Here is a 51,057-nt window from a genome sequence, read left to right on the forward strand (position 1 = left end):
CGTGCGAGATGTCTTGTCCGGACGCTGCAGCCGCAGCACCAGCTCGATCAGTTCCTCGCGGCTCAACCGCTCAAGATCGCTGCGCCCCATCCTACGAAAGAATCAGCGAAACCCGACCCGCGCAAGGGCGTGGGTAATTACAATCCGCACTTCCTCGACATGCATACATCAAACAGATGCATCAAGCTACGCAGTAGATAGACTGGTTTGACCGGCTATAAGAATTTCATCGCAAGCAAGAGCAGATCGTCGGAATTCGGCTCTTCCTCGAAAAGGATGGAATGAATTTTCTCGTTTGAGTAGCACCGCAAACGACGCGGTGTCGTAAGATCATCTATAAGGTCGGTAAGATCGGTGTTCGGCGCATAGTATGGCCTGATACACCAATGACGTCGAACATCACTCACTACAATAGCATCTCCATAAAGATTAGAACTTTTGTGATCAAAGTATGTATCTTTTTCGACGCCCCCTTTCTCCAGTAGGTTTTCCGCAAAGTGGTTTCTTGGAAGTGTGGAAGCCGGATCGATCATGCATGATAAGTGATGCGCATGCTTACACACCGAACTCATCGTCGCTTTTGTATCGTTATGGGTGAACTTGATACCATGAGTTCCGTGGAGAAGCTTGATACAGAGTGGGGTGAAGATAAATCCCTTGCAGTCGACCGTATCTAGTCCAATCGGACGTATGAGTTCCTGCTCCGCCTCTACGATCGCGCGTATGCCGATCATTTCCGCAATGAGTACATTCTTCTTGCTAAGATTAGAAATAGCTTCTCGATTTGATTTGTTCGGCTTTGTTCTATTCGGTGACATTTTGCGGTTATTTTCTAAAATAATTGTGTTCATCTGCGTTACTAAATGTATTTTCTCAAAAGCGATTGGATCGATCGCTCTAGGAGATGGGTATAATGGTGACACCCATCTCAGCCAGGATTACGTCTCGGTGCCTGTCAAGCCAGCTATGGTGTAACAATGCATGCGTGATAGCGAAGCTTTCTGTCGGCGTCCTCACCACGAGTCCAAATCTCGTAGAGCTGCTCGTCAGTTAGGCTAGCAAGGTGGCTGTATGCATCATCGATGGATGGAAAATCATCGTTGCACAGAGACCAGATCAATGTGTCCATCAGCGTCTTGCGATAATGAGATCGAGCACCATCATGTGTCGCAAACAGAGAAATCTCGTCTATGTTTGATCCGTCAATATCGTAGGCATGACAGATATAGATTTTCTCGGCATGGGATATGGATAGATCATCAAATAAGCCGTCGGTATCGGCGTAGCTATAGTTCATAACGACTTCGTTTCTCAACAAATTGGTAGAGCTGAATTGCTCCGACCTGATGACCATGTCGCATGCAACCGACATGATCAACGAACTCCAATCGATGTTAATCTGCTAAAGGTCGGTTTTAAACGAGGGTATCTCCTCGGCGCAGATATCCATCCGCTGCATGTCTGAAAGCGCCTGCGGCGTGGAAGAAGGAGGCGGAGATGTTCGAGGCCACATCGACCATCATGATGGTGAAGTGAACCAAGGTGGCGTGGTCACGGTCGTCGGCGGAGCCGATGACCGTGAAGCGCCATGGCTTGGTCTCAAAATCTGGTCGTAGATCGAACTCGAATGGGATCGGTTCCGCTCAGCGAGTTGCCTGTCGTATTCGTAATGAACGATTGGTGACGAGGTGCGAGGTCAGGACCCGGAGCGCGGCGTAGGGGCCTGCAGCACCGAGACGGGACATCCGGGCGCAGCACCGCGATGCTGCGATCGGAGGGGCCTCTACCGATCTGGCATAACGAAATTCGTATTGCTGATGCCGTCGTCCCGACAGAGACACTCGTCATGACAGGGCAGTCCGCCGGTCCCGGCTGCGCCGATCCACAGCGGATACCACTGTGCGTCCGGCCTCTCCCGGCCCAACTCGCGTCGCTCGCTGCCCCGGACAAGCTTGACGCCGCCTCTTGGAATAATAACGACGAGTTCATATGGCTTAGCGCTCGAATTTGTACGATTCTAATACCATCCAGCATTGCTTCTTATAGACATGCGGTGGACGGAATTTAATTTGAATCATGACCGAACATCTGCGAACGCTACGTTGCACTGTGCTGACCGGGCGAGCAGGTAGCGGTAAAACCTCATTCATGCTCGATGAGATCATACGGCAGCCCGGCCGCTACATCCTTGCCGCTCCACGCCGCAATCTCCTGGAGGAACACGCGACCCACCTGAGGGAACTGGGCATGCAGCGATCGACGCCCCTGGTGGTCGCTACCATCCATTCGGACCAGCAAGCCCGCGAGTCCATTGGACGTCGGATCACCGATACAATCAAAGCGACCGCATTCGATGACCACGTCGTCATCGGGGTCACCCATCAAGCCTTAATCGCGCTCGATCCGGAGATCCTGTACGCTTGGCATGTTCGCATCGATGAACTGCCCGAGAGCGGGATCGTCTCTGGCAGCGTGTCGCTCGGCGCAACGTGGCCGGCTCTGGAGCGACAGTACACACTCTCTTCTTCGGATCGCCCAGGCTGGTCCGTGGCGCAGCCTCGCAAGGATTTGGCGCCCCTCCCACTCTCGACGGTTACAGCCGACGCGGCGCAGGATCTGATCGGTCTGCATCGTGCCATCGCAACTCCATCGCGTACCGTCTACGTCGATGCTACGGACTGGGCAGATGCGAGCTTGCCGCGACGTCCCCTGCGATGGTGGTCGATCTGGTCGCCAGCCGATCTCATCGGCTGCGCCAGTCTGACGATGGCCGGAGCCAGCTACACGGGCAGCCTCGTCGCGCATGCTGTTTGCCAGGCTGGAACTTTAGAAGTCGATGTACGCGAGGTCGATGCCACCAATCCTCGTATTGGAAATCCACAGGTTCGATTGCACTACTACTGCGAGCACTCAGGCTCGACAATATACTGGAAGACTGACGAAGGTCGGCGCTGCCTTGTAAAAATCTCGAAACATCTCGAAGCCATCGCATTTGATGGGTTCTGGACTTGCAACGAGAGCATCATGCCGTACTTCGTCGAAAGGTTTCCCGGCGAATGGTATCCGCCGAAGCAGGCCGGTAGCAACGCACTTCGCCACCATACTGCCTGCGCGATCATTTACTCCTCCAAGGCTCAGGCTGCCGATGAGCCATTGCTCTCAAGCTTTGGTATCGATCGCAGTGATGTGCAGGCTGCGCGGGAGGATGAGGATAACTACCAATTCATCATGCGCGGTGCTATTCGAAACGGCGACTACGATGGTCGGTACGACGTCTATATCTACGATCGCGCTCAGGCTGAGCGCTTGCAAGCTCGTCTAATCGAGCAAAGGTTCGCCGACGTCGCGCTCGTGGCGGTACAGGAAGCCGGGATCATGGACGTTGTTCGCCCTACGCAGGTCAATGGCGCGATCACTCCCAAGACCGATCCCGCTTCGATCGACGCACATCGCCAGCGAAGGCGCCTAGCCGAATGCGAGCGTGGCCGACGTCGGCGAGAAGCTGAGCGTGCCAAGCGAAGAGCTGCCGGGACCCTGCGCCCTCCAGGACGCCCAAAACGCGATCGGCAAAGCTGAGGGGAAGCGATGCACCCCCAATCAAAAATAAAATTGTCGAATTATTTGACGCTCGTGGAAATTGTGGGACATTCCAAGTCATCCTGATGGGAGATGCTCTTGGATCCTCACCTACCAAGCCAGAACAAGATTTCGCATGCTCTTCAGCCCTACTCCGGATGGGCCCTCGACACTGCCATCCAGATCGATGCTCAGGTGCCATCGTTTCTAGCGACCTCGTTCCGGTGGAGTGCACTGCGCCGGCAGGTCATGTTCCTGATCATCGATCAGATCTCCCGGACCGACACCGACTTTGATCTTGTCGAATTTGCGGGTCAATGCGGCAACGATCGGCCCGGCATTTCTACCAACCCCCTCGGACGGATCGGCGCGGCGCTCACTACCCAGCGGCCCCAGCACGTCCTGCGCGCTATCCTTGGAGCGGTGCCGAAGGGCTTGATCGGCGCTCTGCGCCGCCTTGGGCTCGAACCGGCAACACACCCGGAGTGCTACGGCACCCTGCTGCGGATCTTCGCCTCGGACGACGCCGTCGATCGCCTTAGGGTCCGTCTCATTGCCCAATCGACCGGTCCTTTGAAATTTGGGCAGATCCAGGCACTCGCCGTGCTTGACCTAGTTCTGCTGCATCCCAGCGTTTTTGCCAGGACTCGAAGCATCGCGGACGCGAAAACCCTCAACGCCGCCGTCGCGTATCTGCGTGCTCGTTGTCGGACAGCGACCGATCAAGCCTTGCGTCAGTCCCTCGATGGCATCGCGGTCAAACTCACGGTCAGCCATTGGCTCAAGCGTTGGGCAGAGCGGTTCGACCGCCTGCCGGACCGCACATCGATCTTCGAAACCGACCCGTCGTTGCATGTCCTGGACAGCGGTCCTGCCCTGATCGATGCTGGGCGGCGGTTCGGCAACTGCCTTCGAAGCAAGGTGGCCGAAGTGATGACTGGACGCTACGTCTTTGTTGAGCATCGGCCTGATCTAGATGAGCCAGGCGCGATTGCCGAGTTACGCTACACAAGCAAAGGCTACGTGCTCGACGGATTGTATCTTAAGAACAATCGCACTCTGCCTCAGGACCGTGCGATGGCTCTTCGCGCGCGCTTGGCATGCTGCGGCGTGGCAATCCGTGGACATGCGCCTGGAAACGAAGAGCAACTGACCGCCACCGCCAAGCTGTTGAGCATCTACGATTGGCGCGGGCGGGGCGGCGACATGCAGTGGGGCAACCTCGAGGACGAGCTCGGCGAGTGACGATGTTCGCGCTCAACATGCGACAAGGTGCTTGGCTGCGCCGCGCATTTGGGTTTCCTGGTCGTACCGTCGCTCTGGGATTGGCTATCGCGCTGCTGATCCACGCGCCCGCGCTGTATGCCGTCTTGACCCTCGCAATGATCGCCTGGGCACTGCCGGCCTACGTCGCCCTGCGCGAGGAGATTGAAGATCGGGAGAAGGCTCATGGCCTTGCCGAACGACAGGCGCGTGCGATCGGCGCGGAGCTGCGCACAGCCCAACTCCAGATCGGCCATCTTCAGAGCGAGCTGGCTGACGCCCGTACTATGCCACGCGCAAGCCAAGGCGAGGATCCGACCTACCGCAGGGTCGGATTGCACCCGCAATGTCCGGCGTTCGTACTCACGGCCGCGCGCCGCGCCTACCGAGTCGCACTGCATCCAGATTGCCATCCCCAGCATCGCAAAGCTCAGGCCCACGAACGCTTCGTTTCGGTCGAAGCCACGTTCGCGGAGATCGACCGCCAGCGAGGAGCGTTCCATCCTTAAAGCGGTATCAGCGTTTGTCGGAGAACGGCGATCCGTTGGTGTAGCTCGCGGCGCTGATCGACTTCGAGGCGTTCCGGCCGATGTTAGCGACCGCGCTGAAGCGGTCCGACGGATCGAAGGGTGGTCGCCCACCCTACGACCCGGTGCTGATGTTCAAGATCCTAATCCTTCAGACGCTCTACACGCTGTCGGATGACGCGACCGAGTTCCAAATCCGGGACAGGCTGTCTTTCATGCGCTTCCTCGGCCTCGGCTTCGAGAATGGCTTGCCCGACGCCAAGACGGTGGGGCTGTTCCGGAAGCACCTGACCCGGGCCGGCGCGATCGAGGAGCTGTTTGCCGCCTTCGACGCCTGGATAAAGGGCAAGGGTTATCTCGCAATGTCGGGCCAGATCATCGACGCTTCGATCATCGCGGCCCCGCGCCAACGCAACACGGATGCGGAGAAGGCGGATCTGAAGGAGGGCCGGATCCCGGAGGCATGGGCGTCCAAGCCGAAGGAGCTCTCTCGAGATGAGATCGCGACGCCCGCTGAACGCTGAAGCGGGCCAAGGCGCGCCCAGCGAAGGTGGACGGCTCGAAGGCCAGGGCAGAGATCGCCATCCCGAGGTTCGGGTACAAGACGCATGGCTCGATCGACCGGAAGCACGGGTTCGTCCGCCGCTTCACCGTCACCAGCGCGGCTGCCCACGACGGAGCGCAACTGGCCAACGTCCTCGATCCAGCCAACACGGCGCGACGTCTGGGCCGACACCGCCTATCGTTCGAAAACCAACGAAGCCCATGTGGCCAAGCAGGGCCAGCGCTCAAAGATCTACTTCCGGCGGCGGGAGGCGTCCCATGAAGGCGATCCTCACTGCGCTCGCTATCTTCCAGATTCGCTGGGCCGTCGCCGACTTCGCTCGCACCGAGAGGCTGAGCGACGAGGCGGATGCCGCGCTTGATCGGGCTGTCGCCCGACGCCGTGTCACCGAGGGCCTAGCTCGACGCGCCGACCTCGGGGCGATGCTCGACACACGCCGCTGATCTTCCCAGCCCGGCCGCTCGCGCGGTAGCCGAGCCCGGCCGGGCCTCACGAACGCCGCTCCCGCACTCTTGCACATCGATCTGACGTTCGCCTTTGTCCGCGGCCATCCGCATCACCAGCATGGGTCTAGATGTGGGTAGGGATTATGTATGTAAAGCTAAGTATACTCAGAAACTGCGAAATTTCAGGCGCTTCGGCGGACATCCGCTTCCGCCAACCGCCCTCCCCCGTATCGATCCACGCGCCCCTCCGGACGGGGCTCGCGCCTTGGTGCGGACGGCCGTCGCGGCTAGGACGCGACGGACCTGTCCCGGACGCGGTTTTCCTGATGTTCTCGACCTTGATGGTCGTGCTGCCGATCTTCGCGCTGATCTTCGCGGGGTGGCTGGTGCGGCGGCTCGACGTGCTCGGCGACGGCGCCACGGCGGAGCTCAACCGCTACGTCGTCTATCTGGCGCTGCCGGCGCTGCTCTTCGACGTGATCGCCCACACCCATGCCGCCGAGATCTGGCAGCCCGGCTTCATCGCGGTGTTCGGCCTGAGCAGCGTGATCGTCTTCGCCGCCACCGTGACGTTCCGCCTGCGCCGGCCGCTGCCGCTCGCGGACGCGGCGATCGACGGCCTCAACGCGGCCTACGCCAACACCGGGTTCATGGGCTTTCCCCTGGCGCTGGTGGCGCTCGGCCCGGCGGCGCTGGCGCCGACCACCATCGCCGCGATCATGACCGTCTGCGTGGTGTTCGCGCTCGCCATCGTCCTGGTCGAGATCGGGCTTCAGGCCGAGGGGCGGCGCTCCGACCTGGCCCTGAAGGTCGCCCGCTCGCTCGTGCGCAACCCGCTGCTGATCGCGCCCGCCCTCGGCGCGCTGGTCCCGCTCTCGGGCGCGGCCGTGCCGCTTCCCGCCGAGACCTTCCTGAAGCTGCTCGGCGGCTCGGCCGCCCCGTGCGCGCTCGTCGCGCTCGGCTTGTTCCTCGCCCGCCCGAGGGTGTCGGACGAACGCCCGGTCGCCGCGACCGCCCTGCTCGTCGGGCTCAAGCTCGTGGCGCATCCGCTGCTGGCCTACGGCCTCGCGCGTGCCTTCGGCCTGCCGCCGCTGCTGCTGCACACCGCCGTGCTGATGGCGGCTTTGCCGACCGGGACCGGGCCGTTCATGCTCGCCGAGTTCTACCGGCGCGAGGCCGCCGTGACCTCGAACGTCGTGCTGGTCTCGACGATCGTCTCGATCCTCACCGTCTCGGGCTACCTCGCCGCCATCCGCTGACCGGGGGATACGGCTGTGGCCGCACCGCAACGCCCGGGGCGCGAGCGGCGCCAAGGTTCGATTCCTGTCTTGTTATTGTGTTACATCCGCATAATGAAACATTATAACATGATGTGACGAGGCGTGATGCGAAGCGGGCAAGCGAGATTCCGGGCGACGCTGTTGGGACTGAGCCTGGGCCTGCTGCCGGGTGCGGCGCGGGCGCAGGACGCGGTCGCCCTGTCCGAGCTCAGCGTCACCACGGCGAGCCCGATCCAGCCCGGGCCGAAGGCGGCGCCCGAGGCGAGCCTGCCGGCGGGCATCCTGCCGGTGGCCGTCGACACCTTCTCGCCGGTGACGGTGGTGACGCGCGACCAGATCGCCCGCGAGCAGCCGCGCACGCTCGGTGACGCGCTGATGGACCGGCCCGGCATCTCGGCCTCGACCTACGCGCCGGGCGCGGCCAGCCGGCCGATCATCCGCGGCCTCGACAACAGCCGGGTGCGGATCCAGGAGAACGGCGTCGGCATCCAGGACGTCTCGGAGCTCGGCGAGGACCACGGCGTGCCGATCAACCCGCTGGTCTCCGACCGGATCGAGGTGATCCGCGGGCCCGCGACCCTGCGCTACGGCAGCCAGGCGATCGGCGGCGTGGTCTCCTCCGAGAACAACCGCGTGCCGACCTTCATCCCGCCGCGCGGCTATGCCGGCCAGGTCACCACCGGGTATTCCAGCGTCGACAACGGCCGGCTCGTGGCCGGCACCGTCGATGCGGGCTCGGAGAACGTCGCGGTCCATGCCGACGGCTTCCGGACCGGCGCCGACAGCTACGACACGCCCGCCGGCATCCAGGCCAACTCCGCCAACCGCTCGCAGGGCGGCGCGGTCGGCATGTCGGTGATCGGCGACCGCGGCTTCGTCGGGATCTCGTACAGCCACTACGACGCGCTCTACCAGATCCCCGGCGGCGAGGCGGCCGAGAGCCGCACGCGCCTGAACCCGAACCAGGACCGGGTGCTGGCGCGCGGCGAAGTTCGGCCGCTCGAGGGACCGTTCGAGGTGATCCGGTTCTGGGCCGGGGGCTCGGTCTACAAGCACCAGGAGATCGGCCTCGGCGAGGACGGCCTCGACGGGGTGCAGGCGACCTTCAAGAACCGCGAGGCCGAGGGCCGCGTCGAGCTGCAGCACGTGCCGGTCTTCACCGCCCTCGGCACGCTGACCGGGGCGCTCGGGCTCCAGGCCGGGCGGCGCGAGATCGGGACCTCGGGCGAGGCCGGCACCCTGCTGGCACCGACCGATTCCCGCTCGAACGCCGTCTACCTGTTCGAGGAGCTGAACGTCGGCCACGGCCTGCGCTTCCAGGCCGCCGGGCGGATCGAGGGCGACCGCTCCACCGGCACGGCGACGCAGTTCCCGGGGAGCTACCTGCCGGTCGAGGGCGAGGATCCGCTCGCCTTCGGGCGGCGGCGCAAGTTCGCCCCCAAGAGCCTCAGCTTCGGCGCCCTGCAGGACCTGCCCTACGGCTTCGTCGCGAGCCTGAACGGGTCCTACGTCGAGCGCGCGCCCACCGCCTTCGAGCTGTACTCGCGCGGGGCGCACGACGCGACCGCGACCTTCGAGATCGGCGATCCCGACCTCAAGAAGGAGCGGGCGCGCACCGTCGAGGCCAGCATCCGCCGGGCGGAAGGTCCGCTGCGCCTCGACGCGACGGGCTACTACACCCGCTACACCGGCTTCATCTACAAGCGCGAGACCGGCACCCGCTGCGGCGACGACTTCGCCTCCTGCGGCTCCGACGACGCGCTGCAGCAGATCGTCTACTCCCAGCGCAACGCCACCTTCTACGGTGCCGAGATCGGCGCGCAGCTCGACCTGATCCCGGTGGGCGACGGCTGGGCCGGCCTCGAGGCGCAGTACGACTTCGTCCGCGCGCAGTTCGACGACGACACCTACGTGCCGCGGATCCCGCCCCACCGGGTCGGCGGCGGCGCGTTCGTGCGGGCGGACGGCTGGTACGCCCGCGTCTTCCTGCTGCACGCCTTCGCCCACACCGAGGTCGCGCCGCTGGAGACGACGACGCCCGGCTTCGACGACCTGCGCGCCGAGGTGAGCTACACCAAGCCCCTCGACCCGGCGGTCTACGGCGCGAGCGCGGTGACGCTCGGCCTTGCCGGCCGCAACCTGCTCGACGACCGCATCCGCAACTCGGCCTCGTTCAAGAAGGACGAGATCCTGCTCGCCGGGCGCAACGTCCGGATCTTCCTGACCGCGCGGTTCTGACCGGCTCAGGAACCCGCGGCCTCAGCCGTGGCAGGCGCAGCCCGAATGGCCGCAGCCGGCATGGTCCGGGTGGCCGGCGGCGCAGTCCTCGCAGCAGAAGGTCTTGCCCGCGCGCGCGATGCCATGGCCCGGCGCGACCTCGCAGACGCAGTCGGGGCAGGCGCAAGGGACGGTCTCGGAGTCGGTCGGTGCAATCGGTCTCGCGTCCTGATCCGCGCCGCGGAATGCGGCCGGGACCGGAACGTTACAGCCGGCGCGTGCATCCGGTCCAGGACGCGAGCGCAGCCGGGCCCGGTCGCGAACGCGCTCCCGGCGCCGTCCCCGGCATCGCCGCCGCGCGCGCCGGACGGTGCCTCAGCGTCGGCCCCTGTCGGCGGCCGACGGCTTCGGCTGCGACTTGGCCGGCACCGGCAGGTCGACGGTGCCGGTCGCCGTCCACTGGCAGATCGCGGTGCCCTGCAGGGCCAGGCAATCGTACTGCGCGCCGCCGAGGGCGACGTGCTCGGCGAGCGCGGCGATCCGATCCCGCGGAAACGCCGTGCAGCCGAGGTGGTCGGCCTTGGCATCGCCCAGGCGCGCGAGCACGGCGGCCTCGTCGGGCGCTTCCCGCCGCAGGAGACGGTAGTTCGCCAGCGACGGGCACGCGATCACCGGTGCGGAGACCGGCCCCTGCACGGCCGGCGCCGGCTTGGCCGGCCTGCCCGGCGCCTGGGCTTGCACGGGCCGGGATACGGCCAGGGCGGACAGGGACGTGGCGAGCAGGATCGCGAGACGCATGCCTCCTCCTAAGCGCAGGCCGGCATCGGGCCAAGCCTCTGTCCCGGCGTCAAGCCTCCGTGATCGAGCCGGCGTGGCCGGCACGGCGCGGCCCAAGGCCGGATGGCCTCGAGACGGGATCGCGCTCACGGTTGCGCCCGCAGCTTGGCGAAGCGCTTCACCGCCCGCTCCCGGCGCAGGCGCGAGAGGCGGGCGATCCAGAAGATGCCGTCGAGCTGGTCGATCTCGTGCTGGAGGCAGGCGGCCCGAAACCCCTCGGCCGCCTCCTCCTGCGCGACGCCGTCGAGATCCTGGAACCGCACCCGGATCGTGGCCGCCCGCTCGACCGGCTCGGACACGCCCGGCATCGAGACGCTGCCCTCCCGCGCCGTGACGCGCTCGGGCGAGCGGTCGACGATCTCGGGGTTGACGTAGACCATGGCCGGCCCGCCCGGCTCCGGGCGCAGCACGACGAGGCGCCGCCGCACGCCGAGATGCGCCGCGGTCAACCCGGCGGCCGCGGCCGAATCGAGGGTCTCCGTCACGTCCCGGGCGAGGTCGCCGAGATCGGCATCGAAGGCCGTCACGGGTTCGGACGGCACGTCCAGCCGCGGGTCGGGATAGAAGATCAGTGGACGGGCTGCCATCGGATCGGGGTCTCGCGCTGGAGGGTGGGGCGGGCGGCACGCCGGCCCCCGCGTCGGCCGTTCGGGGCGCACCGTGCGTCGGGACGATGGCGATTCGGCGAGCCTTCGCAACGACGTGGACGATGGCGCGTTGGGCTCGCGCCCGCGCCCGCAGGGATGTCGCGCCGGGCTCGCCCCGCCTTCGGCGTGGGACGCGCCATGGGCAACCTCAGCGATCGATCAAGAGAAATCGCTTGTGCAGTGCAATCGTCACGCGTAGGAAGTTCGCGCAACACATTTCGGGATAATTCGGCAATGACCCTTCGTCTTTCCAGTACCTTCGCCGCTCTCGTCCTGGCCTCGGCCACCATGACCGCCCCCGTCGCCTTCGCCAAGCCGATGACCGGCGCCCAGGCCGTCAAGATGATCGACACCGACAACGACGGCACCGTCGACATGAAGGAGATCGAGGCGACCGCCTCGGCGACCTTCGATCGCCTCGAGAAGGATGCCGACGGCACCCTCGACAAGAAGGAGCTGAAGGGCCGCCTGAGCGCCGCCGGCCTGAAGAAGGCCGACCCGGACAACGACGGCACGATCGACAAGAAGGAATACCTCGCCGCCGTCGCCGACCGCTTCCAGGCCGCCGACCCGGACAACGACGGCACGCTCGACGCCAAGGAGCTGAAGTCCCCCGCCGGCAAGGCCCTGCTGATGCTGATCAAGTGACCCTCGGGCGCGACCCTGCGGGGTCGCGTCGGATGTGCCACCTGCGAGCCGCCCCGGAAACGGGCGCGGCTCGTTTTCGTTCGGACGCTTCCTGACGCACGTCCGGTTCCGCTTCCCGTCCTGCACCCGCCTCCACCGGACCCTTGCACCGGCCCCTTGGCACCGGCCCCTTGGCACCGGACCCTTGCGGCCGACCGTGCGACGTCGCGCGACATGCGAATCCTGTTGACGCATCTCAACCATAGGATGCAAGCTTGCTCCGTCGTGGGGGCAATATCAGCATGAGCATCGATCACCCGAAGGTCGCGGACCAGCCTTCCCTCGTCGCGGAGATGCGCGAGATCATCGAGGAGACCCGCAAGACGATCGAGGCGTCGCAGGGGATCCTCGACCGCTGCACGGCTCACGTCGCCGAGGCTCACAGTGCGGAGGCTCGGGCCGCCGAGGGGACGTCCGGCGATCCGTTCCGTCAACTGGCCGACGCGGCCAGCGAGACCGTCAGCCTGCTCGAAGGCATCGCCGACGGCCTGATCGTCGCCTACGAGTACGCCAAGCTCGACAACGATCCGCCGACGCTCGCCCTGATCGAGAGGGCGATGCTGCATGTCGGCAGGCGCCTCGCCCAGGCCGTCGGCCCGAAGCAGGCCGGCCTCGCCCGCCACTGAGCGCGTCGCGCGCTCAGTATTCCCATTCCGCGCCGACGCCGACGCTGGTGCGGCCGTCGCTGCCGGCCTCGCCCTGGATCTTCACCCGGCGCGTCACGTCGTAGTCGATGGTCGCGCCCGTGTCGGCCGGCTTGGCGCCGGCCTTGATGCCGACGCTGAGCCGATCGCTGAGGTAGCGCGAGGCGCCGAGCGCCGGGCCGCCGCTGGTCCCGGTCGAGACGTCGAGGCTGTCGAGCCCGAGGCCCTTGCGCGCCGCCTCGAACACGTCGACGCCCCCTGCCCCGCCCGAGAGCTGCGACACGGCCTGCGCCAGCTGCAGCGCCTGGAACGGCGACAGGCTGCCCGACGCCTTCTTGAACAGCAGCCGCGACAGCACCTCGTCCTGCGGCAGGCTCGGGTCCGAGGAGATCGCGAAGACCGGGCTGTCGGCCGGCCCCGAGACCGCGATGCGGGCAGTGATGTCGGTGGCCTTGGTCTCGGCGACGAAGTCGAGGTCGGGGGCCGCGATGGCGCCGCCGAAGGTCACGCGGCCGCGGGTGAAGTCGAGGCGCTGCCCGATCACCGCGAGACGCCCGCGCCGAAGCTCGAACGCGCCGTTCGCGTTCGGGTCGCGCGAGGTGCCGGTGACGCGCAAGCTCCCGCCGAGCTCGGCGTCGATGCCGCGCCCGCGCACGAAGATGCGGTTCGGAGCGCTCACCGCGACGTCGAGGGTGGCGTCGAACGGCACGGCGGGCTTGCCGCGCGCGCCGCGTCTTCCCACGGCCGCCACCTGCGCCCCGCGCAGGGCCTTGGCGTCGAGCCGGGCGCGGATGTCGGGCGGGGTGTTGACCCGGCGGATGCCCGGCAGCGGCTGCACCGTCGCGGGCAGCCGGTCGGGCACCGACACGTCGATCGAGACCACGTCGACGCGGCCGGCGATCCGCGGCGTGCGCGACAGCGGGCCGGAGAGCGCGAGGTTCAGGCTCGCCACCGCCGTCATCAGCGGGCTCGAGATCAGCTCGGCGCGCTCGCCCGCGATGCGGATCGTGCCCGGGAACCCGGCCTGGGGCTCGAGCGCCACGCGGCCGTCGGCGCGCAGCGTCCCGCCGTTGCGGGTCGCCAGGGTGAGGCGTTCCAGCACGACCGCGTCGCCGCGCCCCGTGGCGCGGCCCTCGATGTTGGTCAGCCGGATGCCGTTGAGCGGGTCGGTGAAGCTGCCGCCCGACAGCGTCGCGCTGCCCTCCGCCCGCGGTGCGGCGAGCGTGCCCGTCACCCCCGCATCGATCGCCACCCGCCCGGCGACCCGCTGGCCGCCGACGCTGAGCAGGCTGTTGGCGAGCGCCGCGTCGAGCGTTCCCCGCGCCTTCACCGCGAGGCTGCCGCCGGCCGCCGCCGGCAGCGAGCCGGACAGGGTCATCGCGACGCCGGGCCCCGCGGTGATGCGGCCGTCGAGCCCGATCCGGCCGTCGCCGAGGTCGCCCGACGCCCGGGCCTCGATCGGCGGCAGGCCGGCCTTGCGCGTCTCCGGCGTGACGAGGCGGGCGACGGTGAGGGCGTAGTGCCCCTGCGGCCGATCCGTCGGCCCCCGGATCGCGGCCTCGCCGTCCAGGGTGCCGCTCAGCGCCAGGCCGGGCGCGGCGATGCGCGCGAGCGCCAGCGGCAGGGCGCGGATGCCGATCGTCAGGTCGTTGTCGCGCCCGGCCTTGCCCGCGACGGTGACGCGGCCGCCGCCCGCGGCGATCGTCAGGTTATCGATCCGCGCGCCGCCGCCTTCGAGGGTCACCGTCGCAGGGCCCGCGAGCGCCAGCCGGTCGGCGCCCCGCGCGGCGGAGACGCGCAGCAGGTCGATCCGGGTGGCCGCGTCCGAGCCGTGGCCCGGGACGAGGCGGGCGGCGCCGTCGAGGTCGAAGCCGCGGGCGCGCGCCTTAAGCACGAGATCGGTCGCCGCCGGGGAGCCCGCCGCCGTCAGGCGCACCGTGTCGAGGATCTGGTCGGCGGCGACGATGCGGTCGGCCTCGGCCCGCCCGTCGATCCGCGGCGCCCCGAGAAGGTCCTGTCCCGTCAGGTCCGCGTCGAGCCGGGCGAGGCCGATCGCGCCGGCCTGCAGGCGCGCGCCGGTCGCGCGGATCGTCGCGTCCTGCCGGCCGCTCGCGCGGGACAGCGCGATGTCGGCGTCGAGGTGGCCGGCGAGCCGCGTCAGCGCCAGCGGCGTGAGGTCGTCGAGGTCGGCCGCCTTGAGCCGGACCGCGCCCTCCGTCAGCCGGGTCGCGGCGTCGAGCGCGGCGCTGCCGTCGAGGGTCACCGAGCCGAGTCCGAGCCCGAGCCGGTCGAGGCGCCAGTCGGCCCCCGAGCGCGCGAGGTGGGCCCCTCCCTGCAGCGGCTTGCCGCCGACGGTGCCGCCGAGGGCGACCGTGCCGTCGAGCGCGCCGGTCAGGTCCTTGAGGGTCGCCTCGACCTTCAGGCCCCGCACGGGGCGGCCCATGGCGCTGGCCTCGGACGCGCTGACGAGGGCGAACAGGTCGGGATGCTCGAGGGTCCCCGAGAGCCGCCCGGACAGCCCGGCCCGCCCGGCGAGCGCGTCGTCGAGGGCGGACAGGTCCTTCAGGTCGACGTCGAGCTTGGCGTCGGCGACCCGGGCGGTGGCGCGGCCGTCGAGGCGCGCGACGACGGCCGCGCCCTCGAGCTTCGCGGCGTCGAAGGCGTAGCCGTCGTAGACCTGGGACAGGCGCCCGGTGACGCGCGGGGCCGCCCCGAGCAGCCCGTCGAGCGCCGGTCGCCCGAGGGACAGCGCCTCGGTGCGGACATCCACCTCCGCGGTCACGGCCTTCCGCGCCGGATCGCCGCCGAGCTTGGCCGTGCCCGACAGCCTTCCGGCGAGCGGCCGGCCCGCGAGGTCGGAGAAGGCCGAAAGGTCTGACAGCGCGGCCTCGACCGTGCCGGTGAGCGTGTTGCGCCCGACGCGGCCGGCATAGTCCGCCCGCATCGTCGGCGCCTCGACGTGCAGGCGCGAGACCGAAACCGCGTTGTCGGGCTCCAGGGTCCCGCGGAAGTCGAAGCCGGCGCGTGCGCCGAGCGCCCGCCGCAGGGCGGGGTCGGGCAGCGTCAGCCCCTCGACCCGGGCGTCGGCGCTGAGGTCGAAGCGGTCGGCCGCGGCGGGCTCGGCCGCGAGCCGGGCTTCGACGAGGTCCAGGGCGCTATCCCGGGTGCGCAGGCCGGCGGCCTTCAGGCTGCCCGCCACGTGCGGCCGGGCGAGCGGGCCTTTCAGGCTGCCGTCGAACACCAGGGTCTTGAGCTCGCTGTCGGCGGCCCGGGTCACCCCGCCCTCGGTCGGCACGGCGCGGGCCTGGAGGGTGAAGTCGGCGTTCCGTGCCGCGTCCAGGGTGCCGCGCGCGTCGAGGCGGGCGGTCCGCGAGGTCAGCTCGAGCCGGTCGATCCTGAGCGCGCCGCCATCGGAAAACCCGAGGGCGCCGTCGAGCTTGGTCGTGCCGGAGAACACCGCCGCGGCCGGGCCTGGAAGCAGGCCCTCGATGCGCGCGGCGAGGTCGAGGGCGAGGCGCCGCTCGGCCCCGACCCGCGAGATCCGGGCGCCGCCCTGGGCGCCGATGGTCTCGCCGGCGGAGAAGTCGAGGCGGGCGTTCCAGGCGTCCAGCGTCCCGCGGCCGTCGAGGTCGAGGTCGACAGGCGGGGCGCCGGGCATGTTCAGGCCCTTGGAGAGCAGGCCGCCGGCCGGCTCGGTCAGGGTCGCCTTCAGCTCCAGGCGCTCGCCCTGCGGCACGAACAGCAGCTTGAGGCCGAACCGGCCGCCGGCATCCTGGCGCTGCACCGCCGCGTCGAGGTCGAGCCCTTCGGACGGCGCGCCGAGCTTCGCCCGGCCCTGGGCCGAGAGCCGCGCCGGCTGCCCGGCGAGCCCTTCGCCGAGGACGAGCTCGGCGAGCGAGAAGTCCTTGATCTCGACCTTGACCGGCAGGTCCGGCAGCAGGGTGCCGTCGGGCTCCGGCGTCGCGGCGACGGCGGAGGGCACCGGGCGCCGCAGCACGTCGAGCCGGCCGACCTCGAGGGTGTCGACCTCGAGCCGGCCGGAGAGCAGCGCGAGGCGGCGCCAGACGATGCGCGCCCGGTCGAGCTTCAGCCAGACCCCGTCGCGGTCGCTGATCGCCACGTCGCGGATCGTGGCGTCCGACGAGAGGGCGCCGTCGACCGCGCCGATGGCGACGCGCGACGACGGGGTGGAGAGCGCGCGCGACAGCAGCCCGCCGAGCACGGTCTTCTCGGCCTCGTCGGCGGCCTGGGTGACGGCCGCGGGCGCGGCGAGGCCGAGGACGAGCAGGATCGCGACGGCGACGCGGATCCCTCCCCCCCCTGCGGGGGGAGGGAGAACGCGCGCGAACCGATCCCGAATCCCCATCAGAACGACTGCCCGAGGCTGATGTAGAGGGCGACCGGGCGCTCGTGGTTGCCCTTGATCCGGTCGAGGGGGAATGCGACGTCGACGCGGATCGGGCCGATGCCGGTGTAGTAGCGAAGCCCGAGGCCCACCGCGGTGCGGATGCGCTCGTCGAAGTCGGGGAGCGAGCCGGCGAACGCCGTGCCCGCATCGAAGAACGGCACCACGCCGATCGTGTCGGTGACCTTGATCCGGGCCTCGAACGAGGCTTCCAGCAGGCTTCGGCCGCCGACCGGCAGGTTGAACGGCCCGCGCGGGCCGAGCGTGCGATAGGGGAAGCCGCGCACCGAGCCGCCGCCGCCGGCGAAGAAGCGGATGTTGGCCGGGATGTCCTCCAGGCTCGCGCCGGAGATCGAGCCGAAGCCGAGGCGGCCGGCGAGGATGTACCGCGCGTCCTCGTCCAGGGCGTAGTAGGTCGAGCCCTGCGCCTTGGCGACGAAGATCGACGGATCGGAGCCGAGGAAGCCGGCATAGGGCGTCGCCGAGGCCGTCAGCCGGACGCCCCTGGTCGGGTCCAGCAGGTTGTCGGTCGAATCGTAGGACACCGAGACCGGGATGCCGACCAGGCGGTAATCGACCTTGCCGAGCGCGTCCTGGGCGCGGCCCGCCTGCCCCTCGACGCCGACCTGCGCGTAGAACGTGTCCGAGAAGCGGTGGCGGACGCCGAGCGTCCCGCCGGCGGCGTCCGCGACGTAGCTCTGCTGCGCCTCGCGACCCGCGAACAGGTTGGCGATCAGGTCGTTGCGGGTGCCCCACAGGGCCGGCTTCACGAAGGTGGCCGACAACCGCCCGCCGAGCCCGTTCGACTCGATGCCGGCGAGCTTGCGCTGCGTGGCGTAGAGATCGTTGCCGAGGTAGAACAGGTCGGCGTCGAGCCGGATCGTCTCGCCGCCGCCGAACAGGTTGCGGTTGGCGTAGGTCGCGCGGATGCCGGGGCCGTCGACGGTGGAGTAGCGGGCCGAGACGCCGATCAGGTTGCGGTCGCGCTCGGTCACGTCGACGAAGATCGGCAGGTTGCCCTGCGCATCCAGCGCCTCGCCCTCGCGCACCCGCACCGAGCCGAGGCCCTCGACCTTCACCAGCGCCCGGCGCATGTCGGTGAGCGCCTTCGGCGAGTACGGGTCGCCCGGCTCCGCGTCGATGAAGGAGCGCACCACCGCCGGGTCGATGTCCTTCGTGCCGCGGACCGTGACCGCGCCGAGGCCGGCCTGCGGGCCGGGATCGACGGTGAAGGTCACGTCCATGACGTGGGCGGCGTCGTCCACGACGGGATCGCGCGACACCACCTTGGCGAAGGGGTGGCCGCGCTCGCGGAAGCGGTCGACGATCTTCGCCTCGCGGGCGAGCACGAGGCTGGAGCGCGCCGGCGTCTCGTCGTCGACGCGGGTGAAGCGCTTCGGCAGCACCTCCTCGGGGAAGGCGGCGCCTTGCGGGTCGCGCACGGTGACGGTGCGCAGGGTGTAGAGCGGCCCGGCATCGACCGCGATGCGGACCGGGACCAGGGCGCGGGCGCGCTCGGCATCCGCCGCCCGCGCGGCGGCGATCAGCGAGGCCTCGCCGCCGAGCACCACCTCCTCGATCCGGACGGTGACACGGCCCGCGTAGTAGCCGTAGCCGGAGAGCGCGTCGGGCAGGCGCCGCAGGTCGGCCTCGGCGCGGCGCACCAGCCCTTCCCCGTCCGGCGGCGGCTCGCGGCGCAGGCGGTGGAGGGTCGAGGTGTCCTCCAGCGTCTTCTCCAGGTCGGAATCGTCGGTGCCCTGGATCTTCAGCGCGTAGGGCAGCGCGGTGGCGCTCGGCGCCAGGGGCTCCTCCTCGGAGCCGAACAACCCGAACAGGTCGAAGGCCGCGGCCGGCGAGGCGGCCAGGGACAGGCCGGCGGCCATGACGGCGCCGGCGAAGGCGCCGTTGCGGCCGCGCGGGACGGTGGTGGCGCGATCCGGGTTCCGTCGCGTCACGCGCAGGGGCCGGCCGTCCGCTGCACGTCCGCGGCGTGCGGAAATTCCGTCGCGCTCATCTCGAAGTCCCCCCCTCATCGCGATGCCGATCATGCCGGAGCAGGCCTTAAGGAAGGTCGCTGCCGGTGGTCCCCCGCCCGAGCCGGATCCGAGGTGATCGGGCGCCGGACCCTCCGTCCGGACCCCATCGCGCACCGGGCCGAACCTAGACGGCCGGGCCGGCTGCGGCAACCTTCGGCGGCCTTCGCAGGGGGCGGCGCCGGGACTGTCGGCCGGACTCTTGTCAGACGGCAGGCCGCGACCTAACTCCAGCGTGCGTCGATGCTTGCCGGCCGCCGCCGGGTTGCTCCGCCCGCTGTCCCTTTAGCCACTTGCAAGGGCGTCGCTTCGACTGACATTCCATCTCGACATCCAACCTGCTTCGCCCACCCCCGCGCGTGGACAGCCGCTCGGGCCGGCAGGCTCAACACATCGATACGACGGAGGTAGGCGCCATGAGCACGGGCACCGTGAAATGGTTCAACGAGACCAAGGGTTACGGCTTCATCCAGCCGGATGACGGCGGCAAGGACGTGTTCGTCCACATCTCCGCCGTCGAGCGCGCCGGCATGCGCAACCTGATCGAGGGCCAGAAGCTCTCCTACGAGATCGAGAACGACCGGCGCACCGGCAAGCAGTCGGCCGGAAACCTCCAGGCGGCCTGATCCGCGACAGCGACGCCTCCGGACGGAGCGGTCCGGGGGCGTCGATCGTCCCGCTGCGGCATATCCGCATCTGTCCCTGGATTTGCGACGGCGCGACGACGATTGTCACCCATCGCGGCGATTTCCGAATGCAGCTCAGGTTGCACGCCGCCCATCCGTCGGTCATTGGCTTTTTCGATTCGCCGCGAGGCGGAATCAGGCTTGCCGAATCCGATTTGCTGAAGGGCCCGTTCCCCCGGCCCCGTCCCGCGGATTGATCCGTCGCGGACGCTCCCGAAACCCGAAGTGAGACACCGTACGAGAAAGGTCAGATGAGCGCATTCGACTATCGTAATTTCGACGACCGCCGCCAGAATTCCGCAGCCGCCAAGGCTGCCCTGCTCGCCAAGTTCAAGGCGCGCCCCCCGGCCGACGACCCCGAGATGATCGCCAAGGCCAAGGCCCGGGCCGAGCTCGTCCAGGCCCGCGAGACCCGTCTCCGCGAGCGCGAAGCCGCCCGCATCGCCGCCGAGAAGCAGGCCGCGGAAGAGAAGCGCGCCCGCGAGGAGGCCGAGCTCGCCGCCCAGATCGCCCGCGAGGCCGCCGAGGCCGCGGCGTTGCAGGAGCGCAAGGCCGCCGAGCTCGCCGCGAAGAAGGAACTCCGCGACGCCCGCTATGCCGCCCGCAAGGCCAAGGTGAAGACCAAGCGCTGACGCGGACGCTGCGTCGCATCGGCCGTCAGACAGCGCCGTCCGCCCGCCGCGGACGGCGTTGCCGTTTCTTCCGGACCTTCGCGCCTCGCGCGGCCGTCCCGCCTGTCCGCAGACCGCCGAGGGAAATATGAACGAGCGGCATTTCCGACGGCGTGCGTGCCGGGCCGGCATCGGGCTGGCCGCGATGCTCGTCACCCCCGCGCTCGCGCAGCCGGACGATCGGGTCGCGGCCTGCGATACCCTCGTGTCGCTCCGCCTCCTTACGACCGCCGCCCCCGACCGCGCCGCCGCCCTCGCCCAGGCCGGCACCCGGCCCGGCTGCAAGGCGATCCGGCGCGCCGACGTCGGCGCGGTCGAGCACCGCGCGATGATCGGCGGCGCGCCGTTCGAATGCCTTGCGGTTAAGGGCGAGCCGGCCTGCCTCTGGGTTCAGCCTTGAGGAGCTGAAGTCAGGACGACGGCCTGCGGGTCGGTCGATGCGTCGCGCCGAGATGCGGGGAGGCGCCGGCAGCCGTCCTGCTCCGACTCACCCCGGCGGCGGGCGCATCGCCGGGACCGTCGTCGACGCCGGGCCCCCATCGGGGCGGGTCGGCCTCAGGCGCTGAGCGGCGCGCCGATGCGGGCACGCAGCTGAAGCCGCAGGTTCTCGTTGGCGTTGCCCTCGGCGTCGAGGGCCGACATCAGGCGCAGGAGCTGGCTGATCGGCGTGGCGCGGCTCTGGACCGCCTCCGCGATCCGCTCGTGGAGAGGCCTGTCGCTGCAGGGATTCCAGGTCTGTACGCTGGTCTCGGCCGTCTGACGCATGATCCGCCCCGTCCTTAGAAGGATCCCAGGAAGTTCCGGCGGGGTGGCTACGCCTTTCGCGCCACCCGCGCCAGTCTTATCCTGCGTTGTCCGTAGCCGGCGCGAGACCGCGTCGCATCCGGGCCACACGCATGCCAGGATTGCGGGGACAATTGCGGGCGCGCACCGGATTCGATGTCAGATCGTCTTGCCCTTTGCCAGCGGCGAGGATTCGAAGTCTTCGAGCAGGTGCTGCGGGCTGCGATAGATCGCGATGCAGCCGGCCGCCTTCAGGTCGGTTTCGGGGAACCCGCCGCACAGCAGGCCGACGGTGGCGAGCCCGGCCTTGCCGGCGGCCTGCGCATCGTAGGGCGTGTCGCCCAGGACCACGATCTCGGCGGGGTCGATGCCTTCGAGCCGCTTCAGCGCCGCCTCGAAGATGTCGGGATGGGGCTTCGAGCGCTCGGCGTCGTCCGAGCTCGTCGCCGCGTCGACGAGGTCCGCGATGCCGAGCACGTCCTGGTAGTGCTCGACCTCGCTGCGCTTGCCCGAGGAGGCCAGCGCGATCGTCGTGCCGTCGGCGCGGATCCGCTCGAACAGGGCGCGCACGCCCGGGAACGGCTTCACCCGGTCGCGGTAGGCGCGCTTGAACAGGTCGGAGCGGTAGGCCTCGATCGCCTCGCCCTGGTCGCGCAGCTGCGCCTCCGACAGGAAGACCGGCATCAGCTCGTCGCCGCCCTTGCCGATCTGGCTGCGGACCTTGGCGACGTCGGTCTCGACGCCGAAGTGGCGGAAGGCCTCGACCCAGGCGTCCGCGTGAAGGTCGACGCTGTCGAGCAGCGTCCCGTCGATGTCGAAGATCGCGGCTTTCATCGGCTCAGCGCGGGATCGGAACGAGGCGCAGGCCGTCGTCGGGCAGCAGGTTGCGCGTGGGGCCGCCGGTCTGCTGGCCGCGGCCCTGCTGGTAATAGGGCAGCTCCGGACGCCGGTCGTTGTCGCCGCCGGAATCGTAGGCCCAGGCCGGCTGCCAGGGCGCGCGGCCGCCGACGGTGATCGGCACGGTCTCGCCGAGCGGCCCTGCAGGCGCGCGGTCGCGATAGACCTGCGCCTGCGCGGCGGCCGGGACGGCGAGCAGGGCGAGCAGAAGGCCGGCTGTGCGGAGCGTCATCGGGTCCTCGTGTCGGAAAGGGCGGCGCGCGGGGCGCGCGCGTATCCCGGCCGGTCGGTGCAGGGTTCTCGTCGGACAACGGCACAGCTTCGCCGCCGTTCCACGGCCCTCGTCGCGGACTCACGCCGCCGGCGCCTCCGTCCGCGGATGGACGTGCCAGACATAGGCGCACAGGAGCGCCACCGGCACGCCGATCAGCGCCGTGCCGACGAAGAACCAGGCGAAGCCGACATCGGCGATGATGAAGCCGGAGGCGCCGGCCAGCAGGCTGCCGGGGAGCGCGCACAGCGAGGTCAGCAGCGCGTACTGGCTGGCGGCGTGCTCGCTCGCGGCCAGCGACGACATGTAGGTGATCAGCACGATCGAGGCGAAGGCGTAGGCGAAGCTGTCGACGCTGACGGCGATCGCGAAGGTCCAGAACGCCGCTCCCCCGTCACCGCCGTGGATCGCGAGGTAGGCGAGCGCGAGGTGCGAGGCCGAGCCGAACACGGTGCCCGCGACGAGGCTCGCGAGGATCCCGATCCGCGGCACGACGAAGCTCGCCAGGAACGTGCCGGCCAGCGCGACGCCGAAGCCGAACAGCTTGGTCACCGTGGCGATGTCGGTGTTGGAGTAGTGCAGGCTCTTGAACAGCGGCATCGCCATCGCGCTCGACACGTAGCCGGGCATGCGGAAGCCCGCGACCATCACGAGGATCGGCACCGCCATCGGCCCGAGCCGCGTCACCAGCTCGCGGATCGGCGCGACCACGGTCTCGACGAAGCCGGCGCGCTCGTGCGTCGCGGGCCGGGCGGGTTCCGGCTCGGGGGCGATCAGGGCCGCGATCATCCCGGGCGCCATCAGCACGGCCATGCACAGGTAGGCGGCGCGCCAGCCGTAGGCGTCGGCGAGGTAGAGCGCCCCGGCGCCCGCCGCGAGGTTGCCGACCCGCCAGCCGACCTCGGCGAAGGACGACATCAGCGCCTGCCGCTCGGGCGGCGCCGCGGTGATGCGCCAGCCGTCGATCACCACGTCCTGCGTCGCACCGGCGAATCCCAGCGCCAGCGAGAACACCACCGTCCAGGCGAGGAAGTCGGCCGGGTCGCCGAAGGCGATGCCGGCGAGCGTCAGCGCCACGCCGAGCTGCGTCGCCACGATCCAGCCGCGCCGCCGCCCGAGCCAGCGCCCGAGGATCGGGGCGTCGTAGCGGTCGAGGAACGGCGCCCAGAGGAACTTGAACTTGTAGGCCAGCGTCAGCTCGCTCAGCAGCCCGAGGATGCCGATCGGCACCTTCGCCTCCGACAGCCACGCCGACTGCGTGACGTAGACCAGCAGGAACGGAAGCCCGGAGCTGAAGCCGAGCCCGAGCATCGCCACGATGCGGCGATCCGCGAGGTGGGTCAGGACCGACGGCTTGGCGGATGCGGGCGCGTCGGCCCCGCTCACGGCGTCTGGCATGCGAACCACAACCCCTGGCTTACGGAGATTCGGGGATCCGTCCCTCGCGCCTGCAGGATCGGCGTATCCCGCATCCGGGGCCATCCGGGAAGGGGCCGAGCGGGTCCTCGAAACGGCAAGAGCCCGCCCCTCGGTCGAGGGGCGGGCTCTTGCCGTTTCGAGGCCTCGGCGGCGGCTCAGTGCAGGCTGGCGCCGGTCGTGGCGCGGGCGGCTTTCGGCTTGGCGGCGAGGCTGGCGGCCGCGAGCGCCTTCGGAGCCTTGGGGGCCGCGATCTTGGACGCGGCGGCCTTCGGGGCCGGCTTGGCGGCAGCGGTCTTGGCGGCAGGCTTCGCGGCGGCCTCGGCGGGCTTCGCAATGGCCTTGGCGCGGCTGGCGCGGGGCTTCAGGGTCTTGGCCGGGCTCGGGGCGAGGCTGGTCTCGGCGACGGCCTCGATCGTCAGGATCGGCGCGGGCGCGGCGATCTCGGCTTCGGCGCGCAGCCAGTGGGCGTCCGCCCGGCCGTGGATGCGGCCTTCGTCCTCCCAGATGTAGTAGGCGCGCTCGCGCACCCGGTGCTCGATCAGGTCCATGTCTCGTCTCCCGTTGCTGTCCCGGGGAAACGATGAAAGCCGGTGGTTAAGGCAGGGTTAACGGGTGTTGCGGTGCGAAGCCGGCGCGAATCCGTGCGCCGGCGCGGGGTCGTCAGCGCTTCGACAGGCGGAGCGCGTTCGCCCGGACCTTGCGCCGGTAGCCGGCGATGACCTTGGCGGTCGAGGCGCCGGACGCCATCATCAGCGCGGCTTCGCCCGCCGCCACGACCTTCTCGGTCACCATGCGCTGCGCCTCGGCCTGGCCGACGGCCCCGCCCGCCGAGAGCATCATCAGCCGCATGCCGATCACCTGCTGCGATTCGAACGCCAGCATCGTGGCGTCCATCCCGAGCTTGAACCAAGAACCGTACATGCGTTGACACTCCAGGCGAGGCGCGCGCGACGAGCGGCACCGGCGCGCCGCGGGCTCCCTCCGCGCGGCACCGGTGCCGTATTCGGCCCGACGAGAAAGAGGGGCTTCAGTCGAAGCTGCGGCCCTTGGCGGCCGAGCCGCCGAGGCTGATCTTCTTGGCAGGCCCGCCGAGGCTGACCTTCTTCGGCTTGGGCGCGCCGGCCTCGACCACCGGGACGGGGGCGGGCGCGGGCTTGAGGTGCGCCTGCCCGTGGATCACCGATCCGACCTCGCCGGCGACCCGGATCAGGTCCTCGCGCTCGCAGGCGCGGGCCACCTTCAGGCCGAGCTGGTGCATGTGGCTCTTGCCGTAGAGGTAGGCGGCGAGCTGTGCCCGCTTCAGCGGCGCGATGCCGGCGACGATCTCGGGGAAGTCGTACTCGTCGGCCCGGTAGACCTCGCCGAGCAGTTCCAGGGAGACCGGGCAGGCGGCATCGGGCTCGGCGCCGCTGGTCGGATGGGCTTGGGTCATGGATCACCTCGGGTCGATGTCGGGTCCGCGGCGGGGCCGGCGGCCGCGTCGGGGGAAGGCTCGGCCGGAGCGAGCGCGGCGCGCGCGCTCTCCGGCGGGGTGGCGGGCCGCGGCCGGTCCGGCCGCAGGGGCGTCGGCGCCGGCGGCCGTCCGAGGCAGCCGGTGCAGACCGAGGCGATCGCGATGTTCGCGCGGACGGTGCTGCGCTCCCACACCGCCTCGCGCGCCGCCCGCGCCGCCGCAATCTCCGGATCGACCCCGCCGGAGCCGATCGCGGGCGGAGGCGCATCCGAGGGGCGGATGCGCAGGAAGAGCGGTTCCTGCGCCGAGGCGGGCCCGATCGCAAGGGGACCGATCGCAAGGGGCCCGATCATAAGGGGCAGGCTCACGAAGGCGAGCGCCGGGGCGAGCCACAGGACGGGCCGCGAATCGGACCAGCAGGTCATGCCTTCGAGACCTCCCCTAGGCCGGTCGCGTCCGACGCTCCATCGAAGCGCCAGGGTTAACGTCGGCTTAACGGTTGCGGTGCCGGACAGATCCCGTCCCGGGGCGGCGGCTGTGAGGCGGGGATGCGGCGTCGGCGCATTAACCTTTCGTTAACCGTCGGGCGCTCAGCCTGGAGCAGGATTCGGAGGGCTGTTGCATGGCGATCCTCGGGTTTGTCGAATGGCTCGGCCAGGGCGTCGCCGCGGCGCTCGCCGGATGCGCGGCGATCGGCGTCGCGGGCCTCGTCGGCCGGGCGCTCGGCGACCGCCACGCGGGCGCGCCCGTCCTGCGGCCGGTCCGGGTGCGCGCCCGCCGCCGCTGAGCCGCCGGCCGGTCCTCAGATCCCGTCGGCGTAGCCGAGGGCTTCGGCCGCCCGCGCGGCGCGGTGGCGCCGCTCCTGCGCCCGCCCGAGCCATAGGCTGTTGACGAGCCAGGCCGCCGAGAGCGGCACCGCCACCACCGAGGCCGCCGCCGCGCCGAACCCGAGCGCCCCGAGGCCGGCATAGGACCACGCGCCGGCCTGGTCGCCCAGGCGGTAGACCACCGTGTCGATGAAGCTCTTGGCCTTGTAGCGGTCCTCCCGCGGCACCACCGTGAACAGCACCTCGCGGATCGGCCGGCTGATCGCGAAGTTGCCTGCCCGCCGCAGCACCTGGAAGCCGACGATGGCAGCGATGGACGGCGCCAGCGCCAGCAGCCCGAAGCCGAGGATGCTCAGCGCGGGCAGGATCGCCAGGGTGAGCCCGACGCCGATCCGGCGCACGATCCGCCCGGTGAGGAAGAACTGCACCCCCAGCGTCAGCACGTTCACCGCCAGGTCGACGCCGGCGAAGAACGCCGTCTGCGCCGCCCGGTCGGGGAAGCTCGCCTTGGCGATCGCCGCCTGCTGGAAATACAGGTAGGTCGAGGTCACCGAGAACAGCAGCAGGAACAGCGAGATGTTCAGGAGGTAGGGCGAGGCGAACGTCCGGGTGACGCCGGCGAACACGCTGCCGCCGATCACCTGTCCCGTCCCCTGCTCCGGCCCGCCGGACGGCGCTCGCCGCAGCCGCTCCGACAGGCGGGCGAGCCCGCGCATGCTGAACACGGCGCATTCGAGCAGCGCGACCGCGCCGAGCATCAGGCCCCAGGTCGGCACGGTCTTGGCGAGCAGCGCGGTCGTCGCCGAGCCGGCGATCGCCCCGAGCGTCGCGCCGGCCGCGATGAAGCCGAACAGGCGCTTGCCCTGGCTCGTCGAGAATACGTCGACGATGGTCGCCCAGAAGATCGACACCACGAACAGGTTGAAGATCGAGAGCCAGACGAAGAACACCCGCCCGATCCACACGTCCCAGTCCGGCGGGGCGAGGTAGAGCGCCAGCGCGAACAAAAGGATGTTGGCGCCGAAGAACCGGTAGGTCAGCGGCACGAAGCGCGCGCGCGGCATGCGCTTGACCAGCCAGGCGAAGGGCAGGTTCAGCGCCAGCATCCCGACCAGCGTCGCCGTGAACAGCCAGGGCAGGTTCTCGATGCCGCCGGCCACGCCCATCTGGTCGCGGATCGGCCGCAGCACGTAGTAGGCGGCCAGGATCGAGAAGATGTAGGCCCAGGACCAGGCCAGGGCCGGCCCCTCTCCGGGCCGGACGCCGATCAGGCGCGCGAGGGCGTTCGAAGGCGCGGCCTCGCTCGGCGGCGTTGCGTGATTCATCGGGTCAACTTGTTGCAAGGACCGGCTCCGACGCGCCCTCCCCCGCAGAGGGGAGAGGGAGTTGCCCGGTGGCCATCGTCACGGCGTCAGCCCGAGGGTCTTGCGCAGCTCCGGCGCGGTCTTCTCGTGGCCGAAGCCCGGCGAGCCCATGGCGAACTTGCTCGCGTCCTTCAGGCCGCCGACCACCACCGGGTCGAAGCCGGCATCGTGCACGAGGCCCTCGGCGACCTTGAGGGCGCTGGCGTCGTCGCCGGCGATCGGGATCGCCATGCGGCCGCCGGCCCGGTCGGCCCCGCCGTTGGCGCCCTCCTTGGCGAAGACCTTGTAGTTGGCGGCGTTGAACGCCCGGACGAGCCTGGCGCCGGGGAAGTACTTCTCCGAGGTGGCGCCGATGCCGTTGGCCTGGACCTCGTCGTAGAGCTCGCCGTCGCGCGCCTTGGTGGCGTTGCCGGCATCGAGCACGACCTTGCCCTTGAGCGCGGCGGCGTAGGATGTCGAGAGCTCCGGATAGGCCTTGTACGGCACCGCCACGAGCACCGCGTCGCCGAAGGCGATCGCCTCCTCGGGCGTGCCGGCCTTGGCCTTGCTCCCGAGGGCCTCGATCAGGGCCTTCAGGGTCTCGGGATGGCGGGAGGAGAACATCACCTCGTGCCCGTCCTTGACCCAGAGGCTCCCGATCGTGCCGCCGATGTTGCCCGAGCCGATCACGCCGATCCGGATTTTCTTGGATGCTTCCTGCGCCATCGCCGGAAACGCGAGGCATGCGAGGCCGGCGATGAGCGCGGCACGACGGGAAAGTCCCAAAAGGTCAGAGCGCATCGATGAAGGCCTCCATCCGTTTCCGCTCGGCCGCATCGGGCAGGCGCCCGCGGGCTGCGGCGAGGTTGTCCTCGACGTAGGCGACCTTCGCCATGCCGGGGATCGGGCAGGTCACGGCCGGGTGGCCGAGGACGTATTTCAGGAAGAATTGCGGCCAGGTCTCGCAGCCGAAGCCCTTGGCGAAGTCCGGCACCGCCTTGCCCTGGACCGCCTTGAACAGGCGGTCGCGCCCGAACGGCACGTTGACCATCACCGCCTGCCCCCGGTCGGCGGCGAGCGGCAGGATGCGCTCGGCGGCCTCGCGGTTGTCGATCGCGTAGTTGACCTGGATCGCGTCGAGGGGCTCGCCGCGCATCACCCGCTCCAGCCCGTCGAACTGCCCGTCGCGCCAGACCGTGACGCCGAGGTAGCGGATCCGCTTCTCGGCCTTGAGGTCGCGCAGCACCGCGAGGTTCTCGGTCGCGTCGATCAGGTTGTGCACGGCCAGCAGATCGATCCGCGCGACCTTCATCCGCGCCAGCGAGCGCTCGAACTCGGCGCGCGTCGCCTCGCGGCCGGTGGTGTCCACCTTGCTCGCCAGGAACACCTTCTCGCGCAGGGCCCCGTCCGGGAGGATGAGGCCGAGCACGTCCTCCGCCGTGCCGTAGCTCGGGGCGGTGTCGATCACCGATCCGCCGAGCGCCACGAAGCGCTCCACCGCCGCCCGCAGCGGCGCGACGGCCTCGGGCGTCGGCGCGACCTCGTAGCGGCGCGAGGTGCCGATGCCGACCACCGGCAGCAGCTCGCCCGTCGACGGGATCGGCCGGCGGATCAGCGCCTCCTCCGCCGCGAGGGTTTGGGCCAAGGGTAGCAGCCCGGCGGCGGCGATCAGCGCGCGGCGGGACAGGCGGCTGGGTGCGGGAGAGGCTGCGAGAGGCATCGCGGAAGGCTCCGTGGCGCAAGGCGTGCCGGGACTCAACTAGGGCAACCGTGAGTAAGCGCCCGCCTTTTCTCGATTGTGACTCCGCGAGCCGTTCGGGCGGCTCTGCGATCAATCCTCTTCCGGCGGATCCTCGAACTCCGCGCCCTCCGTGTCGGGGGCGATGCGGAACCGGTACTCGTCGATGGCGAGGAACGCCCGGTGCACCGCCTGCGGGTCGAGGCCGTCGCGCACCACCAGGGTCTGGAAGTCGATGAACAGGCGGGCGATGCGCGCCTCCCCCGTCAGGGCTTGGAGGGCCGAGGAGCCGGCCCCGCCGCGCATTAGGAAGCGCTTGGCCGCGCCCTCCGTGTCGGGGAGGGGCAGCACCGCGACCTGGCCGGCGGTGTCCGGGCGCAGCTCCGCCCAGCGCGCCGGCGTCCAGGCGATGATGGCGTCCGATTGCTTCACCGACCGAGCCTCCGCATGCCGTCCCCCGGCGAGCGGCCTACAGAAAGCGCGCGGCCCGGAAAAGGCCTACGGCGCGCGCACCACCTGCCCGCGGATCTCGCCCTTCGGGTTCGCGGCGGTGTGGAGGTTGACGTAGATCTTGCCCGCGACGAGGTCGGCCGCCTTGGCGTCGTCGATCGTGGCCGAGCCCTCGAACGGGCTGGCGGCGGCGGTCACCGGGATCAGCACGCCGGCATTGGCGCCGGCCTCGGCCGGACCGTGGAAATGCGCGGCCGTCACGGGCCCGGTCAGCCCATTGTAGCTGCCCTTCCAGGTCAGCGTCTTGCTCGCCGGATCGTAGGTCGCCGAGATCTCGCCGGTGCCCTTGCTATCGTTGGCGGGCACTTCCGAGCCTGCCTTCAGCGCAGCCCGGTACGCCAGGCCTTCGGCTGCCGACGCCCCGGAGACGGTCGCGGACAGCGCGAAGGCGGACAGCGCCAATGCGGCGAAGCCGCCGCGGACGGTGCGGATTATCGGATCCTCCCTTTCGGCAAGCCGGCGTGGCTCGCATCCGGGAAGATAGGCGCATCGGAGCGCCCGGCGATCACGTTGTCGCGTGCGGCCGGCGCCGTGGCGTCGGCCCGCGTGTCAGGCGATGTCGGAAGCGGACGCGTCGGGCGTGCTGGCGCGGGCGATCCGGGCGGCGGACTTCACCATCGCCAGGACGTCGCGGCGCATCTGCAGGTCGGCGATCGCGGCGTAGGCCTTCAGCAGCTCCGCGGCGCCGGCGATGCCGAGGAAGGGCAGGCTCGTGCCGTCCTCGAAGCTGCGGGCCTCGCCGGGCTCGCTCTCGAAGAAGGTCGAGACCGGGACGCCGAGATGGTCGGCGATCGTCTGCAGGCGGCCGGCGCCGACGCGGTTGCGGCCCTTCTCGTACTTCTGGACCTGCTGGAAGCTCACCCCCAGCGCCTGGCCCAGGGCGGTCTGGCTGATCCCGCGGGCGGCCCGAAGCACCGCGATGCGGTTGCCGACGGTGTGGTCGGCATCGGTCGGCTTCTTCTGTTCCGCGGTCGTCATGGGGCTGGCCTCACAGGGTTCGTGCTGTCGGGCGGGATGCCCGGATGTGCGGTGTAACCGGCGCTCTCGGAATACAATCAAGAGGAGCACTGTAATCGTGGTATCAATCTATACCTTTCCAACGGTGCAGCCACGCTTTTTTCGAATGGCCGGTATCCCGCACGGCAGGGGTCAACGTTTCTTAAGGCAACCGCGCTGTCATGGCGTGACGGGAACGCGTTGCGGAAAACGTACCTAAAGTATGTCGATTGATTCGGGCAACACCCCCGTCCGCCCCATCGGCCGAATCTGATCCATCGACGCCCTGCGTGGTCTCGCCGCAACGATGGTGATGCTGCACCATTACCTCTTCAGCTACGAAGGCCGCATCGGGCCGCATGTCGACCGCGTTCCGAGCTTCGCCGCCGGGCATTTCGGCGTCGAGCTGTTCTTCATCCTGAGCGGTTTCGTGATTGCCGGTACGCTCGGGCGGACGCCGTCCCTCGGAGACTACGCCGTGCGGCGGGTCGCGCGGCTGTATCCCGCCTTCCTCGTCTGCTCGGGGGTCACGCTGGGGATCTTCGCCCTCGGCGGCCCGAATCCCGTGGGGATCACGCCGGGCGCGGCCCTCGCGGGTCTGACGATGCTCAGTTCGCTGATCCGGGTGCCGCCGATCGATCCGTCCCACTGGACGCTGACCTACGAGGTCGCCTTCTACGCCCTCGCCGCCCTCGCCGCCCTCGCCCTGATCCATAGGGGCCCGGCGACCGATCCCGGGCTGCGCCTGGAGCGGATCTGCGCCGGATGGCTCGCCGCGGCGTTCGTCGGCACGCTGGTCCTTCCGGTCCGGACGCTGCAGGTGGTCGTGCTCCTCAACCTTCCCTTCGCGCTGCTGTTCGTGATCGGGGCGATGCTCGCGCGCCTCGCGGCGGGCGCGCTGACCCCCCTCGGCCTCGGGGCGCTCGCCGCCGCGTTCGGCTTCACCGCCCTCGGGCCCGCCGTCGACTACGGCGGCGTCGGGACGGGCTTCTATGTCCTGCTCGTGCTCGGCTTTGCCGGCACGGTCCTCGCCGCCGCGACCGGGCGGCTGCCCTGGCTCGGCTGCGCGCTCCTGGTTTTCCTCGGGGCGATCTCCTACCCGCTCTACCTCGTCCACCAGATCCTCGGCTACGCGATCATCCGGGCGCTGGAGGCCGGCGGATGGTCGTCCGGATCGGCGATCCTCGCGGCCGTCCTCGCCTCGGTCGGGCTCGCGACCGTGATCCGCTACGCCGTCGAGACGCCGGGACAGCGCGCGATCCGCCGCGCCTTCGACCGGACGCGGTCGTCCGTGCCCGACACCGCCGAGCCGGCCCGATCCTGATGGGATCCTTATGGATTCGGCGCCGCCTCCCTCTCGCATTCCTACGGCGCGTCCGGCCACTCTGACGATCACGGCAAGCAGGTCGCCGGGGCGGATCGGTCGAAGCGGACCGGTCGGCCCACGACCGCGTTGCCGGCTCCTCGTCCGGACGCCCGCCATGCTCGACCTCGTCTTCCTCGCCGGAGGCCTCGCCTTCTTCGCCCTCGCGGTCGGCTATGCCGGCCTGTGCGCGCGCCTGTGAGGGCCCCGCCATGCCCTACGGCCTGTCTCTCGACCTGACCCTCGGCGCCCTCGTGACGGTCGGCCTCCTCGCCTACCTCGCCTACGCCCTCGTCCGCCCCGAGCGGTTCTGAAGGACACCAAGCCCATGACCGTGAACGGCTGGATCCAGATCGCGCTCTTCTGCGCGGTCGTGCTGGCGCTCGTGCGCCCCCTCGGCGGCTACATGACCCGCGTGTTCGCGGGCGAGCGGACGTTGCTCTCGCCCGTGCTCAAGCCGATCGAGCGCGGGCTCTATCGCCTGGCCGGCATCGACCGGACCCACGAGCAGCACTGGCTCGCCTACGCCACCGCGATGCTCGTCTTCCACGCGGCCGGCTTCGTGCTGCTCTACGGCCTGCTGCGGCTGCAGGCGGCCCTGCCGCTGAACCCGGACGGGCAGGGCGCCGTGGCGCCGGACCTCGCCTTCAACACCGCGGCGAGCTTCGTCACCAACACCAACTGGCAGTCCTACGGCGGTGAGACCACGCTCTCGTACCTGTCGCAGATGCTGGGGCTGACCCACCAGAACTTCCTGTCGGCCGCGACCGGCATCGCCCTGGCCGTCGCCCTCGTCCGGGGATTCTCGCGGGCCTCGGCGCGGACGGTGGGCTCGTTCTGGGTCGATCTCACCCGCTGCACCCTCTACCTGCTGCTGCCGCTCTGCGTCGTGTTCACGCTGTTCCTGGTCTGGCAGGGCATCCCGCAGACCTTCGGCGGCGCCGTCGCGGCGACGACGCTCGAGGGCGCGCCCCAGACCATCGCGGTCGGGCCGGTGGCGAGCCAGGTCGCGATCAAGATGCTCGGCACCAACGGCGGCGGCTTCTTCAACGCTAACGCCGCCCACCCGTTCGAGAACCCGACCGCGCTGTCGAACTTCGTGCAGATGGTCTCGATCTTCGCGATCGGCGCCGCGCTCACCAACCTGTTCGGCCGCAGCGTCGGCGACGAGCGTCAGGGCTGGGCGATCCTGGCCGCGATGGCCGTGCTGTTCGGGGCCGGGATCGCGGTCACCTACGGCGCCGAAGCCGCCGGCAGCCCGGTCCTGAACGCGCTCGGGCTTCCCGGCGGCAACATGGAGGGCAAGGAGATCCGGTTCGGGATCGTGGCCTCGGCGCTGTTTGCCGTCGTCACCACCGCCGCCTCCTGCGGCGCGGTCAACGCCATGCACGACTCGTTCACCGCGCTCGGCGGCATGATCCCGCTGATCAACATGGAGCTCGGCGAGATCATCGTCGGCGGCGTCGGCGCCGGGCTCTACGGCATGCTGGTCTTCGTCATCGTCACGATCTTCGTCGCCGGGCTGATGGTCGGGCGCACGCCGGAATACCTCGGCAAGAAGATCGAGGCGCGCGAGGTGAAGATGGCGATGCTCGCCATCCTCTGCCTGCCGCTGATGATGCTCGGCGGCACCGCGCTCGCCACCGTGGTCGCCGCGGGGCTCGCGGGGCCCGCCAATGCCGGCCCGCACGGCTTCTCCGAGATGCTCTACGCCTTCACCTCGGCGGCGGCCAACAACGGCTCGGCCTTCGGCGGCCTGACGGCGAACACGACCTTCTACAACACCACGCTGGCGGCCGGCATGCTGGTCGGGCGGTTCTTCGTGATCGTCCCGGCGCTCGCCATCGCCGGCGCGCTCGCCGCCAAGAAGACCGTGCCGGCCTCGTCCGGAACGTTCCCCACCGACGGCGGCCTGTTCGTCGGGCTCCTCGTCGGCGTGATCCTCATCGTCGGCGGTCTGACCTTCTTCCCGGCGCTGGCGCTGGGGCCGATCGTCGAGCACCTCGCCGGCGGCCTCGGCCAGACCTTCGCCGCGGGGGGCTGACCCGTGGGCCGCACCCTCCTCCACGCCGCCCCCCGCACAGCGCCCCGCCCCTTGCCGCGGCGCAAGCGGGGCGCGCAGCGCCCGCGCCCGGCCGTCGCCGGGCGCCGCCCGCCGGTCCGGGTCTCCGACCTGATCCTGGCGATGCTGAGCCTCACCCTCCTCGGCGCCCTCGGCCTGATGGCCGGCGCCGCCCTCCTCGGCCGCGCGCTCGGACACTGAGCCCGCCGGCCCTCCCCCGCATCCGGACGAAACCCCATGTCCCGCCCCTCCCAGACCCTGCTCAGCGCCGCCCTCGTCGGCCCGGCCCTCCTCGGCGCGCTGCGGAAGCTCGATCCGCGCCTCATGGTGCGCAACCCGGTGATGTTCGTCGTCGAGGTCGTCGCCGCGCTCACCACGGTGCTGTTCGTCCGCGACGCCGCGACGGGCGCCGAGAACCTCGCCTTCTCTGGGCAGATCATCCTGTGGCTCTGGTTCACGGTGCTGTTCGCCAACTTCGCCGAGGCGATCGCCGAGGGGCGCGGCAAGGCGCAGGCGGATTCCCTGCGGCGCACCCGCACCGAGACCATGGCCAAGCGGCTGACGGGTGCGGGCCGCGCCTTCGAGACCGTCCCCGGCAACGACCTCAAGGTCGGCGACGTGGTGCTGGTCGAGGCCGGCGACATCATCCCCTCGGACGGCGAGGTGATCCTCGGCATCGCCTCGGTCAACGAGGCGGCGATCACCGGCGAATCCGCCCCGGTGATCCGCGAATCGGGCGGCGACCGCTCGGCGGTGACCGGCGGCACGCAGGTGCTCTCCGACGAGATCCGGGTGCGGATCACGGCCGCGGCCGGCTCGACCTTCGTCGACCGGATGATCGCGCTCGTCGAGGGCGCCGCCCGCCAGAAGACCCCGAACGAGATCGCGCTCAACATCCTGCTCGCCGGCCTGACCCTGATCTTCGTCTTCGCCGTCGCCTCGATCCCGAGCTTCGCCTCCTATGCCGGCGGCGCGATCCCGCTGATCGTGCTGGTCGCCCTGTTCGTGACGCTGATCCCGACCACCATCGGCGCGCTGCTCTCGGCCATCGGCATCGCCGGCATGGACCGGCTGGTGCGCTTCAACGTGCTCGCCATGTCGGGCCGCGCCGTGGAGGCGGCCGGCGACGTCGACACGCTGCTCTTGGACAAGACCGGCACGATCACGCTGGGCAACCGTCAGGCCACCGCGTTCCGCCCCGTCCGCGGCGTCACCGAGCAGGAGCTCGCCGACGCGGCGCAGCTCGCCTCCCTCGCCGACGAGACGCCGGAGGGCCGCTCGATCGTGGTGCTGGCCAAGGAGAGCTACGGGATCCGCGCCCGCGACATGGCAAGCCTCGACGCCACCTTCGTGCCGTTCACCGCACAGACCCGGATGAGCGGCGTCGACCTCGCCGGCTCGCAGATCCGAAAGGGCGCCGTCGATTCGATCGTCGCGGCGGTGAGCGGCGGCCCGGTCGCGACCCGGGGCTCCAGCGCGGCCCTGGCCTACGCGCCGACCGCCTCGGCCGAGAGCGTCGAGGAGGTCCGCGCCATCGCCGACGACGTCGCCAAGGCCGGCGGCACGCCGCTCGCCGTCGCCCGCGACGGACGCCTCCTCGGCGTGGTGACGCTGAAGGACATCGTGAAGGGCGGCATCCGGGAGCGCTTCTCCGAGCTGCGCCGCATGGGCATCCGCACGGTGATGATCACCGGCGACAACCCAGTCACCGCCGCCGCGATCGCCGCCGAGGCCGGCGTCGACGACTTCCTCGCCCAGGCCACCCCCGAGGACAAGCTGGCGCTGATCCGCCGCGAGCAGGCGCAGGGCAAGCTCGTCGCGATGTGCGGCGACGGCACCAACGACGCCCCCGCCCTCGCCCAGGCCGACGTCGGCGTCGCGATGAACACCGGCACGGTGGCGGCGCGCGAGGCCGGCAACATGGTCGACCTCGATTCCGACCCGACCAAGCTCATCGAGATCGTCGGCATCGGCAAGCAGCTGCTGATGACGCGCGGCGCGCTGACCACCTTCTCGATCGCCAACGACGTGGCGAAGTACTTCGCCATCATCCCGGCAATGTTCCTCGGGCTCTATCCGCAGCTCCAGGCGCTGAACGTGATGGGGCTCGCCTCGCCCCAGAGCGCGATCCTGTCGGCGATCATCTTCAACGCGTTGATCATCGTCGCGCTGATCCCGCTGGCCCTGCGCGGCGTGGCCTACCGCGCGGTCGGCGCCGGCGCGCTGCTGCGCCGGAACCTGGCGGTCTACGGCCTGGGCGGAATCCTGGTGCCCTTCGTCGGCATCAAGGCGATCGACCTCGCCGTCACCGCGCTCCGCCTCGCTTGATCCTCCCCCTTCGCGTCACGAGACACCGCCATGCTGACCCAGCTTCGCCCCGCCCTCGTCCTGCTGATCGCGCTGACCGCGCTCACCGGGCTCGCCTATCCGCTCGCGATGACCGGGATCGCCGGCCTCGCCTTCCCGAGCCAGGCCGCCGGCTCGATCGTCCTGCGCGACGGCAAGCCCGTCGGGTCGAGCCTGATCGGCCAGGCCTTCGCCGGCGCGCGCTACTTCCAGGGCCGGCCGTCCGCGACCAGCGCCGCCGACCCGGCCGACCCCGCCAAGACCGTGCCGGCGCCCTACAACGCCGCGAACTCGTCGGGCTCCAACCTCGGCCCGACGAGCGCGGCGCTCGCCGAGCGGGTCGGCGCCGACCTCGCCCGCCTGAAGGCCGAGAACCCGGGCGTGCCGGTGCCGGTCGACCTCGTGACCACGAGCGGTTCGGGCCTCGACCCGGACCTCTCGCCCGCCGCCGCCCTGTTCCAGGTGAAGCGCGTGGCGGCCGCGCGCGGGCTCCCCGAGCCGGCCGTGCGCGACCTCGTCGAGGGGCAGGTCCGCGGTCGCTGGCTCGGCATCCTCGGCGAGCCGCGGGTGAACGTGCTGGCGCTCAACCTCGCGCTGGACGGGCTGGCGAAATAGGCGCTGGCCCATTCGGGCCCCGTTGCGGGTAGGATGCGCCCCCGATGCCCGAGCCGAGCCGAGACCCGTCCCGCCCCTCCCCCGACGCGCTGCTCGAAGCCGCGCGCCGCGAAAGCCGGTCGCGCGGCCGGCTGAAGATCTTCCTCGGCGCCGCGCCGGGGGTCGGCAAGACCTACGAGATGCTGACCACGGCCCAGGCCAAGGCCCGCGCCGGCCTCGACGTGGTGGTCGGCGTGGTCGAGACCCATGGCCGCGCGGAGACCGAAAGCCTCGTCGCCGGGCTGGAGGTCGTCCCGCGCCGCGCCGTCGCCTACAAGGGCACCCGCCTCGACGAGATGGATCTCGACGCGCTGCTGGCCCGGCGCCCGGCCCTGGCGCTGGTCGACGAGCTCGCCCACACCAACGCGCCGGGCTCGCGCCACCCGAAGCGCTACCAGGACGTCGAGGAATTGCTCGACGCCGGCATCGACGTCGACACCACCCTCAACATCCAGCACGTCGAGAGCCTGAACGACGTCGTCGCCCAGATCACCCGCATCCGGGTGCGCGAGACCGTGCCCGACGGCATCCTCGACCGGGCCGACGACATCGAGGTGATCGACCTCAACCCCGACGACCTGATCCGGCGTCTTGAGGACGGCAAGGTCTACTTGCCCCGCAACGCCGCCCGCGCGCTGCGGCACTACTTTTCCCGCGGCAACCTCACGGCCTTGCGCGAGCTGGCGCTCCGCCGCACCGCCGACCGGGTCGACGACGAACTCCTGAGCCACATGCGGGCCAACGCCATCCCCGGGCCCTGGGGCGCGGGCGAGCGGGTGCTGGTCTGCGTCAGCGAGGATCCGCGCGCGGCCGGGCTGGTGCGCTACGCCAAGCGCCTGGCCGACCGCCTGCACGCGCCCTGGACCGCGCTCTCGGTCGAGGGGCCGCGGGCGCAGGCGCTGTCGGAGGCCGCCCGCGACCGCATCGCCGACACCTTGCGGCTGGCCGACCGGCTCGGCGGCGAGGCGGCGACCGTGCCGGGCTCGCGGCGGATCGCCGACGACATCCTGGCCTATGCGCGGAGCGCCAACGCCAACCACGTCGTGGTGGGCAAGTCCGAGCGCTCGCGGCTGTTCGAGATCCTGAACGGCTCGGTGGTGCACGACCTCGTGCGCGGCTCAGGGCAGATCAGCGTCCACGTCATCGCGGGCGAGGCGCAGAGTGGGGAGGCGCAGGGCGGGGACGCGGCCGGGCCGAAGAGCGTGCGCACGGCCGCGGAGCCGTCCCGCTCGGCCTGGCCCTACGCGGTCGCGCTCGCGGCCGTCGGGGGCGCCCTCGGGATCGCGCTCGCCCTGCAGCCGATGCTCGGCGTCGAGAACGCCGACCTCGTCCTGCTCACCGCCGTGGTCGCCGTGGCGGTGCGCTTCGGCCTCGGGCCCTCGCTCGCCGCCGTGGTGGCGGCCTCGCTCGCCTACAACTTCTTCTTCCTGCCGCCGCTCTACACCTTCACCATCGCCGACCCGACCAACGTCGCCGCCTTCTGCCTGTTCACGCTGGTCGCCGTGCTGGTCTCGAACCTCGCCGCGCGCACCCGCCAGGAGGCGGTGGTCTCGCGGGCGCGGGCCGTGGCGAGCGAGCGGCTCTACGGCTTCAGCCGCAAGCTCGCCGGCTGCGGCACCCTCGACGACGTGCTGTGGGCGACCGCCTACCAGATCGCCGCGAGCCTCGACGTCCGCGTCGTGCTGCTCCTGCCCGAGGCCGGCGCGATCGCGGTGCGCGCCGGCTACCCGCCGGAGGACACCCTCGACGCGGCCGACCTCGCCGCCGCCAAGTGGGCCTTCGACAACGACCGGGCGGCGGGCCGCGGCGCCGACACCCTGCCCGGCGCCAAGCGCCTGTTCCTGCCGATGCGGACCGGCCGGGGGACGCTCGGCGTCATCGGCCTCGACGCCGACCGGGCCGGGCCGATCCTCTCGCCGGAGTGCCGGCGCCTCCTCGACGCGCTCTCCGACCAGGGCGCGCTGGCCATCGAGCGCGTCCGCCTCGTCGAGGACCTCGACCGGGCCGAGCGCGCGGCCGAGACCGACCGCCTGCGCCAGGCGCTGCTCACCTCGATCTCGCACGACCTGCGCACGCCGCTCGCCGCCGTGCTCGGCGCGGCCACGACGCTGCGCGACCTCGACGACGCCCTCGACGCCCCCGCGAAGGCGGATCTCCTCGCGACCGTCATCGCGGAATCCGAGCGCCTCAACCGCTTCATCGCCAACCTCCTCGACATGACCCGCCTGGAGGCCGGCGCGGTGGTGCCCAACGTCGCGCTGCACGACGTCGCCGAGATCGCCGACACGGCCTTGCGCCGCCTGGAGGCGATCCTGTCCGGCCACCGCGTCGTGGTGGAGATCGCGCCCGGCCTGCCGCCGCTGCGGCTCGATCCGGTGCTGTTCGAGCAGGTGCTGGTCAACCTCCTCGACAACGCCGGCAAGTACGCCCCCGAGGGGTCGACCATCCGCCTGCGCGGGCGGCGGGACGGGATGCGGGTGCGGATCGAGATCCTCGACGAGGGCGGCGGCCTGCCGGAGGCCGACCTGGAACGGGTGTTCGACACGTTCTACCGCGTCGCCAAGGCCGACAGCGTGCGGGCCGGAACCGGCCTCGGCCTGCCGATCTCCCGCGGCTTCATCGAGGCGATGGCCGGCACGGTCGTCGGCGCCAACCGCCGCGACCGCTCCGGCGCGGTGTTCACCATCACCCTGCCGGTCCCCGCCGAGCCCGCGCGGACCGCCTCGGATCGGGCGGCATGACCCTGCACATCCTCGTCGTCGACGACGAGCCGCCGATCCGGCGGCTGCTGCGCACCGGGCTCGGGACCCAGGGCTACGCCGTGCTGGAGGCGCCCGACGGCCGCACCGCCCTGGAGACCCTGGGCCGCAAGGCGTCCGGCCACGAGACGGTGGACCTCGTGATCCTCGATCTCGGGCTGCCCGACATGCGCGGGCACGACCTCCTCGCCCGGATCCGCGCGGCGCATCCCGCCCTGCCGGTGGTGGTGCTGTCGAGCCGCGACGACGAGACCGGCAAGGTCGAGGCGCTCGACCTCGGGGCCGACGACTACGTCACCAAGCCCTTCGGCATGGGCGAGCTGCTGGCCCGCATCCGCACGGCGCTCCGCCACCAGCTCGCGACGGAAGGGCAGCGCCCGCTGTTCCAGGTCGGGCCCTTGAGCGTCGACCTCGTGCGCCGCATCGTCCGGGTGGAGGGGCGCGAGGTGAAGCTGACGCCGCGCGAGTACGACTTCCTGCGGGTGCTGGTGCAGCATGCCGGCAAGGTGCTGACCCACGCCCAGCTGATGGGCGCGGTCTCGGCCTCGTCCGACCCGCAATACCTCCGGGTCTACATGCGCCAGCTCCGGCAGAAGCTGGAGGCCGATCCCGAGCGCCCGCGCCTGCTGCTCACCGAGACCGGCGTCGGCTACCGCCTGCGCGCGCCCGACGACGGGCTGTCGCGCTGACGGCGTCCCCGATGCGGATCTTTTCCTGAACGAACAGGTCCGGCGCGGGTTGTGCAGGCCGCGATCCCGTTCGGATCGCAAACCCGTCCGCATCGCAAGGCCGCCCCGCCCCATGAACACCACGACCCCGGATACGACCCTGAAAGCCGCCGACTTCGCGGCTCCGACCGTCCTGCTCGCCGGCACGGTGGATTACGACATGTACCGGCACTTCCGGGCCCAGATCGGAAAGGCCCCGTGCGAGGGGCTGGTCGTCGTCGAGCTGACCACGCTCGGCGGCGACCCGGAGGTCGCGCGGATGATGGGCGAGGACATCCGCTTCAAGAGCGCGATGAACCCGCAATGCCGCTACGCCTTCCTCGGCAAGGCGGCGATCTACTCCGCCGGCACCACCTTCATGAGCTTCTTCACCCGGCAGAACCGCTACCTCACCCCCGGCACGCGGCTGATGATCCACGAGCGCAAGCTCGCCAAGGAGCTCCGGATCAACGGTCCGCTGACCACCTGCATCGCCACGGTGAAGGCGACGCTCCACGAGATCGAGTGCTCGATCGCGATCCAGAACGAGGGCTTCGCCAACCTCGTCGAGGGCTCGAGCGTGACCCTCGATCAGGTGATCGAGCGGGCTCCCTACAATTGGTACATCGAGGCCGAGGAGGCCCGCACCCTCGGCCTGATCGAGGCGGTGATCTGAGGCTCATGCCGAGTCTTCAGGCCAAGCCTCGTAGGTGAGAACCCATGAGGTCCGGCGGTCGCGGGGGCCGAACCTCGATGAGCCGGGCTCACCGAGGGTCGGCATCAGAACGCCAGCTTCATCCCGGCGACGAGGTTGCGCGGGGCGCCGGCATAGATCGAGCCGGTGGTGCCGGCGAGCACGCCCGCGCCGTTCTGCAGCCCGGTCGTCGCGCTGATCGTGTCGGCGAGGTTCTGGGCCGAGGCGGCGTAGACCGTGTCGAACAGGTTGCGCACCTCGGCGTAGAGCGTGAGGCGCTTGGCGTAGCCGCCGGGGAGTTCCGTCGCGTAGTGGACGTTGGCGTTGACGATCGCGTAGCCCGGCGCCTTCAGCTGGTTGGCGTTGTCGAGGTAGAAATCGTCCTGGAACACGGTCTCGACGAAGGCGCCGAGCCCGGTGAGCGGCCCGGCCGGGACGTCGTAGCCGACGCGGGCGAGCAGCTGGTTGGCCGGCACGCCGGGGATGCGGTTGCCGGCGCGGTCGAGGCGGCGGGTCAGCGCTCCGGCGCTGAGCTGCTCGACGTAGCGGGTGTAGACCTGGTCGTCGAAGGTGTAGGCGGCGACGATGCGCCAGCCCGGCGCGAAGGCCCAGTCGGCGCCGACCTCGAGGCCGCGGTGCTCCGAGGCCGGGGCGTTGAAGGTGTAGCTCTGCAGGCCGGCCCCGGGCGATTGCGAGACGAGCTCGTTGCGGAAGATCTCGTAGAAGCCGGTGACGCTGAGGCGCAGCCCCTCGACCGGCGTCCAGTCGGTGCCGAGGTCGAAGCCGAGGTTCTCCTGGGTCTGCAGCCCGGTGTTGTTGCCGGGCAGGCCCGCCGAGGTCACGAACAGGTTGCTCGCCGCCGGCGTGGTGTAGCCGGTGGCGACGCGGCCGCGGAACGCCCATTCGGCGCTCGGGCGGTAGACCAGCGCCAGTTCCGGGGCGACGTTGAGGAAGCTGCGGTTCGCGTCCGCGATCGTCGTGGTCGCGCCCGCGGCCGCGTAGGCGTAGGCGAGGCTGCGCCCGGTGATCGACGTGGTCTCGGCGCCGATGCCGACGACGCCCGTCCACTGCTCGGAGAGCGCGACCTCGGTGCGGGCGCGGCCGCCGAGGTTCGACTGCACCGCCTCTTGGTCGCCGATCAGCGCGCCCAGCCGCGGGCCGCCGTAGGGCGCGCGGTTGTAGGTCGAGATCCGGTTGTCGATGGTGCTGTAGGCCAAAGCCACGTAGCCGACCGCCGGCAGGCCGAACAGGTCGTAGCGCCGGGTGAGGTCGGTGAGAAAGTTCCAGGACGGGTACGAGCCCCGTGACGCGGTCGCGTAGAACGGCTGGTTGAAATTGCGCTCGTCGAAGCCGAGTTGCGTGCGCCAGGTGGTCTGGGCGTCGATGTCGTGCTCGTAGCGCGCCGCCACGATCGTGCGCCGGTCCTTGCGCTCGAAGCCGGCCTCGTCGGCGGTGACGCCGACCCTTCGGCCGTAGGCGCCGTTGACGAAGAGGTTGGTGAGCGAGCAGCCCGCCGCCGCGGTCGCCGCCGCCGCGCAGCCGCGCTGATAGGGGTTGGTGCGGAACTCGGCCAGCGACGACCGGGCGGCGAGGTCCGCGTGCAGGTCGTTGTTGATCACCTTGAGGGTGAAGCGGTTGTCCGGCGTCGGGGTGTAGCTCGCCAGCAGGTCGATGGTCTGCGTGTCGTAGGACGAATGGTCCTGGTAGCCGTTGGCGCGCACGTCGCTGGAGAACAGGCTGATCTCGAACGGGCCGCTGACGCCGCCGACCGTGAAGGAGGTGCTGAGATAGCCGAAGCTGCCGGCATCGGTGCCGATCTCGTAGCCGTCGATCTCGCGACCGGTGCGGGTGCGGAAGGCCAGCGCGCCGCCCGTGGCGTAGTTGCCGAACAGGGCCGATTGCGGCCCGCGGAACACGTCGATGCGGGAATAGGCCCGCGGGTCGGCGAGGTCGAAGCGCGCGGCGCCGTCGGGCTGGGTCAGGACGAAGCCGTCCTCCAGCACCACCGTGTTCTTGATCACGCCGGTGGAGCGGGCGTTGTTGCCGCGGATCGAGATGATCACGTCGCGCCCGCCGTTGCCCTGGCGCACGGTGACGCCGGGGCTGTTGGCGAGCACCGCGCCGACGCTCGTCGCCGGCCGGTTCTCGATCGTGTCGCGCCGCCCGATCCCGGTCACGACCTGCCCGACCGGATGCTCGATGACGCTGGGCGCCGAGCCCTGCGGCGCGGCGACGCCGAAGGGAATGCCGGCCGCCGGTGCCGGCCCGTCGCGCTCGCCGACCACCGAGAGCTCGGAGAGCGTGACGCTCTCCTGTGCCTGTGCCTGTGCCTGTGCCTGCGCCTGCGCCTGCGCGACGGCGAGCGGGCTGGCGGACAGGAGGAGGAGGCCGGCGCGCAGCCGGAGCTTGGGCAGGAAGGGCATCGGGCGGGCTCGTCTGATCGGGAGGCAGGCGGGATCGGCCCGCCGGAAGAGGTTCGCGATTCGATCAGAGCAGGGTCGGCGGTGCCCTCGGCCGGCCGGCGATCCGGGGGCGATGCGGGGTGCGGGCGGGCGGCGGGGTCGGCCAGGCGACGGGCGACCAGCGCAGGACCCGCGCCGCCGGCTGCGGTGCGGCGACGACCGGCGCGGCGAGCCCCACGGCGCAGAGCGGGCAGGCGTGGCAGCCGGGAACGAGCGGAGCCGGCTCCCCCGCGGCGTCGGCTGCGCCGGCATGGCCGCAGATCGCCGACAGGCCGAGCGGCGCGGCGTCGGGCGCCATCCGCAGGGCGGCGAGCGGCACGATCGACTGCGCCCAGATCGCCAGCAGGATCAGCGCGGTGCCGAGGGCGCCGACGCGCTTCGCCCGACCCGTCACAGGACGGCCTGGATCTGCCGGAGGGCGAGCCCGTGCCCGGCCGCGAGATCGAGCGGGCCGACGAAGCCGCCGTTCCGGTCCATCAGGTAGACCATCAGCGTGTGCTCCAGGGTGTAGTCGCCCCCCGGCAGCGGGACCTTCTTGGAGAAGACGCGGTAGGACCGCGCCACCCGGTCGATCTCCTCGCGGGTCCCGGTCAGCCCCGTGATCGAATCGCTGAACGAGCCCATGTAGTCGCGCAGCACCGCGGTGTCGTCGCGCTCGGGATCGAGGGTGATGTAGTAGGCGCCGATGTCGCCGCCGGCCTTGTGCAGGTCGTCGATCAGGTTGGAGAGGTCGGCCAGCGTCGTCGGGCAGACGTTCGGGCAGCGGGTGAACCCGAAGAACACCAGGAAGGGCCGGCCGGCCAGCGTCGCCGAATCGAGGATCCCACCCTTGGACGATTGCAGCCGGAACGGGCCGCCGACCACCGACATCGCCGGCTTGGCGGGCCCGCGCGGCAGCATCGCCACGACGCCCCCGGCGATGCCGAGGATGCCGACGAGCACCGCCGCGAGGATGCCGTAGCCCGCCCGGCGCTGGGCCGGCGTGACGGGCGGCGGATCAATGGGCATGATCGTGGCCGCCGGCCGCCCCTTGCGCACCCTCGGGGGCCTTCGCGCCGATCGCCTCGACCGCGAACTCGACCGGGACGGTCCCCGCCTTCTCGAACCGCAGCGTGCCCTTGACGCGCTCGCCCTTCTTCAGGGGCGCCGTCAGGTCGACGAACATCATGTGGTAGCCGCCCGGCGCGAGCGTCACCGTGGCGCCGGGGGCGATGACCAGGCCGCCCGGGACCGGAGCCATCTTCATCACGGTGCCGTCCATCGTCATCGAATGGATCTCGACGTGGTCGGCCCCGGTCACCGTGGCGCCGAGCAGCGTGTCCGGCGCGGTGCCGGTGTTGGTGACGCTGAGGTAGCCGCCGCCGACCTTGGCGCCGTTCGGGGTCGCCCGCGTCCAGGGATGGGCGATCGCGAGCGCGCCGGCCTTGTACTCGTGGGCGCCGGCCGGGACCGCGAGCAGCGCGAGGGCGACGAGGGAGCCGGTCGCGCGGCGACGGAACAGCTTGGACATGGCAACTCTCCTGAAGGGGGCGGTGTCGGTCGCGGTCGCGGCCGCGGGCGGCCGGGCGGTTGGGGGACGGCGTCCCGGGCATGCCGGCTCGCGCGATCGCGAGGGGCCGAGCGACGGCGATGCGGCAGGCTGCATCGGTCGATGCGGGCCGAGGCCTTCCCGGAGCACGGCTTTCGGCGCGCAACCGTGAGGCAGGGCGCGACGCCGCGTTCCGGCTGGGCGGCGGCCGGGCGGTGGATCAGGCGGCGGGTGGGGCGCGTGCGCCGGCGCCGATGCCCGGCGGAGCGCGGGCGGCGGCGGCGAGGACGGGACGCCACGGAACGTCGACGGCCGGGGGAGCGGACCGGGCGACCGCGACGGCCGCCGGAACCGGCACGTCCGCCATCGGCATCGCCTGCGCGGCCGTGCAGCATGCCAGGTGGTCGCCGTGATGGGGCGCGTCGGCCGGGCCGTGCCCGTCCGCGCCGGATTCCTGCAGGCAGAGCGCGTGCGCCGGGTCGAGGGTGCGCACGCCCGTCATCCCGCCGAGGACGGCCTGCAGGGCGAGCGCGTAGAGCGCGGTCACGGCGATGACCGCGCGGCAGACCCGCCAATCTGGCCGCCACATGCGCATGCCCCACGCCTAGGGCGCCGGCCGCCGCCCCGTCAATGCGGCAGAACCGTGCGAGGCCGTTTTCGCCGGGCCTGCCGCTCGGATCGAGGGCCGCCGCTCAGAACCGCCCGGCCAGCGTCAGCCGCACGGCGGTGGGCTCGACCGGGTGGAAGTGCCGGTCGGCGACGCCGTCGGCCGGTTCGCCCGGCAGGCGCGAGATATAGTAGTAGGTGATCTGGTCCGACTTGGCGTTGGTCAGGTTCAGCACGTCGAGCGACAGGCTGAGGCCGTTGTCGAAATGGTAGCCGACGCGGCCGTTGAGCAGCGCCGTCGGCTTCGAGCGCACGGAATTGTCCTCGATCAGCGGGCGCGGGCCGAAGTAGCGCAGCCGCATCGCGCCGAACCAGCCGAGGGCCTCGCCGAAGGTGAACCCGGCCGACGCGATCGTGGTCGGCGCCTCGGGGATGCGGTTGCCGACCGGGTCGACGTCGGAGAAGCGGGCATTGGTGACGGTGAGGTCCCCCTCCAGCCTCAGCCACGGCGTCACCGCGTAGCGGTTGGTCCACTCGATGCCGAAGCGGCGGCTCGGCCGGCTCGGCTCCGTCGTGCCGGTGTCGCCCTGGAACAGGTTCTCCGACGCGAAATCGAGGCGGAACAAGGCCAATGCGGTCTCCAGCCCGGCGATCGAGCGGTTGCGGATGCCGACCTCGTAGCCGGTCGAGGGCACGAGGAAGGGCGAGCGCGCGATGTTGAAGAGGGGGCTCGCCGGGTCGACCGTCGCGGTCACGCCGCGCACGTCGTTCGAGTGGAAGCCGCCGCCGTAGTTCACGTAGAGCTCGGTGTCGAACCACGGCCCCAGCACCAGCCCGAGCTTCGGGTTGACGATGCCGTCCCGTGCCTTGCCGGAATTGGCCGCCGTGTCGGAGACCACGTCGCCGTAGTAGCCGTCGGCCCGGAAGCCGACGCTGGTGCGCAGCCAGTCGGTCCAGCGCACGCGGTTGTCGACGTAGAACGCCCCGCTCGCCTCCAGCACCCGGTCGTCGAGGACGCCCGTGCGGAACTGGCGGTTCGCGGTGTTGAACAGCCCGACGCGGATCGCGTCGGTGCGGGTCTGCACCCCGATCTCGTTCTCCATCGGATGCCCGAACAGGTCGCCCTGGAAGACGTGGCTCACCTCGCCGCCGCCGAGGATGCGCTGGTCGAGCTGGTGGAACTGGTCTCCGTTGACCGGATCGTTGAGGAAGTAGGTGAAGTCGTTGAACAGGTTGAGCTGCGAGCGGATGACGTAGGCCGAGGCCCGCGTGACGCCGGTGTCGTCGGTCATGCTCCAGCGGCCCGAGAGCGAGAACCGGCTGCTGTCGCCGCCGTCGGTCGGGTTCAGGGTGCCGAAGCGGCCGATGATCCCCTCCGACACCGCGCGCGACGCGATCTGGTTGGTCGCGGTCCAGCGGCTGGCATAGGCCATGCCGGTGACCGAGAACCCGTCGAGCGCCGTGCCCTGGCTGTAGCGCACCACGCCGTTCACCTTGCGCAGTGCATCCGGCACGTCCCACGGGCCGTCGTAGACCTGCGCCTCGCCCGCCACGAGCAGGTTGCCCTGGCCGAGGGGAGCCGAGGCGATGGTCAGCGCCCGCGCGTAGCCGAAGCTGCCGAACGAGGTCAGCGCGACGTTCTTGGCGACGGTGTCGAGGTAGTCGATCCGTACCGAGCCGGCCGAGGCGAAGTCGCCGTCGCGGACGAAGTACGGCCCCTTGTGGAACGCCACCGCGCCGACGAGCTCGGGGATCAGGAAGTTGATGTCGGCGTAGCCCTGGCCGTGCGCGTGCGTGCGCATGTTCACCGGCATCCCGTCGACCTCGATCGCGATGTCGGTGCCGTGGTCGAGGTTGAAGCCGCGCAGGAAGAACTGGTTGGCCTTGCCCTCCCCCGAATGCTGGGTGACGATCAGGCCGGGCACGGATTCGAGCACCTCGCCCGGCCGCGTGATCGGGCGGCTGTTGATCTCGGCGCCGGAAACGATGCCGGCGCTCGCCGCATCCACCGTCCGAAGCGCCCCGCCGGCGCCGATGGTGCCGCCGACGTAGCCGGCGCTCGCCGCAGCCCCGGCGGCGGGCCTGGGATCGTCGGCCGTCACGGAGATCTCGGCGAGGTTCGCCTCGGCCTCCCCGGCGGCGGGGCGCGCCAGCGCGGCCGGGCCCGAGAGGGCGGCGGCGCAGGCGAGAGCGAGCAGGGTTGGCGTTCGGAAGACGGGCGGGGACTGGGACGCGGACACGGGACCTCGGGCGACGCGGACGTGGCACGTCACCGCGAACGAGGCCGATCCACCGCTCCGTCCGTCGGACGGCCGGGGGCTTCGACACCCGCCGGAACACCCCGCCCGACGCGCTTCGCGTGTGACCACGACTGACGGCAGGTCTCCTGGCTCGCGGGTCATCGCCCGCCACCGTCTTCCCGGATGCGGCGCATCCAGTGACGTCCAGTGGTGGAAGGCTCGCCGCTTACAGTTGCGGGGGCAGCCGCGGCTTCGGGCAAGGCCCCGTCGGGCCCTCCCCTCACCGCGTTCCCTTTTGATCCTCGATGAGGAACCGTCGCGTGCAGGTTGCGTCGGGCGCCGCCGGCCCGTCAATCCGGCTTTCGGACGCCGTCGCCGGGTGTGGCCGATCGGTGACGCCGTCAGCGGCTCGCGGCGAAGCGGGCCGGGCCGTCGCCGCGGCCGGTCACCACGACGAGGCGGCGGATCTCACCGCGCAGGAACGCCTGCAGGAAGCGGTCGTAGTTGCGGAAGGACACGCAGCCGTTCGAGGCGCCGCTCGGCCCGAGCATGTAGGTGTGGGCCAGCAGCCCGTCGCGGCCGTGGATCGCGGCGGCGCCGCCCACCGGGTTGAGGCGGATCGCCCGCACGCCGTGGAACAAAGCCTCGCGCTCGGTGAGGTCGTAGGTGCCCGGCGGGGTCGAGCCGCGCATGCGCAGGTGCACGAAGTCGGGATGGTCCATGCTGGCGCCGAGGCCGGAATGGGCTTCCAGCACCTCGCCGTTCGGCAGGCGGACGGTGCGGGCGGTGATGTCGTAGATCGCCGTGCCGGCGCCCGCGTCGGGGCTGGGGAACAGGCGGCCGCGCGACCGCTCCAGCCCGGGGCTCTCGAGGGCGGCGTAGGCCAAAGCCGGGCCCGGGTCCTTCCGCGCGGCGAACAGCTCCTCGAAGAACGACGGCGTCTCGGCGGTGGGCGCCGGCACCGCCTCGGGCACCCGGCGCGGGGCGCGGCGCAGGGCGAGGCGCTGCGGCACGGGGGCGGCGATCAGGTCCGCCGGGCGGGCGACCGGCAGCGGCACGATCTGGGCCTGCCGCACGACCTCGGTGTCCCGCAGGACCTGGGTAACCCGCAGGACCTGCGTGTCCCGTAAGACCCGGCTTGCCCGCAGGGCCCGCACCTGCTCCACGACCTGGGCCTGCCGGCCGGTCTCCGCCGGGGGCGCGGCCTCGGTCGAGCGCGGCTCGGCGGCCGCGAGCGTCGCGATGGGCGGGGCGAAACGCGGCTCGGGCGGGGTGAGCGCGGCGCCGAGGGGCGCGCCCTGACGGTCCGCGCCGGCCTCCGGGCCCAGCATCGGCCGGGGATCGAACAGGGCGGCGAGGGCGGTAGACCCGGTGCTGCGGGCCTGGAGGCTCGCCACCTGCGGCACCGGCTCGGTCCCGCCGCCCGGCGGCACGCCCTCGAGGGTGACGAGGCAGAGCAGGGCGGCGAGCGTGTTGCGAAGGATCGGGTGGCGGCGTGCCCGCCGGCGGCGGGCGGGACGCGTGAGGCCGCAGGAGGAGCGCGGGTGATGAGGCATGCGGACTCGACTCGAAGGCGACCCGGTGCCCGCAGCCGCGCAGCGTCCGGCCCTCGCCCGCGACGGATCGGCGGGCGGCGGGCCGGCCGATGGGGTCGGCCGTGCGGGGATCGAGAGAACTGCGACTGATCCGTATTGGGCGCGCGTTTGGTTAATCCGCCCCTAAGCCGCCGGCCGACGCGTACGGATCGCGCGCGAAAACCCGCGAGACCCGTGCGCCGGGCGCGGCGATGATCGGCAGCGTCTCGCTCGACCCGCTCGACCCGCGCGGCGCGGGGATAAGACGGGGCATGCGCATGCACGCGAACGTGTTGCCGCTTCGTTCTTGCCGAGCCGGCCCCGAATCGGCGATACCGTCGCGCATGCGGATGCCCGTCCTCGCTGTCCTCCTGTCCCTGAACGCCCTGCCCTGCGCGGCTGCGCAGGCGCCGCGGGCGGCCGACCCGGCGGCGCTGGAGCAGGCGTGGCGCGACTGCGTGCGGGAAGCCTATGCGCACCAGCCGCCGGCCCAGGGGCGCGCCGGCTCGCAGCGCAACGCCCTCGACGAATGCAAGGAGCGCGAGGACGCCGTCGTCGCGGCGCTGATGGCCGCCCGCGACGTCGAGGCCGGACGCGATGCCCGCTCGCTGCCGGCCCGTGCCCGCGCCTGGGCGGCCTCGGTCGCCTCCTACGTCGTCGACCCGGTCTCGTCCTGGATCGCGATGCTGCGCAACTGAGCGCCGGCAATTCCCGCGCCGACGGTGGTCGGGTCGTTCAGAGGATCGGATGCATCTGCCGGGCGCGCCGGCGCGTCACCGCCCGTAGACGTCCTCGACGCGGATGATGTCGTCCTCGCCGGTATAGGAGCCGACCTGGACCTCGATCAGCTCGAGCGGGATCCTGCCGGGATTGGTCAGGCGGTGCAGCGAGCCGATCGGCAGGTACACCGCCTCGTTCTCGTGCACGAGGACCAGGCGCTCGCCCAGCGTCACCTCCGCCGTGCCCTTCACCACCACCCAGTGCTCGGCGCGGTGGAAATGCTTCCGCAGCGACAGGCGCCCGCCCGGCGTCACCCTGATGCGCTTGACCTGGAACCGCTCGCCGATGTCGACGCCCTGGGACCAGCCCCAGGGCCGGTACATCCGCCGGTGCGCGTCGGCCTCCGGATGGGCCCGGGCCCGCAGCACCCCGACCAGCTCCTTGACCCGGCCCGACTGCGCCTTCGAGGCGACCAGCACCGCGTCGGGGGTCGCCACCACCACCACGTCGTCGAGGCCGACCACCGTGGTCAGCCCCTCGCCCTCGCTGTGCACCAGGCTGTTGCGCGTGCCCAGGAGCTCGACCCGGCCGCGCACCGCGTTGCCGGCGGCGTCCTGCGGC

The 51,057-nt window shown here is 70.8% G+C and carries 52 protein-coding genes, 1 pseudogene and 1 riboswitch; of the genes and pseudogenes, 23 read left to right on the forward strand and 30 right to left on the reverse strand.

Annotation, left to right across the window (positions count from 1 at the left end; genetic code table 11):
• Nucleotides 1-215 precede the first annotated feature (215 nt).
• Together MKK55_RS04100 and MKK55_RS04105 are read right to left on the reverse strand one after the other, a co-directional pair.
• On the reverse strand, nt 216-851 hold the full coding sequence (locus MKK55_RS04100) for a hypothetical protein (protein WP_243933441.1): 636 nt from the start codon (nt 849-851) through the stop codon (nt 216-218).
• Nucleotides 852-964: 113 nt separating this feature from the next.
• Nucleotides 965-1,297, reverse strand: coding sequence for a hypothetical protein (locus MKK55_RS04105; protein ID WP_243933443.1), 333 nt, complete (start codon nt 1,295-1,297; stop codon nt 965-967).
• Nucleotides 1,298-2,076: 779 nt separating this feature from the next.
• Between MKK55_RS04105 and MKK55_RS04110 the strand changes: the two genes are divergently transcribed.
• The 7 genes and pseudogenes from MKK55_RS04110 to MKK55_RS04140 all read left to right on the forward strand — a co-directional run bounded on the left by MKK55_RS04110 (nt 2,077) and on the right by MKK55_RS04140 (nt 9,895).
• Nucleotides 2,077-3,576, forward strand: a complete 1,500-nt coding sequence (locus MKK55_RS04110) for a hypothetical protein (RefSeq protein WP_243933444.1) — start codon at nt 2,077-2,079, stop codon at nt 3,574-3,576.
• Nucleotides 3,577-3,675: 99 nt separating this feature from the next.
• The gene (locus MKK55_RS04115) at nt 3,676-4,821 is read left to right on the forward strand and encodes a hypothetical protein (RefSeq protein WP_243933445.1); all 1,146 of its coding nucleotides are present in this window, start codon (nt 3,676-3,678) and stop codon (nt 4,819-4,821) included.
• Nucleotides 4,822-4,823: 2 nt separating this feature from the next.
• Nucleotides 4,824-5,348 carry a hypothetical protein gene (locus MKK55_RS04120; protein WP_243933446.1) on the forward strand — a complete coding sequence of 175 codons (525 nt, stop codon included), beginning with the start codon at nt 4,824-4,826 and terminating at the stop codon, nt 5,346-5,348.
• Nucleotides 5,349-5,392: 44 nt separating this feature from the next.
• Nucleotides 5,393-6,175: pseudogene (locus tag MKK55_RS29300) on the forward strand (IS5 family transposase); the annotation flags it as partial.
• Between the two features lie 13 nt (nt 6,176-6,188).
• Complete coding sequence (locus MKK55_RS04130; protein WP_243933447.1) at nt 6,189-6,374, forward strand: hypothetical protein; 186 nt, start codon at nt 6,189-6,191, stop codon at nt 6,372-6,374.
• A 329-nt stretch (nt 6,375-6,703) separates the two neighbouring features.
• Complete coding sequence (locus tag MKK55_RS04135) at nt 6,704-7,636, forward strand: AEC family transporter (RefSeq protein ID WP_243933448.1); 933 nt, start codon at nt 6,704-6,706, stop codon at nt 7,634-7,636.
• A gap of 126 nt (nt 7,637-7,762) precedes the next feature.
• Complete coding sequence (locus MKK55_RS04140; protein WP_147843075.1) at nt 7,763-9,895, forward strand: TonB-dependent receptor; 2,133 nt, start codon at nt 7,763-7,765, stop codon at nt 9,893-9,895.
• A 21-nt stretch (nt 9,896-9,916) separates the two neighbouring features.
• Here MKK55_RS04140 and MKK55_RS04145 read toward each other — a convergent pair whose 3' ends face one another.
• The 3 genes from MKK55_RS04145 to MKK55_RS04155 all read right to left on the reverse strand — a co-directional run bounded on the left by MKK55_RS04145 (nt 9,917) and on the right by MKK55_RS04155 (nt 11,298).
• Nucleotides 9,917-10,180, reverse strand: coding sequence for a metallothionein (locus tag MKK55_RS04145; protein WP_313898954.1), 264 nt, complete (start codon nt 10,178-10,180; stop codon nt 9,917-9,919).
• A gap of 69 nt (nt 10,181-10,249) precedes the next feature.
• Entirely contained in the window at nt 10,250-10,672 is a 423-nt protein-coding gene (locus MKK55_RS04150; protein WP_243933449.1) for a hypothetical protein, read from the reverse strand.
• A 125-nt stretch (nt 10,673-10,797) separates the two neighbouring features.
• Nucleotides 10,798-11,298: a peptide deformylase gene (locus MKK55_RS04155; RefSeq protein ID WP_243933450.1), complete on the reverse strand. Its 501-nt coding sequence runs from the start codon at nt 11,296-11,298 to the stop codon at nt 10,798-10,800.
• Between the two features lie 294 nt (nt 11,299-11,592).
• Here MKK55_RS04155 and MKK55_RS04160 point away from each other — a divergent pair, with 294 nt between their 5' ends.
• The gene (locus MKK55_RS04160; protein WP_147726351.1) at nt 11,593-12,006 is read left to right on the forward strand and encodes an EF-hand domain-containing protein; all 414 of its coding nucleotides are present in this window, start codon (nt 11,593-11,595) and stop codon (nt 12,004-12,006) included.
• A 281-nt stretch (nt 12,007-12,287) separates the two neighbouring features.
• Nucleotides 12,288-12,671, forward strand: coding sequence for a hypothetical protein (locus tag MKK55_RS04165; protein WP_147726352.1), 384 nt, complete (start codon nt 12,288-12,290; stop codon nt 12,669-12,671).
• A 13-nt stretch (nt 12,672-12,684) separates the two neighbouring features.
• On the opposite strand, the gene MKK55_RS04170 is transcribed toward MKK55_RS04165, so the two are convergent.
• On the reverse strand, nt 12,685-17,055 hold the full coding sequence (locus MKK55_RS04170) for a translocation/assembly module TamB domain-containing protein (protein ID WP_243933452.1): 4,371 nt from the start codon (nt 17,053-17,055) through the stop codon (nt 12,685-12,687).
• Nucleotides 17,055-18,977, reverse strand: a complete 1,923-nt coding sequence (locus MKK55_RS04175; RefSeq protein WP_147843414.1) for an autotransporter assembly complex protein TamA — start codon at nt 18,975-18,977, stop codon at nt 17,055-17,057. The genes MKK55_RS04170 and MKK55_RS04175 overlap by 1 nt, the downstream gene beginning before the upstream one ends.
• A 566-nt stretch (nt 18,978-19,543) precedes the next feature.
• On the opposite strand from MKK55_RS04175, the gene MKK55_RS04180 reads away from it, so the two are divergent.
• From MKK55_RS04180 to MKK55_RS04190, 3 genes are all read left to right on the forward strand, one after another.
• Nucleotides 19,544-19,753 (forward strand): cold-shock protein, encoded by a 210-nt coding sequence (locus MKK55_RS04180; RefSeq protein ID WP_018043862.1) that lies wholly within the window; start codon nt 19,544-19,546, stop codon nt 19,751-19,753.
• 311 nt (nt 19,754-20,064) lie between these two features.
• Nucleotides 20,065-20,445: a DUF6481 family protein gene (locus MKK55_RS04185; RefSeq protein ID WP_147727286.1), complete on the forward strand. Its 381-nt coding sequence runs from the start codon at nt 20,065-20,067 to the stop codon at nt 20,443-20,445.
• Between the two features lie 127 nt (nt 20,446-20,572).
• Nucleotides 20,573-20,884, forward strand: a complete 312-nt coding sequence (locus MKK55_RS04190; RefSeq protein ID WP_243933454.1) for a hypothetical protein — start codon at nt 20,573-20,575, stop codon at nt 20,882-20,884.
• 155 nt (nt 20,885-21,039) lie between these two features.
• Here the strand turns inward: MKK55_RS04190 and MKK55_RS04195 are convergent, their stop codons facing one another.
• The 8 genes from MKK55_RS04195 to MKK55_RS04230 all read right to left on the reverse strand — a co-directional run bounded on the left by MKK55_RS04195 (nt 21,040) and on the right by MKK55_RS04230 (nt 25,732).
• Nucleotides 21,040-21,249: a hypothetical protein gene (locus tag MKK55_RS04195; RefSeq protein ID WP_147843412.1), complete on the reverse strand. Its 210-nt coding sequence runs from the start codon at nt 21,247-21,249 to the stop codon at nt 21,040-21,042.
• 177 nt (nt 21,250-21,426) lie between these two features.
• Complete coding sequence (locus tag MKK55_RS04200; RefSeq protein WP_243933456.1) at nt 21,427-22,101, reverse strand: HAD family hydrolase; 675 nt, start codon at nt 22,099-22,101, stop codon at nt 21,427-21,429.
• Nucleotides 22,102-22,105: 4 nt separating this feature from the next.
• Nucleotides 22,106-22,396: a hypothetical protein gene (locus tag MKK55_RS04205; protein ID WP_147727282.1), complete on the reverse strand. Its 291-nt coding sequence runs from the start codon at nt 22,394-22,396 to the stop codon at nt 22,106-22,108.
• Between the two features lie 120 nt (nt 22,397-22,516).
• The gene (locus MKK55_RS04210) at nt 22,517-23,833 is read right to left on the reverse strand and encodes an AmpG family muropeptide MFS transporter (protein WP_243933458.1); all 1,317 of its coding nucleotides are present in this window, start codon (nt 23,831-23,833) and stop codon (nt 22,517-22,519) included.
• A gap of 176 nt (nt 23,834-24,009) precedes the next feature.
• Nucleotides 24,010-24,402 carry a DUF2934 domain-containing protein gene (locus MKK55_RS04215; protein ID WP_243933460.1) on the reverse strand — a complete coding sequence of 131 codons (393 nt, stop codon included), beginning with the start codon at nt 24,400-24,402 and terminating at the stop codon, nt 24,010-24,012.
• Between the two features lie 112 nt (nt 24,403-24,514).
• The gene (locus MKK55_RS04220; RefSeq protein ID WP_147859544.1) at nt 24,515-24,775 is read right to left on the reverse strand and encodes a hypothetical protein; all 261 of its coding nucleotides are present in this window, start codon (nt 24,773-24,775) and stop codon (nt 24,515-24,517) included.
• 106 nt (nt 24,776-24,881) lie between these two features.
• Nucleotides 24,882-25,286 (reverse strand): hypothetical protein, encoded by a 405-nt coding sequence (locus MKK55_RS04225; protein ID WP_147727278.1) that lies wholly within the window; start codon nt 25,284-25,286, stop codon nt 24,882-24,884.
• Nucleotides 25,283-25,732 carry a hypothetical protein gene (locus MKK55_RS04230; protein ID WP_243933462.1) on the reverse strand — a complete coding sequence of 150 codons (450 nt, stop codon included), beginning with the start codon at nt 25,730-25,732 and terminating at the stop codon, nt 25,283-25,285. The genes MKK55_RS04225 and MKK55_RS04230 overlap by 4 nt, the downstream gene beginning before the upstream one ends.
• Nucleotides 25,733-25,929: 197 nt before the next feature.
• Here MKK55_RS04230 and MKK55_RS04235 point away from each other — a divergent pair, with 197 nt between their 5' ends.
• Nucleotides 25,930-26,094, forward strand: coding sequence for a hypothetical protein (locus tag MKK55_RS04235; protein ID WP_187276682.1), 165 nt, complete (start codon nt 25,930-25,932; stop codon nt 26,092-26,094).
• Nucleotides 26,095-26,109: 15 nt separating this feature from the next.
• Here the strand turns inward: MKK55_RS04235 and MKK55_RS04240 are convergent, their stop codons facing one another.
• From MKK55_RS04240 to MKK55_RS04265, 6 genes are all read right to left on the reverse strand, one after another.
• Complete coding sequence (locus MKK55_RS04240; RefSeq protein WP_243933463.1) at nt 26,110-27,459, reverse strand: NTP/NDP exchange transporter; 1,350 nt, start codon at nt 27,457-27,459, stop codon at nt 26,110-26,112.
• A gap of 78 nt (nt 27,460-27,537) precedes the next feature.
• Nucleotides 27,538-28,278, reverse strand: coding sequence for an NADPH-dependent F420 reductase (locus MKK55_RS04245; protein WP_147727692.1), 741 nt, complete (start codon nt 28,276-28,278; stop codon nt 27,538-27,540).
• Nucleotides 28,268-29,197 carry an aldo/keto reductase gene (locus MKK55_RS04250; protein WP_243933464.1) on the reverse strand — a complete coding sequence of 310 codons (930 nt, stop codon included), beginning with the start codon at nt 29,195-29,197 and terminating at the stop codon, nt 28,268-28,270. Before MKK55_RS04250 ends, MKK55_RS04245 begins: the two co-directional genes overlap by 11 nt.
• Before the next feature lie 111 nt (nt 29,198-29,308).
• Nucleotides 29,309-29,647, reverse strand: a complete 339-nt coding sequence (locus MKK55_RS04255; RefSeq protein ID WP_147843737.1) for a hypothetical protein — start codon at nt 29,645-29,647, stop codon at nt 29,309-29,311.
• A gap of 66 nt (nt 29,648-29,713) precedes the next feature.
• A complete protein-coding gene (locus tag MKK55_RS04260; RefSeq protein ID WP_243933487.1) occupies nt 29,714-30,121 on the reverse strand; it encodes a CHRD domain-containing protein in 408 nt (135 codons plus the stop codon).
• A gap of 153 nt (nt 30,122-30,274) precedes the next feature.
• The gene (locus MKK55_RS04265; protein ID WP_147727688.1) at nt 30,275-30,703 is read right to left on the reverse strand and encodes a helix-turn-helix domain-containing protein; all 429 of its coding nucleotides are present in this window, start codon (nt 30,701-30,703) and stop codon (nt 30,275-30,277) included.
• Nucleotides 30,704-31,007: 304 nt separating this feature from the next.
• Between MKK55_RS04265 and MKK55_RS04270 the strand changes: the two genes are divergently transcribed.
• The 9 genes from MKK55_RS04270 (at nt 31,008) to MKK55_RS04310 (ending at nt 41,288) form a co-directional block, all read left to right on the forward strand.
• Entirely contained in the window at nt 31,008-32,045 is a 1,038-nt protein-coding gene (locus tag MKK55_RS04270) for an acyltransferase (protein ID WP_279595977.1), read from the forward strand.
• A gap of 251 nt (nt 32,046-32,296) precedes the next feature.
• Nucleotides 32,297-32,398, forward strand: coding sequence for a K(+)-transporting ATPase subunit F (locus MKK55_RS04275; protein WP_210246746.1), 102 nt, complete (start codon nt 32,297-32,299; stop codon nt 32,396-32,398).
• 14 nt (nt 32,399-32,412) lie between these two features.
• Complete coding sequence (gene kdpA / locus MKK55_RS04280) at nt 32,413-34,128, forward strand: potassium-transporting ATPase subunit KdpA (RefSeq protein WP_243933466.1); 1,716 nt, start codon at nt 32,413-32,415, stop codon at nt 34,126-34,128.
• 3 nt (nt 34,129-34,131) lie between these two features.
• On the forward strand, nt 34,132-34,347 hold the full coding sequence (locus MKK55_RS04285) for a hypothetical protein (RefSeq protein WP_243933467.1): 216 nt from the start codon (nt 34,132-34,134) through the stop codon (nt 34,345-34,347).
• Between the two features lie 36 nt (nt 34,348-34,383).
• Entirely contained in the window at nt 34,384-36,474 is a 2,091-nt protein-coding gene (kdpB, locus tag MKK55_RS04290; RefSeq protein ID WP_243933468.1) for a potassium-transporting ATPase subunit KdpB, read from the forward strand.
• A gap of 30 nt (nt 36,475-36,504) precedes the next feature.
• The gene (locus tag MKK55_RS04295) at nt 36,505-37,107 is read left to right on the forward strand and encodes a K(+)-transporting ATPase subunit C (RefSeq protein ID WP_147729400.1); all 603 of its coding nucleotides are present in this window, start codon (nt 36,505-36,507) and stop codon (nt 37,105-37,107) included.
• Nucleotides 37,108-37,151: 44 nt separating this feature from the next.
• Entirely contained in the window at nt 37,152-39,887 is a 2,736-nt protein-coding gene (locus tag MKK55_RS04300; protein WP_243933469.1) for a sensor histidine kinase, read from the forward strand.
• The gene (locus MKK55_RS04305; protein WP_147728118.1) at nt 39,884-40,594 is read left to right on the forward strand and encodes a response regulator; all 711 of its coding nucleotides are present in this window, start codon (nt 39,884-39,886) and stop codon (nt 40,592-40,594) included. Before MKK55_RS04300 ends, MKK55_RS04305 begins: the two co-directional genes overlap by 4 nt.
• Nucleotides 40,595-40,706: 112 nt before the next feature.
• Complete coding sequence (locus MKK55_RS04310) at nt 40,707-41,288, forward strand: peptidase S14 (protein WP_243933470.1); 582 nt, start codon at nt 40,707-40,709, stop codon at nt 41,286-41,288.
• Nucleotides 41,289-41,392: 104 nt separating this feature from the next.
• Here the strand turns inward: MKK55_RS04310 and MKK55_RS04315 are convergent, their stop codons facing one another.
• From MKK55_RS04315 to MKK55_RS04350, 8 genes are all read right to left on the reverse strand, one after another.
• Nucleotides 41,393-43,729, reverse strand: a complete 2,337-nt coding sequence (locus MKK55_RS04315) for a TonB-dependent receptor family protein (RefSeq protein WP_243933472.1) — start codon at nt 43,727-43,729, stop codon at nt 41,393-41,395.
• A gap of 64 nt (nt 43,730-43,793) precedes the next feature.
• On the reverse strand, nt 43,794-44,162 hold the full coding sequence (locus tag MKK55_RS04320) for a DUF2946 family protein (protein WP_243933474.1): 369 nt from the start codon (nt 44,160-44,162) through the stop codon (nt 43,794-43,796).
• On the reverse strand, nt 44,159-44,776 hold the full coding sequence (locus MKK55_RS04325; protein WP_243933476.1) for an SCO family protein: 618 nt from the start codon (nt 44,774-44,776) through the stop codon (nt 44,159-44,161). Before MKK55_RS04325 ends, MKK55_RS04320 begins: the two co-directional genes overlap by 4 nt.
• A complete protein-coding gene (locus MKK55_RS04330) occupies nt 44,766-45,278 on the reverse strand; it encodes a copper chaperone PCu(A)C (RefSeq protein ID WP_147729784.1) in 513 nt (170 codons plus the stop codon). Before MKK55_RS04330 ends, MKK55_RS04325 begins: the two co-directional genes overlap by 11 nt.
• Before the next feature lie 238 nt (nt 45,279-45,516).
• Nucleotides 45,517-45,885: a hypothetical protein gene (locus MKK55_RS04335; RefSeq protein ID WP_243933477.1), complete on the reverse strand. Its 369-nt coding sequence runs from the start codon at nt 45,883-45,885 to the stop codon at nt 45,517-45,519.
• 103 nt (nt 45,886-45,988) lie between these two features.
• Entirely contained in the window at nt 45,989-48,142 is a 2,154-nt protein-coding gene (locus MKK55_RS04340; protein ID WP_409566014.1) for a TonB-dependent receptor, read from the reverse strand.
• 118 nt (nt 48,143-48,260) lie between these two features.
• Nucleotides 48,261-48,475: riboswitch (cobalamin riboswitch) on the reverse strand.
• Between the two features lie 68 nt (nt 48,476-48,543).
• Nucleotides 48,544-49,698 carry a DUF2778 domain-containing protein gene (locus tag MKK55_RS04345; protein ID WP_243933479.1) on the reverse strand — a complete coding sequence of 385 codons (1,155 nt, stop codon included), beginning with the start codon at nt 49,696-49,698 and terminating at the stop codon, nt 48,544-48,546.
• Between the two features lie 151 nt (nt 49,699-49,849).
• Nucleotides 49,850-50,062 carry a hypothetical protein gene (locus MKK55_RS04350; RefSeq protein WP_243933481.1) on the reverse strand — a complete coding sequence of 71 codons (213 nt, stop codon included), beginning with the start codon at nt 50,060-50,062 and terminating at the stop codon, nt 49,850-49,852.
• On the opposite strand from MKK55_RS04350, the gene MKK55_RS04355 reads away from it, so the two are divergent.
• Entirely contained in the window at nt 50,061-50,414 is a 354-nt protein-coding gene (locus MKK55_RS04355) for a hypothetical protein (protein ID WP_243933483.1), read from the forward strand. The two genes, MKK55_RS04350 and MKK55_RS04355, sit on opposite strands and share 2 nt — an antisense overlap.
• Nucleotides 50,415-50,489: 75 nt before the next feature.
• Here the strand turns inward: MKK55_RS04355 and MKK55_RS04360 are convergent.
• The coding region (locus tag MKK55_RS04360; protein WP_243933485.1) for a cupin domain-containing protein at nt 50,490-51,057 on the reverse strand (568 nt) is incomplete at its 5' end.

This window comes from Methylobacterium sp. J-059, assembly GCF_022829485.1.
Classification (GTDB): domain Bacteria; phylum Pseudomonadota; class Alphaproteobacteria; order Rhizobiales; family Beijerinckiaceae; genus Methylobacterium.

Bases quoted from the DNA above. Each gene is read 5' to 3' on its own strand.
- MKK55_RS04265 (WP_147727688.1), bottom strand. From the start codon at position 30,703: ATGACGACCGCGGAACAGAAGAAGCCGACCGATGCCGACCACACCGTC.
- kdpB (WP_243933468.1), top strand. From the start codon at position 34,384: ATGTCCCGCCCCTCCCAGACCCTGCTCAGCGCCGCCCTCGTCGGCCCG.
- MKK55_RS04310 (WP_243933470.1), top strand. From the start codon at position 40,707: ATGAACACCACGACCCCGGATACGACCCTGAAAGCCGCCGACTTCGCG.
- MKK55_RS04305 (WP_147728118.1), top strand. From the start codon at position 39,884: ATGACCCTGCACATCCTCGTCGTCGACGACGAGCCGCCGATCCGGCGG.
- MKK55_RS04130 (WP_243933447.1), top strand. From the start codon at position 6,189: ATGAAGGCGATCCTCACTGCGCTCGCTATCTTCCAGATTCGCTGGGCC.
- MKK55_RS04170 (WP_243933452.1), bottom strand. From the start codon at position 17,055: ATGGGGATTCGGGATCGGTTCGCGCGCGTTCTCCCTCCCCCCGCAGGG.
- MKK55_RS04180 (WP_018043862.1), top strand. From the start codon at position 19,544: ATGAGCACGGGCACCGTGAAATGGTTCAACGAGACCAAGGGTTACGGC.
- MKK55_RS04335 (WP_243933477.1), bottom strand. From the start codon at position 45,885: ATGTGGCGGCCAGATTGGCGGGTCTGCCGCGCGGTCATCGCCGTGACC.
- MKK55_RS04210 (WP_243933458.1), bottom strand. From the start codon at position 23,833: ATGCCAGACGCCGTGAGCGGGGCCGACGCGCCCGCATCCGCCAAGCCG.
- MKK55_RS04315 (WP_243933472.1), bottom strand. From the start codon at position 43,729: ATGCCCTTCCTGCCCAAGCTCCGGCTGCGCGCCGGCCTCCTCCTCCTG.
- kdpA (WP_243933466.1), top strand. From the start codon at position 32,413: ATGACCGTGAACGGCTGGATCCAGATCGCGCTCTTCTGCGCGGTCGTG.
- MKK55_RS04140 (WP_147843075.1), top strand. From the start codon at position 7,763: ATGCGAAGCGGGCAAGCGAGATTCCGGGCGACGCTGTTGGGACTGAGC.
- MKK55_RS04275 (WP_210246746.1), top strand. From the start codon at position 32,297: ATGCCCTACGGCCTGTCTCTCGACCTGACCCTCGGCGCCCTCGTGACG.
- MKK55_RS04205 (WP_147727282.1), bottom strand. From the start codon at position 22,396: ATGACGCTCCGCACAGCCGGCCTTCTGCTCGCCCTGCTCGCCGTCCCG.
- MKK55_RS04300 (WP_243933469.1), top strand. From the start codon at position 37,152: ATGCCCGAGCCGAGCCGAGACCCGTCCCGCCCCTCCCCCGACGCGCTG.
- MKK55_RS04160 (WP_147726351.1), top strand. From the start codon at position 11,593: ATGACCCTTCGTCTTTCCAGTACCTTCGCCGCTCTCGTCCTGGCCTCG.
- MKK55_RS04245 (WP_147727692.1), bottom strand. From the start codon at position 28,278: ATGCGCTCTGACCTTTTGGGACTTTCCCGTCGTGCCGCGCTCATCGCC.
- MKK55_RS04215 (WP_243933460.1), bottom strand. From the start codon at position 24,402: ATGGACCTGATCGAGCACCGGGTGCGCGAGCGCGCCTACTACATCTGG.
- MKK55_RS04155 (WP_243933450.1), bottom strand. From the start codon at position 11,298: ATGGCAGCCCGTCCACTGATCTTCTATCCCGACCCGCGGCTGGACGTG.
- MKK55_RS04200 (WP_243933456.1), bottom strand. From the start codon at position 22,101: ATGAAAGCCGCGATCTTCGACATCGACGGGACGCTGCTCGACAGCGTC.
- MKK55_RS04230 (WP_243933462.1), bottom strand. From the start codon at position 25,732: ATGACCTGCTGGTCCGATTCGCGGCCCGTCCTGTGGCTCGCCCCGGCG.
- MKK55_RS04325 (WP_243933476.1), bottom strand. From the start codon at position 44,776: ATGCCCATTGATCCGCCGCCCGTCACGCCGGCCCAGCGCCGGGCGGGC.
- MKK55_RS04135 (WP_243933448.1), top strand. From the start codon at position 6,704: ATGTTCTCGACCTTGATGGTCGTGCTGCCGATCTTCGCGCTGATCTTC.
- MKK55_RS04235 (WP_187276682.1), top strand. From the start codon at position 25,930: ATGGCGATCCTCGGGTTTGTCGAATGGCTCGGCCAGGGCGTCGCCGCG.
- MKK55_RS04240 (WP_243933463.1), bottom strand. From the start codon at position 27,459: ATGAATCACGCAACGCCGCCGAGCGAGGCCGCGCCTTCGAACGCCCTC.
- MKK55_RS04350 (WP_243933481.1), bottom strand. From the start codon at position 50,062: ATGCGCGACGGTATCGCCGATTCGGGGCCGGCTCGGCAAGAACGAAGC.
- MKK55_RS04150 (WP_243933449.1), bottom strand. From the start codon at position 10,672: ATGCGTCTCGCGATCCTGCTCGCCACGTCCCTGTCCGCCCTGGCCGTA.
- MKK55_RS04185 (WP_147727286.1), top strand. From the start codon at position 20,065: ATGAGCGCATTCGACTATCGTAATTTCGACGACCGCCGCCAGAATTCC.
- MKK55_RS04295 (WP_147729400.1), top strand. From the start codon at position 36,505: ATGCTGACCCAGCTTCGCCCCGCCCTCGTCCTGCTGATCGCGCTGACC.
- MKK55_RS04175 (WP_147843414.1), bottom strand. From the start codon at position 18,977: ATGGCCGCCGGCCTGTCCCTGGCCGCCTCGCCGGCCGCGGCCTTCGAC.
- MKK55_RS04220 (WP_147859544.1), bottom strand. From the start codon at position 24,775: ATGTACGGTTCTTGGTTCAAGCTCGGGATGGACGCCACGATGCTGGCG.
- MKK55_RS04100 (WP_243933441.1), bottom strand. From the start codon at position 851: ATGAACACAATTATTTTAGAAAATAACCGCAAAATGTCACCGAATAGA.
- MKK55_RS04330 (WP_147729784.1), bottom strand. From the start codon at position 45,278: ATGTCCAAGCTGTTCCGTCGCCGCGCGACCGGCTCCCTCGTCGCCCTC.
- MKK55_RS04195 (WP_147843412.1), bottom strand. From the start codon at position 21,249: ATGCGTCAGACGGCCGAGACCAGCGTACAGACCTGGAATCCCTGCAGC.
- MKK55_RS04110 (WP_243933444.1), top strand. From the start codon at position 2,077: ATGACCGAACATCTGCGAACGCTACGTTGCACTGTGCTGACCGGGCGA.
- MKK55_RS04250 (WP_243933464.1), bottom strand. From the start codon at position 29,197: ATGCCTCTCGCAGCCTCTCCCGCACCCAGCCGCCTGTCCCGCCGCGCG.
- MKK55_RS04105 (WP_243933443.1), bottom strand. From the start codon at position 1,297: ATGAACTATAGCTACGCCGATACCGACGGCTTATTTGATGATCTATCC.
- MKK55_RS04355 (WP_243933483.1), top strand. From the start codon at position 50,061: ATGCGGATGCCCGTCCTCGCTGTCCTCCTGTCCCTGAACGCCCTGCCC.
- MKK55_RS04190 (WP_243933454.1), top strand. From the start codon at position 20,573: ATGAACGAGCGGCATTTCCGACGGCGTGCGTGCCGGGCCGGCATCGGG.
- MKK55_RS04165 (WP_147726352.1), top strand. From the start codon at position 12,288: ATGAGCATCGATCACCCGAAGGTCGCGGACCAGCCTTCCCTCGTCGCG.
- MKK55_RS04225 (WP_147727278.1), bottom strand. From the start codon at position 25,286: ATGACCCAAGCCCATCCGACCAGCGGCGCCGAGCCCGATGCCGCCTGC.
- MKK55_RS04345 (WP_243933479.1), bottom strand. From the start codon at position 49,698: ATGCCTCATCACCCGCGCTCCTCCTGCGGCCTCACGCGTCCCGCCCGC.
- MKK55_RS04120 (WP_243933446.1), top strand. From the start codon at position 4,824: ATGTTCGCGCTCAACATGCGACAAGGTGCTTGGCTGCGCCGCGCATTT.